54 protein-coding genes (1 of these 54 only partly in view) are annotated in these 55,646 nt (G+C 67.0%); 15 read left to right on the top strand and 39 right to left on the bottom strand.

Annotated elements, in window-relative coordinates:
* Window positions 1–502: the 3' portion of a tRNA guanosine(34) transglycosylase Tgt gene (tgt, locus tag WKW80_RS20520; RefSeq protein WP_340365424.1), read on the top strand. 671 nt of this gene lie to the left of the window's left edge; only the last 502 of its 1,173 coding nucleotides appear in the window; the start codon falls outside the window, past its left edge; the stop codon is at window positions 500–502.
* 165 nt (window positions 503–667) lie between these two features.
* On the opposite strand, the gene WKW80_RS20515 is transcribed toward tgt, so the two are convergent.
* The 7 genes from WKW80_RS20515 to WKW80_RS20485 all read right to left on the bottom strand — a co-directional run bounded on the left by WKW80_RS20515 (window position 668) and on the right by WKW80_RS20485 (window position 7,185).
* On the bottom strand, window positions 668–1,060 hold the full coding sequence (locus WKW80_RS20515) for a DUF3597 domain-containing protein (RefSeq protein ID WP_340365423.1): 393 nt from the start codon (window positions 1,058–1,060) through the stop codon (window positions 668–670).
* 96 nt (window positions 1,061–1,156) lie between these two features.
* The gene (locus WKW80_RS20510) at window positions 1,157–2,239 is read right to left on the bottom strand and encodes a serine endopeptidase (RefSeq protein ID WP_340365422.1); all 1,083 of its coding nucleotides are present in this window, start codon (window positions 2,237–2,239) and stop codon (window positions 1,157–1,159) included.
* A 33-nt stretch (window positions 2,240–2,272) separates the two neighbouring features.
* Window positions 2,273–3,040: a DUF2145 domain-containing protein gene (locus tag WKW80_RS20505; RefSeq protein ID WP_340365469.1), complete on the bottom strand. Its 768-nt coding sequence runs from the start codon at window positions 3,038–3,040 to the stop codon at window positions 2,273–2,275.
* Window positions 3,041–3,101: 61 nt separating this feature from the next.
* On the bottom strand, window positions 3,102–3,584 hold the full coding sequence (locus WKW80_RS20500) for a hypothetical protein (protein WP_340365421.1): 483 nt from the start codon (window positions 3,582–3,584) through the stop codon (window positions 3,102–3,104).
* A gap of 130 nt (window positions 3,585–3,714) precedes the next feature.
* A complete protein-coding gene (locus tag WKW80_RS20495) occupies window positions 3,715–4,383 on the bottom strand; it encodes a phosphatase PAP2 family protein (protein ID WP_340365420.1) in 669 nt (222 codons plus the stop codon).
* On the bottom strand, window positions 4,383–6,338 hold the full coding sequence (locus tag WKW80_RS20490; protein ID WP_340365419.1) for an MFS transporter: 1,956 nt from the start codon (window positions 6,336–6,338) through the stop codon (window positions 4,383–4,385). Before WKW80_RS20490 ends, WKW80_RS20495 begins: the two co-directional genes overlap by 1 nt.
* Before the next feature lie 22 nt (window positions 6,339–6,360).
* Window positions 6,361–7,185 carry a hypothetical protein gene (locus WKW80_RS20485; RefSeq protein WP_340365418.1) on the bottom strand — a complete coding sequence of 275 codons (825 nt, stop codon included), beginning with the start codon at window positions 7,183–7,185 and terminating at the stop codon, window positions 6,361–6,363.
* A gap of 128 nt (window positions 7,186–7,313) precedes the next feature.
* Between WKW80_RS20485 and WKW80_RS20480 the strand changes: the two genes are divergently transcribed.
* Window positions 7,314–8,045, top strand: coding sequence for a helix-turn-helix domain-containing protein (locus tag WKW80_RS20480; RefSeq protein ID WP_340365417.1), 732 nt, complete (start codon window positions 7,314–7,316; stop codon window positions 8,043–8,045).
* Window positions 8,046–8,054: 9 nt separating this feature from the next.
* Here WKW80_RS20480 and WKW80_RS20475 read toward each other — a convergent pair whose 3' ends face one another.
* Window positions 8,055–8,939 carry a LysR family transcriptional regulator gene (locus WKW80_RS20475; protein ID WP_340365416.1) on the bottom strand — a complete coding sequence of 295 codons (885 nt, stop codon included), beginning with the start codon at window positions 8,937–8,939 and terminating at the stop codon, window positions 8,055–8,057.
* A gap of 132 nt (window positions 8,940–9,071) precedes the next feature.
* On the opposite strand from WKW80_RS20475, the gene WKW80_RS20470 reads away from it, so the two are divergent.
* Complete coding sequence (locus WKW80_RS20470) at window positions 9,072–10,055, top strand: tripartite tricarboxylate transporter substrate binding protein (protein ID WP_340365415.1); 984 nt, start codon at window positions 9,072–9,074, stop codon at window positions 10,053–10,055.
* A 73-nt stretch (window positions 10,056–10,128) separates the two neighbouring features.
* Entirely contained in the window at window positions 10,129–11,301 is a 1,173-nt protein-coding gene (locus WKW80_RS20465; protein ID WP_340365414.1) for a M20 aminoacylase family protein, read from the top strand.
* Window positions 11,302–11,471: 170 nt separating this feature from the next.
* Here WKW80_RS20465 and WKW80_RS20460 read toward each other — a convergent pair whose 3' ends face one another.
* From WKW80_RS20460 to WKW80_RS20430, 7 genes are all read right to left on the bottom strand, one after another.
* A complete protein-coding gene (locus WKW80_RS20460; RefSeq protein WP_340365413.1) occupies window positions 11,472–12,752 on the bottom strand; it encodes an FIST signal transduction protein in 1,281 nt (426 codons plus the stop codon).
* 292 nt (window positions 12,753–13,044) lie between these two features.
* Complete coding sequence (locus WKW80_RS20455) at window positions 13,045–13,836, bottom strand: PhaM family polyhydroxyalkanoate granule multifunctional regulatory protein (protein ID WP_340365412.1); 792 nt, start codon at window positions 13,834–13,836, stop codon at window positions 13,045–13,047.
* 72 nt (window positions 13,837–13,908) lie between these two features.
* Window positions 13,909–14,805, bottom strand: coding sequence for a copper chaperone PCu(A)C domain-containing protein (locus WKW80_RS20450; protein WP_340365411.1), 897 nt, complete (start codon window positions 14,803–14,805; stop codon window positions 13,909–13,911).
* 23 nt (window positions 14,806–14,828) lie between these two features.
* Window positions 14,829–17,162 carry a TonB-dependent receptor gene (locus WKW80_RS20445; RefSeq protein WP_422822931.1) on the bottom strand — a complete coding sequence of 778 codons (2,334 nt, stop codon included), beginning with the start codon at window positions 17,160–17,162 and terminating at the stop codon, window positions 14,829–14,831.
* Between the two features lie 101 nt (window positions 17,163–17,263).
* Window positions 17,264–17,635, bottom strand: a complete 372-nt coding sequence (locus WKW80_RS20440) for a DUF2946 family protein (protein WP_340365410.1) — start codon at window positions 17,633–17,635, stop codon at window positions 17,264–17,266.
* An 11-nt stretch (window positions 17,636–17,646) separates the two neighbouring features.
* Window positions 17,647–18,630 carry a TraB/GumN family protein gene (locus tag WKW80_RS20435; RefSeq protein ID WP_340365409.1) on the bottom strand — a complete coding sequence of 328 codons (984 nt, stop codon included), beginning with the start codon at window positions 18,628–18,630 and terminating at the stop codon, window positions 17,647–17,649.
* Window positions 18,627–19,874: a cystathionine gamma-synthase family protein gene (locus WKW80_RS20430; protein WP_340365408.1), complete on the bottom strand. Its 1,248-nt coding sequence runs from the start codon at window positions 19,872–19,874 to the stop codon at window positions 18,627–18,629. The genes WKW80_RS20435 and WKW80_RS20430 overlap by 4 nt, the downstream gene beginning before the upstream one ends.
* 37 nt (window positions 19,875–19,911) lie before the next feature.
* Between WKW80_RS20430 and WKW80_RS20425 the strand changes: the two genes are divergently transcribed.
* The gene (locus WKW80_RS20425) at window positions 19,912–20,325 is read left to right on the top strand and encodes a VOC family protein (protein WP_340365407.1); all 414 of its coding nucleotides are present in this window, start codon (window positions 19,912–19,914) and stop codon (window positions 20,323–20,325) included.
* 12 nt (window positions 20,326–20,337) lie between these two features.
* Here the strand turns inward: WKW80_RS20425 and WKW80_RS20420 are convergent, their stop codons facing one another.
* From WKW80_RS20420 to WKW80_RS20395, 6 genes are all read right to left on the bottom strand, one after another.
* Entirely contained in the window at window positions 20,338–21,060 is a 723-nt protein-coding gene (locus WKW80_RS20420) for a M48 family metalloprotease (RefSeq protein ID WP_479694158.1), read from the bottom strand.
* A gap of 197 nt (window positions 21,061–21,257) precedes the next feature.
* Window positions 21,258–22,232 carry a Bug family tripartite tricarboxylate transporter substrate binding protein gene (locus tag WKW80_RS20415; protein ID WP_340365405.1) on the bottom strand — a complete coding sequence of 325 codons (975 nt, stop codon included), beginning with the start codon at window positions 22,230–22,232 and terminating at the stop codon, window positions 21,258–21,260.
* A gap of 2 nt (window positions 22,233–22,234) precedes the next feature.
* The gene (locus WKW80_RS20410; protein ID WP_340365404.1) at window positions 22,235–22,498 is read right to left on the bottom strand and encodes a hypothetical protein; all 264 of its coding nucleotides are present in this window, start codon (window positions 22,496–22,498) and stop codon (window positions 22,235–22,237) included.
* Complete coding sequence (locus tag WKW80_RS20405) at window positions 22,495–24,240, bottom strand: FAD-dependent monooxygenase (RefSeq protein WP_340365403.1); 1,746 nt, start codon at window positions 24,238–24,240, stop codon at window positions 22,495–22,497. Before WKW80_RS20405 ends, WKW80_RS20410 begins: the two co-directional genes overlap by 4 nt.
* A gap of 9 nt (window positions 24,241–24,249) precedes the next feature.
* A complete protein-coding gene (locus WKW80_RS20400; RefSeq protein ID WP_340365402.1) occupies window positions 24,250–25,377 on the bottom strand; it encodes an alpha/beta hydrolase in 1,128 nt (375 codons plus the stop codon).
* Entirely contained in the window at window positions 25,370–25,894 is a 525-nt protein-coding gene (locus WKW80_RS20395) for a VOC family protein (RefSeq protein WP_340365401.1), read from the bottom strand. The genes WKW80_RS20400 and WKW80_RS20395 overlap by 8 nt, the downstream gene beginning before the upstream one ends.
* A gap of 69 nt (window positions 25,895–25,963) precedes the next feature.
* Between WKW80_RS20395 and WKW80_RS20390 the strand changes: the two genes are divergently transcribed.
* Window positions 25,964–26,758: a helix-turn-helix transcriptional regulator gene (locus tag WKW80_RS20390; RefSeq protein ID WP_340365400.1), complete on the top strand. Its 795-nt coding sequence runs from the start codon at window positions 25,964–25,966 to the stop codon at window positions 26,756–26,758.
* Between the two features lie 100 nt (window positions 26,759–26,858).
* Here the strand turns inward: WKW80_RS20390 and WKW80_RS20385 are convergent, their stop codons facing one another.
* Window positions 26,859–27,887 carry a fumarylacetoacetate hydrolase family protein gene (locus WKW80_RS20385; protein ID WP_340365399.1) on the bottom strand — a complete coding sequence of 343 codons (1,029 nt, stop codon included), beginning with the start codon at window positions 27,885–27,887 and terminating at the stop codon, window positions 26,859–26,861.
* A gap of 123 nt (window positions 27,888–28,010) precedes the next feature.
* Between WKW80_RS20385 and WKW80_RS20380 the strand changes: the two genes are divergently transcribed.
* The 3 genes from WKW80_RS20380 (at window position 28,011) to WKW80_RS20370 (ending at window position 30,561) form a co-directional block, all read left to right on the top strand.
* On the top strand, window positions 28,011–29,198 hold the full coding sequence (locus WKW80_RS20380) for a DUF3108 domain-containing protein (protein ID WP_340365398.1): 1,188 nt from the start codon (window positions 28,011–28,013) through the stop codon (window positions 29,196–29,198).
* 121 nt (window positions 29,199–29,319) lie between these two features.
* Entirely contained in the window at window positions 29,320–29,598 is a 279-nt protein-coding gene (locus WKW80_RS20375; protein ID WP_340365467.1) for a BTH_I0359 family protein, read from the top strand.
* Between the two features lie 240 nt (window positions 29,599–29,838).
* A complete protein-coding gene (locus WKW80_RS20370) occupies window positions 29,839–30,561 on the top strand; it encodes a ChaN family lipoprotein (protein WP_340365397.1) in 723 nt (240 codons plus the stop codon).
* Window positions 30,562–30,612: 51 nt separating this feature from the next.
* On the opposite strand, the gene aptA is transcribed toward WKW80_RS20370, so the two are convergent.
* From aptA to WKW80_RS20350, 4 genes are all read right to left on the bottom strand, one after another.
* The gene (aptA, locus tag WKW80_RS20365; protein ID WP_340365396.1) at window positions 30,613–31,947 is read right to left on the bottom strand and encodes an omega-aminotransferase AptA; all 1,335 of its coding nucleotides are present in this window, start codon (window positions 31,945–31,947) and stop codon (window positions 30,613–30,615) included.
* 95 nt (window positions 31,948–32,042) lie between these two features.
* Window positions 32,043–32,702: a LutC/YkgG family protein gene (locus WKW80_RS20360; protein ID WP_340365395.1), complete on the bottom strand. Its 660-nt coding sequence runs from the start codon at window positions 32,700–32,702 to the stop codon at window positions 32,043–32,045.
* Complete coding sequence (locus WKW80_RS20355) at window positions 32,699–34,126, bottom strand: lactate utilization protein B (RefSeq protein WP_340365394.1); 1,428 nt, start codon at window positions 34,124–34,126, stop codon at window positions 32,699–32,701. The genes WKW80_RS20360 and WKW80_RS20355 overlap by 4 nt, the downstream gene beginning before the upstream one ends.
* Before the next feature lie 4 nt (window positions 34,127–34,130).
* On the bottom strand, window positions 34,131–34,898 hold the full coding sequence (locus tag WKW80_RS20350; RefSeq protein ID WP_340365393.1) for a (Fe-S)-binding protein: 768 nt from the start codon (window positions 34,896–34,898) through the stop codon (window positions 34,131–34,133).
* A gap of 416 nt (window positions 34,899–35,314) precedes the next feature.
* Between WKW80_RS20350 and WKW80_RS20345 the strand changes: the two genes are divergently transcribed.
* Window positions 35,315–35,896, top strand: coding sequence for a cupin domain-containing protein (locus WKW80_RS20345; protein ID WP_340365392.1), 582 nt, complete (start codon window positions 35,315–35,317; stop codon window positions 35,894–35,896).
* Between the two features lie 94 nt (window positions 35,897–35,990).
* Here WKW80_RS20345 and WKW80_RS20340 read toward each other — a convergent pair whose 3' ends face one another.
* On the bottom strand, window positions 35,991–36,899 hold the full coding sequence (locus WKW80_RS20340) for a LysR substrate-binding domain-containing protein (RefSeq protein WP_340365391.1): 909 nt from the start codon (window positions 36,897–36,899) through the stop codon (window positions 35,991–35,993).
* Window positions 36,900–36,941: 42 nt separating this feature from the next.
* On the opposite strand from WKW80_RS20340, the gene purU reads away from it, so the two are divergent.
* The 3 genes from purU to WKW80_RS20325 all read left to right on the top strand — a co-directional run bounded on the left by purU (window position 36,942) and on the right by WKW80_RS20325 (window position 38,961).
* Entirely contained in the window at window positions 36,942–37,790 is an 849-nt protein-coding gene (purU, locus tag WKW80_RS20335) for a formyltetrahydrofolate deformylase (protein ID WP_340365390.1), read from the top strand.
* Window positions 37,791–37,873: 83 nt separating this feature from the next.
* Window positions 37,874–38,236 carry a CidA/LrgA family protein gene (locus tag WKW80_RS20330; RefSeq protein ID WP_340365389.1) on the top strand — a complete coding sequence of 121 codons (363 nt, stop codon included), beginning with the start codon at window positions 37,874–37,876 and terminating at the stop codon, window positions 38,234–38,236.
* Window positions 38,236–38,961 carry an LrgB family protein gene (locus WKW80_RS20325; RefSeq protein ID WP_340365388.1) on the top strand — a complete coding sequence of 242 codons (726 nt, stop codon included), beginning with the start codon at window positions 38,236–38,238 and terminating at the stop codon, window positions 38,959–38,961. The genes WKW80_RS20330 and WKW80_RS20325 overlap by 1 nt, the downstream gene beginning before the upstream one ends.
* A gap of 43 nt (window positions 38,962–39,004) precedes the next feature.
* Here WKW80_RS20325 and WKW80_RS20320 read toward each other — a convergent pair whose 3' ends face one another.
* From WKW80_RS20320 to WKW80_RS20305, 4 genes are all read right to left on the bottom strand, one after another.
* Window positions 39,005–39,376, bottom strand: coding sequence for a YXWGXW repeat-containing protein (locus WKW80_RS20320; protein WP_340365387.1), 372 nt, complete (start codon window positions 39,374–39,376; stop codon window positions 39,005–39,007).
* A gap of 119 nt (window positions 39,377–39,495) precedes the next feature.
* Complete coding sequence (locus tag WKW80_RS20315; RefSeq protein ID WP_340365386.1) at window positions 39,496–40,794, bottom strand: GDSL-type esterase/lipase family protein; 1,299 nt, start codon at window positions 40,792–40,794, stop codon at window positions 39,496–39,498.
* A gap of 46 nt (window positions 40,795–40,840) precedes the next feature.
* Window positions 40,841–44,179, bottom strand: a complete 3,339-nt coding sequence (locus WKW80_RS20310; RefSeq protein ID WP_340365385.1) for a carboxyl transferase domain-containing protein — start codon at window positions 44,177–44,179, stop codon at window positions 40,841–40,843.
* Window positions 44,180–44,187: 8 nt separating this feature from the next.
* Complete coding sequence (locus WKW80_RS20305) at window positions 44,188–45,813, bottom strand: AMP-binding protein (protein ID WP_340365384.1); 1,626 nt, start codon at window positions 45,811–45,813, stop codon at window positions 44,188–44,190.
* 64 nt (window positions 45,814–45,877) lie between these two features.
* Between WKW80_RS20305 and WKW80_RS20300 the strand changes: the two genes are divergently transcribed.
* Window positions 45,878–46,546 carry a TetR/AcrR family transcriptional regulator gene (locus tag WKW80_RS20300; RefSeq protein ID WP_340365383.1) on the top strand — a complete coding sequence of 223 codons (669 nt, stop codon included), beginning with the start codon at window positions 45,878–45,880 and terminating at the stop codon, window positions 46,544–46,546.
* Window positions 46,547–46,607: 61 nt separating this feature from the next.
* Window positions 46,608–47,864, top strand: coding sequence for a branched-chain amino acid ABC transporter substrate-binding protein (locus tag WKW80_RS20295; RefSeq protein ID WP_340365382.1), 1,257 nt, complete (start codon window positions 46,608–46,610; stop codon window positions 47,862–47,864).
* A gap of 49 nt (window positions 47,865–47,913) precedes the next feature.
* On the opposite strand, the gene WKW80_RS20290 is transcribed toward WKW80_RS20295, so the two are convergent.
* From WKW80_RS20290 to WKW80_RS20255, 8 genes are all read right to left on the bottom strand, one after another.
* On the bottom strand, window positions 47,914–48,459 hold the full coding sequence (locus WKW80_RS20290) for a DUF805 domain-containing protein (RefSeq protein ID WP_340365381.1): 546 nt from the start codon (window positions 48,457–48,459) through the stop codon (window positions 47,914–47,916).
* Between the two features lie 133 nt (window positions 48,460–48,592).
* On the bottom strand, window positions 48,593–49,954 hold the full coding sequence (locus tag WKW80_RS20285; protein WP_340365380.1) for a DUF58 domain-containing protein: 1,362 nt from the start codon (window positions 49,952–49,954) through the stop codon (window positions 48,593–48,595).
* A 20-nt stretch (window positions 49,955–49,974) separates the two neighbouring features.
* The gene (locus WKW80_RS20280; RefSeq protein WP_340365379.1) at window positions 49,975–50,970 is read right to left on the bottom strand and encodes an AAA family ATPase; all 996 of its coding nucleotides are present in this window, start codon (window positions 50,968–50,970) and stop codon (window positions 49,975–49,977) included.
* Between the two features lie 18 nt (window positions 50,971–50,988).
* Complete coding sequence (locus WKW80_RS20275; RefSeq protein ID WP_340365378.1) at window positions 50,989–52,185, bottom strand: DUF4350 domain-containing protein; 1,197 nt, start codon at window positions 52,183–52,185, stop codon at window positions 50,989–50,991.
* Window positions 52,182–52,958: a DUF4129 domain-containing protein gene (locus WKW80_RS20270; RefSeq protein WP_340365377.1), complete on the bottom strand. Its 777-nt coding sequence runs from the start codon at window positions 52,956–52,958 to the stop codon at window positions 52,182–52,184. Before WKW80_RS20270 ends, WKW80_RS20275 begins: the two co-directional genes overlap by 4 nt.
* Entirely contained in the window at window positions 52,942–53,676 is a 735-nt protein-coding gene (locus tag WKW80_RS20265) for a hypothetical protein (protein ID WP_340365376.1), read from the bottom strand. Before WKW80_RS20265 ends, WKW80_RS20270 begins: the two co-directional genes overlap by 17 nt.
* Window positions 53,666–54,664 carry a stage II sporulation protein M gene (locus WKW80_RS20260; protein WP_340365375.1) on the bottom strand — a complete coding sequence of 333 codons (999 nt, stop codon included), beginning with the start codon at window positions 54,662–54,664 and terminating at the stop codon, window positions 53,666–53,668. Before WKW80_RS20260 ends, WKW80_RS20265 begins: the two co-directional genes overlap by 11 nt.
* Window positions 54,661–55,470 carry an RDD family protein gene (locus WKW80_RS20255; protein WP_340365374.1) on the bottom strand — a complete coding sequence of 270 codons (810 nt, stop codon included), beginning with the start codon at window positions 55,468–55,470 and terminating at the stop codon, window positions 54,661–54,663. Before WKW80_RS20255 ends, WKW80_RS20260 begins: the two co-directional genes overlap by 4 nt.
* Between the last annotated feature and the right edge of the window lie 176 nt (window positions 55,471–55,646).

Genomic DNA, 55,646 nt, shown 5'->3' with positions numbered 1-55,646 from the left:
CGTGGGCGAGCCGAAGGAAGAAATGCTGCACATCATGGCGCACACGCCGCACAAGTTGCCGGCGCACAAGCCGCGCTACCTGATGGGCGTCGGCACTCCGGAGGATCTTGTGCAGGGCGTGGCCGACGGCGTCGACATGTTCGACTGCGTCATGCCGACGCGCAACGCGCGCAACGGCACGCTGTTCACGCGCTTCGGTGACCTGAAGATGCGCAACGCGCGCCACAAGAACGACCCGCAACCCATTGATCCGAGTTGCACCTGTCACGCCTGCACTGGCGCATCGGGCGTGTCATGGAACGACGGCGGACGCGAGGGCTTCAGCCGCGCCTACCTGCATCACCTCGACCGCTGTGGCGAGATGCTCGGCCCGATGCTCACAACCATCCACAACCTGCACTACTACCTGAACCTGATGTCGGAAATTCGCGCGGCGCTCGAAGCCGGGGAATTCACCGCGTTCCGCGCACGCTTCAAGGCGGAGCGCGCGCGCGGGGTGTAGCAGCGCCTTGCCGGCGCGCGATGGCAGAGGGCCTGCAGGGTGGTGTCCGGTCGGCGAAGCCAGCCGGTGGAGAGATGGGCCATGCGTGCAGCTCCGCACAAAAAAGCCCGGCACGCACAAGGCGCACCGGGCATCGACGCCACAGCGTCGATTTGCTTGCTGCGATCAGTCGCGCAATTCGGCCGGCACGGTGCCGCCGTTGGCTGCGAGCTTGGTCATCACCTGGCGATGCAGCCAGATGTTCATCTTGGCGCTGTCGCTGGTGTCTTCGGCATAGCTCAGCTCAGCCGCGAGTTCCTTGCGCGCGGCAAGGCTGCTGTCGAGGCCGAGCAGCTTCATCAGGTCGACGATGGAAGTGCGCCAGTTGAGGCTGCTGGCGCCCGGCATGGCATCGAGGATGCCGGCCACGTCGCCCAGCGGAATCGCGGGAGGCGGCGCGGGCACGGCGGGTGCGGGCGGTGCGCCCGGCGCGGGCGTTGCAACGGGTGCGGGTGGCGGCGCTTCGGCGGCCTTGGCGGAGGGAAAGATCTTGGAAAAGATGCTGCCGAAAATGCTCATTGGATTGCTCCCGTGGAAGGTAGTGCAGTGGATCGCCGCGGAACAGAGTGCCCCCGGCTCGAATGCGCACGGTCTGCGCGCGCAGACCGGGTTCTATCACGCCAAGGTCGGCACGGATGTGACGGGATGTGATGGCGCGTCGGGCGTCCTGGCCGCGGTGCCGCAGCCGTGGCAGAACCGCGAGAACGCACTCTTGCGGGTGTCGCAGGCGCGGCAGTTGTCGATCAGGCCGATGCCGCAGTGCGGGCAGAAGTCGATCGTGGTGTTCTTCAGGTCGACCGGGCGTTCGCAGCCGGGGCACACGCTCTTCGCGAGCCGTGCCAGGGCCGTGTCATAGCTCAGTTCCTCGCGCCGCACCTGGTCGGGTTGCGCTTCGGCCAACTTCTGGCGCGCGAGGTAGCGGTTGAGCGCCAGGATGGCATGGCGCCCGACCAGCACGGTGATGGCAATGCCCACGATGTAGCGCACATAGCCGCCATAGCTCGGCAGGTACGGCACCAGTTCGACGAAGAACGCGAACAGCGCGAAGAAGATGAAGCCCCACACGAAGGGCCAGTACGTGCCCTTGCGCTTCCTCGCGAACAGCCAGCCGGCCACCACCAGCAGCGGCAACGTGAGCGCCAGCCGGTAGCCGAACACGCGCAGCTCGACGCGGCGGTATTCGGCACGCAGCTTCACACGCGCATCGTCTTCGAGCACACCGAGCCTCCGCAATTCGTGCTCATGGGCCTGTCGCGCATTCAGGGCGATCTGGCGCTGCGCGTCCACCTTCTGCTGCTCGGCATCCTCCTTCGCCTTGAGTGCATCGAGCGCCTTCGTGCGTGCGATGAGTTCAGCGTCCTGGTCCGGCTGCTGCGTGGCATGACGCGTCGTCACCCAATTGGAGAAGGTCTCGCGGGCGTTCTGGCTGGCCTGCGAGGCCGCTTGCAGCTTGAGTTCGGCCTGGTCCAGGTCACGCTGTGCCTGACGGCCTGCGCGATCCGCCTCCGTGACCGCCGCGCGCAGCGGGCCGGCAGCCGCCTTGTCGATGAAGTCCTCCATCGTCAGCTGCCGCTCGACCTTGGGCAGGTCGCCCACCAACGTGCCGCCGAGCCCGATGAGAAAGCCCGCGAACACCAGCGCCACCAGCCACAGGCCCCGGTGAAACCATTTCTCCGACAAACGCAATGTCTTGCTCATGTAATCCTCACGCGATGATGGTTGTCGTGTCGTTCAGAGCTTGAGTTGTACCGGCTGCGCGCCGAGCCCGGCCCGGGGCAGCCAGGCGAACACCGAATCCACGGTGACAGTCTCGATGCGGTCGGTGAAGCGCTTTTCGTTCGGATGGTCGTCGAAAGCCACGTTGGCGGAACTGAGCCGCCCGCCGAGCCGCGTCAGCGCGCCGAGGTGCAAGGTCGTCGCCTCGTAGCCCTTGAACTGCAACCAGGCCTGCGCCTGCGAGCGGTTGCGTATCGTCGCAGGCTCCATCGCGGCGGCCAGCATCTCCAGCGCCCATTGATTGGACTGCTGGTACTTCTGTCCCCAAACGTAGCTCACCAGGCTGTAGGCCGGCGTGTTCAGTCGCACGATGCCCGCCCGCGGCCCCTGCAGCACCGCCAGCAATTGCGCTTGCACAGCGGGCGTCGGGATTTCCCAGGCGGCTTCGTAGCGCCAGAGGTCGTCGAGAAAGAACTCGCCAAGACCTTGCCGATAGAGCGATGCGACAGCGGTGCCGCACTGGTTGAGCTTGTGCACCACGCGCCAGGCACCATCGTCCGCCTTGTAGGCCAGGCCAAGGTGCGAATACTGCAAGCCATACCTCTGGAGGTCCTGCCCGGCCCGCGCCAGCAACACCACGCGCGCGCCACTGGCGTCCAGCGCCGCTGAAGTGCGTTCGGCCAATTGCATGCCCTTGGTGATGACGGCGGAGGTCGGTTTCCTGGTTTCGCACGAGCGGCCGGCGTGTGCGTTCAGCGGGAACAGCAGCAAACCCGCGACCATGGCGACAGCCGCGATCGCGACAGCGTCGAGGAGGTGCTTGAAGAGCTGACGCGAGGCCATTTCAGCTCAACCTCTCGTTGTAGAGCAAGGCCCGCCCGAGCGCATTGGGCACGAAAGCCAGCACCTCGCCGGCGGCCGACAGCACCACGCCGCTCGCGATCACGGTGACGACGACGGTACTGCCCACCACCAACGACGCGCCAGTGACGACGCGGCCGGCCACCTTGACGCTGGCACGCGCGCCGTCGGCTGCGCGTTCCAGCAGATAGATGGTGCCGTCCACCGAGGCTTCCACGGCCACCACCGTGAGGACGGCGCCGCCGACAGACAGCGCCGCCGGCACGGCGACCACCGCGGCCGCTGCCGTGCTTGCCACGGAAGCGGTGCCGACCACCGAGGCCACCGGCAGCATGGACAGCGCCAGCGAGGCTTCGCTCTGTGCGTTGGCTTGCACCGGTGCAGTCAGCGCCGCAAGCGACACGCACGCGGCGACGGCCAGCGTGGTGATGGACTTGTGGGCCCGGGAAAACGGGAGGAGATTCATGATGGCCTCGCGGCGTAGTGAAGGTGCGCGGATGTTGTTCCGCATGCGCTTCACGAGCCTCGAATTACTGCACCAGTGGCAAGAAGATACGCCGCTGGTATCTGGCGGCGATACCTGACGCCAGGAATCGCTAGCGCGTCATCAGGAGATCCGCTCGCGTGTACACCCGATCGGTGCCGGCGAGCCACTTGGCAACGCCCTCCAGCAGGCCTTGCGTGGGCGCGGGCGTGCCGGGCGACAGAAAAGTCAAAGGCAAGAGCAGGCTTACCGCGATCACGACCGCCGGAATGCGCGAATGCGGCCGCCCTTCCTGCAACAGCAAGAAGCCCGCGCTGGTCGCCACGCCAAGCACCAGCCCAGTTACCACCTCGGAACTTGAATGCGCAAACAGGGCGAGTCGAGAAACGCCGATGACGAGCGCAAGTGCCCAGCCTGCAAACGCCGCCCCGACCCTTACCGGATGGCGGCGCCGTGACGCCATCAACCAGAACACTACCGGCCAGATGCTGCCGGACAACGCCGTATGGCCACTGAAACCGGTGAAGTTGAAACGCGCGCTGCCGATGCCCCAGCCCATGAACGCGAGCTTGGAGCAGAGGACGATCAGGCCGACGCCGCCAAACATCACCACCCACAACCTCGCCGTCGGCCAGGTGCGGCGCGACAGCGAAAGCCACAGCGTGACCGACGCGGCGGCGGGCAACAGCAAGCCGCTGTCGCCCAGCCAGGTCAGTGCAAGCCAGAATGCGCGGGGGATTCGCACGATCACGTCCCAGAGCGGATCGCGCAAGAAGCCCATCAGGCCGCGAGCAGCGCGCGAACGCGTTGCTGTAGGGCGTCGGGCTGCACTTCCGCCGCCGGCACGGCCGGGCCAACGTGCAGGCCCACGCTGCTGAAGAATCCTCGGCGAAACGGCTTGGCCATTGCGATGGGCTTGCCGCCACGTTTCTCTATGCGGCTGAAGAAGGAGCCCCAGAGATTGCTCAGCGCCATCGGAATCACCGGCACCGTGATGCCCTCCTCGCGTGCGCGCTCGACGATCTTCACGACGCCGCCCTTGAAGGGTCCAATCTCACCATCGCGCGTGAGCGCGCCCTCGGGGAAGATGGCGAGCAAATCGCCTTCGCGCAATACCTGCGCGGCCTGCTCGAACGCGTTGTCGTAGGCCGCCGGATCTTCCTTTTGCGGCGCGATCGGAATCGCCTTGGCCAGCTTGAACAGCCATCCGAGCACCGGCACCTTGAAGATCTGGTGGTCCATGATGAAGCGGATGGGCCGAGGGCTGGCGGCCATCAGCAGCATTGCATCGACCAGGCTCACGTGGTTGCAGACCAGCACGGCCGCGCCCTCGTCCGGAATGTGCTGCTCGCCGCGCACCTTGAAGCGATAGATGAAATGCGACAGCATCCACGACACGAAGCGCAGGTAGTACTCCGGCACCAGCATGAAGATGTAGCCTGCGACCACCGCGTTGGCGATACCGGTGAACAGGAATATCTGCGGAACGGTGAAGCCGGACTTCAAAAGCGCACCGGCGATGATTGCACTGGCGATCATGAACAGCGCGTTCAGGATGTTGTTGGCCGCGATGATGCGCGCGCGGTGCGTCGGCTGGCTGCGCAACTGGATCAGCGCATACATCGGAACGCTGTAGAGGCCCGCAAACAACGAGAGCAGGCCCAGGTCCGCCAACACGCGCCAATGCGCAAACGTGTTCAGGAACGTGCCAAGGCCCATTTCCGCTGCCGCCGGCAACGCACGCGAGGCAAAGTACAGGTCGATCGCGAACACGCTCATCCCGATCGCCCCCAGCGGCACCAGCCCGATCTCCACTTGCCGGCGCGATAGCGTTTCGCACAGCAGTGACCCCGCCCCGATGCCCACGGAAAACACCACCAGCAGGAACGAGGCCACATGCTCGTCGCCGTGCAGCACTTCCTTGGCGAAGCTCGGGAACTGGCTCAGGAACACCGAGCCGAAGAACCACATCCAGCTGATGCCCAGCAGCGAGCGGAACACCACGACGTTCTGATTCGCCAGCTTCAGGTTGCGCCAGGTTTCGCTGACCGGATTCCAGTTGATGACCAGGCCCGGGTCGGTGGCGGGCGCTTTCGGAATGGCCTGCGCGACGCCGCGGCCGACCAGCGCCAGCATCACGCATGCCACCGCCACTGTCGTGTGGCCGATGCCCGGAATAGCGACGAGCAAGCCACCTGCGACCTGGCCGAGCAGGATCGCCACGAAAGTCCCCATCTCCACCATGCCGTTGCCGCCGGTCAGCTCGCGCGAATCCAGCACCTGCGGGAGCAGCGCGAACTTGACCGGGCCGAACAACGTCGAATGCAGGCCCATGAGAAACACGCAGCCCAGCAGCACCACGGCATCGGCCCGCACGAAACCCCAAGCCGCCAGCAGCATGACCACGATCTCGAGGTTCTTGACGAAGCGGATAACCTTCGTCTTGTCGAGCTTGTCGGTGAGCTGTCCGGATGTGGCCGAGAACAACAGGAACGGCAGGATGAACAGCGCACCAATGGCCAGGCCGGCCATCGCAGGCGGCATCCAGCTCAACTGCAGCTGGTAGGTCACCATCACCGTGAAGGCGAACTTGAACAGGTTGTCGTTCGCCGCGCCCGAGAACTGCGTCCAGAAGAACGGTGCAAAGCGGCGCTGCCCGAGCAACGTGAACTGATTGGCGTGCGGTTCTGCTTCGGGGGCTCCGGCAGAAGTGGCGGCTGCGGCGGATGTGTTCATTCGAATGGCCCTCACGGGCTCCTCAGGCCGTCAAGGCGGCGGCGCCCGGATTGTGCCGCAAGGTGTCCTTGCCGACTGCTTGCAATGCCACCAGCACGGGCAAACCGGCAAGGGAAGCCGCGAGGTGCTTCAGGGTATGGCCGGAAACCAGGTGCCGCGTTGCCTCGTAAATGGCGAAGTCGGCCAGCTCGAACAGCTTGGCGAGCGCATAGAAGGCGATGATCCAGCCCAGCTTGAGCCCGACGGCATCGGGCATCGGCTTGGCCAGCGCCAGCGTCAGCACCAGCGCCATGCCGCCAAATTGCACCACTGCCCATGGTGTGACGTTGCCCGTTTCGTGCCATACCGCCACCGCGAGCAAGCCGGATGCCAACGTTGCCCACGCGGCCAACCAGCCGGCGCGCTGGCTCACTTTTTCGCAGACTGCGAAACCGATCAGGCCGGCGAATGCGATGGCCATGCCGGCGCGGTCGGCAGCAAGGCGAAGCACGTCGGGCTGCAGGTGATAGAAGGTCGAGCCCGCGGCACAGGCGATCAGGCCGGCAAAGAAGATCCAGGCGCAGTCGAGTGAGCTGGCATGTGGCTCCTGCGCCACAGCGGCGGCAGGGTCGTTCGAACGATCGAGCCAGTGCAGCAGGCGCAAGCCCCAGAGTCCGATGGCCAGGAACGGCAGGTTGCTCAGCACATCCATGGCATTGGGCAACTGGTGCCAGGTCCGAACATCGGCAAATACCGATGCGCCGGCCTCGACGCCTGTCAACGCGGGAGCGAAGACCGCGACCAGGAGGAACAGGAGGAAGACGGACAGAAGTCCGCGTTCGCGTCGGCTCAGGTTGGGCAGGTGCATGACAACTCCGGGGTTGGTTGGCTGAGGCGCGCAATTTAAGTTGGCAACCGCCCCCGGAGCATCGAAAATTGATACGGCGCCTTTTTGCACGCCCTTCGGTACCAAATTTCTATACCTGACCACCAAGCATGAGCACGACCGTCGACCTGATCCTTGCCCTGAAAACCGAACTCAAGAACGCCAAGATGACCTACGCCGACCTGGCGCGGTCACTCGACATGGCCGAATCCAGCGTCAAGCGCATGCTGTCCAAGGGCGATATGCCGCTGAGTCGGGTCGATGCCATCTGCCGCGCGCTCAAGCTGGACTTCGCCGAACTGGCGCGGCGCGTGGCGGACGCGCAGCCGCTCCTCAAGGAACTGACGCACGAGCAGGAAAAGGCCGTCGTCAAGGACAAGAAGCTGCTGCTGGTGGCGATCAACGTGCTGAGCCAATGGACGCTGGAGCAGATCACCGGCGCCTACCGCATCACCGAGGCCGAGTGCATCAGCTGTTTCGCCCAGCTCGACCGCATCGGCATCATCGAACTGCGGCCGATGAACCGCTACCGGCTCAAGCTGGCCAAGACCTTCCGCTGGCGTCCGCACGGGCCGTTCATGGAGTTCTTTCGCGACAACGTGGTGCTCGACTACTACCGCGGCGGCTTCGACGGCCCCGCGGAGGCATTGATGCTGGTGCACGGCACGGTGAGCCGCGCGCTGGCGCCGTCGTTCCGGGAGCGGCTGCAGCGGGTGGCGCAGGACTTCGCGCAGCAGCACCAGATGGACCAGAAGCTGGCCCAGAAGGACCTGGAGGGCTACACGCTGGTGCTGGCGATGCGCAACTGGGAGTTCGAGGGCTTCACGCGGCTGCGGCGGTAGTGCCGCGCGTCAGTCGCGCAGCAGCGCCTCCATCAATTCGCGCACGATCGGCAGGGCCGGCGCCTCGGTGCGCCGGCGCAGGGTGACAAGGCCGAAGCGTGCGATGCCCTGCAAGTGCGGGGTCATCGTCAGCTCGACCAGGTCCGGCGCCGCCGCGCGGATGGCGAGCAGGACCGTGTCGGTTCGCCGCGCCACCTCCACCAGGCTGGGAATCTCTTCGCACTGCAGGGTCACGCAAAGCGCCGGATGGGCCTGCGGGCCGTAGGCTTCGATGAGGAGGCGCGCGACCTCCTCGCTCAGCGGGGTGGACGCGATCGGGTAGCGCTGCACGGCCTCGAAGGACACGCCATTGCGCTGTCGCGCCAGCGGATGACCGCGGCGGCACATGAAGACGCCGCGCATCTCGCGCAGCGCGCCGACCTCCAGGTCGGGAGCGGGTTTCAGCGAGCGTGCGTCGAGCACCAGCGCATCGAGCGTGCGCGCACGAAGTGCCTGCACCAGCAGTTCGGTACCGCCGCGCGACACGACCACGCGCACTTTCGGATGGTGCGTCGCCATGTGCATCAGGAGCGGCGTCATGAGCATTGCGCCCGGCCCCGACCCCATGCCGATGCGCACCACGCCGCCCAGCCCTTCGCGCATCTGCCGGCCGCTGTCGCGCAGTTCGTCGGCCTCGAACACCAGCTGGCGCGCGCGGTCCAGCACTTCGCGGCCGAAGGGCGTGAGTTCGCTGCGGCGTCCGATCCGGTCGAACAGCGGCATGGCCAGCTCGTCCTCGAGCGCACGAATGCTGCGGCTCAGCGCGGGCTGGGTGATGCACAGCAGCTGGGCGGATCTGCTGAACGAGCCACTTGTGGCGAGCGCGATCAAGTGCCTGAGTTGAACCAGTGTCATCGTGTGGGCCCGGAAAAACCTGCTTTGAACTCATGCTAATGCAGCCAACAATGCATTGGACGTTGGAGTTGATGACTTCTACGATCCGCGTGCGCTCGGTATCTCGCCACGCGCTCAACTCCCGGAGCCTCGATGACCCCGTTCTTCCAACGTTCGCACGCCCTTTTCGCCGGCCTGATGCTGGCCGGCACCCTGGCAGTCGCGCAGACCTACCCCAGCAAACCCGTCAACCTGATGGTGCCGTACCCTGCCGGCGGACCATCCGACGCGACGGCACGCATCTTCACCGTGCCTCTGGGCAAGGAGCTGGGCCAGCAGGTCGTCGTGGAAAACCTCGGCGGCGTCAGTGGCGCGATGGGCGCGCAGAAGGTGCTTGCGGCACCTCCCGACGGCTACTACATCTTCCAGGGCTCGCCGAACGAGGTGATCCTCTCGCCGCTGGCCAATGCAGCCGTGAAGCTCAAGACCGAGGACTTCCGCCTAGTGCACCCGGTGGCCGACGCGGTGATGGTCTTCGTGGCCCGCAAGGACCTGCCGGCCAACAACGTCGACGAGCTGATCGCGCTCGCGCGCAAGTCCGGCGACAAGCCGCTGAGCTACGGCAGCGTGGGTGTCGGCTCGCTCTACCACCTGATCGTGGAGAAGGTGCAGCAGGACACCGGCACCAAGTTGATGCATGCGCCCTACAAGGGCAACGCGCCCTTGCTTCAGGACATCGGCGGCGGGCAGGTCGATTTCGCGGTGCTGGTGTACAGCGCGGCGATGGGCGCCCTGGCCGAGCAAGGCCGGCTCAAGGTGATCGGCCAGCTCGGCGCGCAGCGCTCCGATCTGCTCAAGAACGTCCCGGCGGTCGGTGAAGGCAAGGAACTGAAAGGCTACGACTACAAGACCTGGAGCGGCTTCATGGTGCCGCGGAACACGCCGGACGAGGTGGTGCAGCGCCTGCACAAGGCGATCGGCCAGACATTGAAGGATCCGACAGTGCGCACGCAGCTGGCGGCCCAGACGCAGGTAGCTTCGGCGCCGATGTCGCTGGCCGAGTCGGCCAAGTTCTTCGAGACCGAGACCGCGCGCTACCGCGACATCGCCAAGTCGATCCACCTGCAGCCGCAGTGAGGCAATGCATGAGCACCGCACAGGACCGCCCCCGAGCAAGCTCGCACCGCAGTACGAAGCACGGAGGTCACCAATGAGCACCGTTCTTGAGCAACTGCACGCGCAGGCCGACACGTTCATCGACGTGCGGCGCGACATCCACCAGCACCCCGAACTCGGCTTCGACGAGCACCGCACCTCCGCGCTTGTCGCCGACAGGCTGCAGGCGTGGGGCTACGAGGTCGAGCGCGGCCTCGGCGGCACCGGCTTGGTCGGGCGGCTGGTGCGCGGCAACGGCCAGCGCCGCCTGGGCCTGCGCGCCGACATGGACGCGCTGCCGATCGACGAGGCCTCCGGCCTGGGCTACGCGAGTTGCCACACGGGCGTGATGCACGCCTGCGGCCACGACGGACACACGGCGATGCTGCTGGCGGCCGCGCACCATCTCGCCAGGAAGAGCGATTTCTCCGGCACGCTGAACCTGATCTTCCAGCCGGCCGAGGAAGGCGGCGGCGGTGCGCTGCGCATGATGGAAGACGGCCTGTTCGAGAAGTACCCGTGCGACGCGATCTTCGCGATGCACAACATGCCAGGCCTGGCGCAAGGCCGGCTGGCGCTGCGCGAGGGCCCGGCGATGGCGTCGTCGGACTACGCCACCGTCACGCTGCATGGCGTTGGTGGCCACGGCGCCATGCCGCACCGCGCGGCCGATCCCATCGTCGCGGCCGCCAGCATCGTGATGGCCTTGCAGACCATCGTGTCGCGCAACGTCGACCCGCAGCAGATGGCGGTGGTCACGGTAGGCGCGCTGCATGCCGGCAAGGCCAACAATGTCATCCCGCAACATGCCACGCTCGAGATCAGCGTGCGTGCGCTCGACCGGGAAGTCCGCGCCACGCTCGAGCGGCGCATCAAGGCGGTGATCGCGGCGCAGGCCCAGAGCTTTGGCGTCGAAGCGCAGGTCGACTGGCGGCCCGGCTATGCCGTGCTGGTCAACACACCCGTCGAAACGGCTTTCGCACGCGAGGTGGCGCTGGAACTGGTGGGGCCGGAGCGGGTCACGCTGCAAGGCCCGGCGCTGTCGGGCAGCGAGGACTTTGCCTTCATGCTCGAGCGCGTTCCCGGAAGCTACCTGCTGATCGGCAATGGCGATGGCGACAGTGTCGGCGCGTGCATGGTGCACAACCCGGGCTACGACTTCAACGATGACAACGTCGCGATCGGTTCGGCGTACTGGGTCTTGCTGGCCGAACGATTCCTGCGTTGAAGGCTCGCTTCATCAGTCTTCCACCACGCTACCGCGTGACTCGCGACGCATGAAACCAGGACGAGCACCGAGAAGTCTGTTCGTGGGCACCCGTGGAACCGGCTTTGCCGGGCCACCGGGTGCGCCCCCTCGAGGGAGAGGCGCCGCAGGCGCGTCGGGGGTGTTTCCTCCTACTCCGCGGCGGTGAACACGGTGAGCACGCCGGTATAGCCATACAGGTGATGCCGGGCGATTTCACCTGCGGCGAAGAAGCCGACCAGCGGCACGTCGCCCAGTGCATGCCGCACGATCTGCAATTCTGCGCCCGGTGCGCCGAAGTGCGGGCCGCCGCGCCCCGAGCAACTGACGTATATGGCGCCGGCAATGCCGCGCGCCGGATGGGGCGCTGCGTCGGCCTCGCCGGCCGCGATGGCAATGGCGGTTTCGAGCGTCTGCTCTTCCGGCTCGAGTTCTTCGCGGATTTCGGCGCAGATGCGCATCAGGTCCGCACGGGCGGCCTGTGCATTGCGGCGGCAAAAGCTCATGCGCATGCCTTCTTCGACCTGGTCGGCGACGGCGATGCCGCGGCGCGTCGGGTCGAGGCCGATGATGTGGCGCACGACCACGTCGGCCCCGAGGTCGCCGGTACGGCGCACACCGTCGCTGCCCGCGTCGACGAGTCCCACCAGCGTCGCGCGCACCGCGTCGATCGCCTCCTGCGGTTCGTCGAGCGATACCGCCAGTTCAGCCAGCAACACGTCGAGCGCGGGCTCACCGTCGAGCGCGAAGATCACGTTGCCGTCGGCCTTGGTGATTTCGCGCTCGCGCCCGGCCCCACCCGCCAGCGGCTGGCAGCCCTGCGTCACACGCGAGACGACGCGCACGCCTTCGCCGAACACCACACCGGACAAGCCGCCGCTGAACACGCCGCCTGCCGCCCCATGGCCCTTGATGTTGCCATTGCCGCTGACCGCGAATTGCAGCGAACCGGCGCGCCCTGACGAGAGGCCGCCGAAAAGGTAGCCTGTGTCGGTGCGAACCGCGAGGTCGCCGATCAAACTGGGCAGGTCCGGCGTTTCAGCGTCGGCATGCACGAGCGCGGTGTGCGCCTCGAAGCCGCTCATTTCGGAGCCGGCCAACGGAGCCACGCCCGAGAACACGCGGTACTGGTCGCTGGGCAACTCGCAAAGCATCACGCTCAGCGCAGGCTCGTCGAAATACTCGGCGTTGTTGGCCGAGATGCCGACCCCGACAGTGCCGGCCCAATCCGTGACCTCGGGCAGTTCGGCGCCAAGGTGATCGAGGATTTCCTGCGCGTCCTCGCTGTAGTGGTCGGTGATGTAGAGCAAGCCCAGTGTCGGCGACTGCGCATAGTCGCCCAACACCATTTGCGCGCGCAACTGGGCCAGCACGAGGCCGGCTGCCATTCGCCACTCGGGATGGGTCGCGTGACCGGAAGGAAAGAGCTTCATGTCAGTGCTCCATGACGCCGAGCGTCTTCCGCGACGCATGATCCCAGGACGAGCACGGCGAATTCTGTTCGTGGGCACCAGCGGAACCGGCTTTGCCGGGCCGCCGGGTGCGCCCCGTCGAGGGGGAAGTGCGGCAGGCGCTTCGGGAGGGGAGTCATCCTGGTCTGTTCGTGGGCACCCGTGGAACCGGCTTTGCCGGGCCACCGGGTGCGCCCCCTCGAGGGGGAGGCGCCGCAGGCGCATCGGGGGTGTTTCATTTCACGTCCGATCTCGGGCCGCGCCCTGCGCGGCTTCAGCGTCTCTTGGGGGCGGCGCGCTTGGTACTGGCTGTGGCACGCTTGCCCGCAACCTTTGCCGTCTTGGTGGCGGCCTTCTTCGGCGCAGCGGCCTTGCCGGCGACAGAGGCCACCTTCTTCGCGGCACTCGTGGCCAGGTCGACCGTCGATTGCAACGACGTCGGCGCCTTCATGCTGGAAGCCTCGCGCAGTGCGGTGCTGGCGATCTGCTCGAACTGTTGCGTGAGCGCACCCCACCATTGCAGCGGGTCGACGACGCCGGCAACCGGCGCGGCCGATGCCTGGGCCTTGCCGCCCTTCGCCTTTTTTGCGGGGGCCTCGTCGACGGCTTCGTCTTCCACTTCTTCGGACTCGTCCTCTTCTTCCCCTTCCTCTTCCTCTTCCTCTTCCTCCTCCGGCTCGGGTGCGGGCGGTGGCGGCGCGGAGGGCGCAGGAGCCGGTGTCATCGAGGGGGTCATGGTGGCGGCCTTCGTGAACGCGCTGGCCAGGTCTTCCATGCGCACGTTCATGCCCTTCAAGGTCGACAGCGTCATCTTCTGCACTTCAAGCGCCTGGATCGTGGCCTTGAGTGCGGTAAGGTTCTGCTCGAGCCAGAACTGCACCGTCTTCAGTTCCTTGATGCGCTTGTCGACTTCTTCCACGCTTAGCGTGGGCGCAATCCAACTGGCCAGGCCTTGCAATCCGGGCACGGTGCTGGACGCGCCGCTGCTGCCGGCGGCGAGATTCTTGAGAAAGTCGAAGCCGGGAACAAAGCTGCCGAAGTTGAAAAGCTTGCCTGCGTCACTCATGAGGGCTGTCTCCTGAAGATGGTTCTTGTGTGCCGGCAGCTTACTCCAAGGAAAGCGCGATTTGGCCGCGGATCACTGCATATGGTTGTGAGAGTCAGACACCGCGCCGCCTCCGGGCGGCATGCCGACGGGGACCTGCAGCGAGAGCGTGCTCTTCGCACCCTTCGCGTCCTCGAACTGCAGCGTGATGGGCACGGTGCCGCCGGCGGTCACCGGCTGCTTCAGGTCCATCATCATCAGGTGATAGCCGCCCGGCTTGAGCTCGACGGTCTGGCGCGCGGGCAGCTCGATGCCGCCTTTCACGGCCCGCATCTTCATTGTGTCGCCCTCCATCTTCATCTCGTGCACTTCCGCGACGCCGGCCACCGGGGTCTGCGCGCCGACCAGGCGCGCGCCCGAAGGCGCAGTGAGTTTCATGAAGGCGCCGGTGCCGCTCTGGCCGGGCACTGCCGGGCGCACCCAGGCGTCCTTGACATCGACCGCGGCCTTGCCGGGCGCCAGCACGTCGAGTCGCGCAGCCGGGTATTCGAGCTTCTCGTCGGCGGCGCTGGGCAACTGGGCCCAGTCGGCGCTGCCGGTATCGCAGGTCTGCAGCACCTTGAAGTACAACGGCCCGGGCGTCGCGGTGAGCTTGCCTCGCAAGATGAATTCGGTGCGCTCCTGGGTTGGCAGCGCGGTGTCCGGGCTCTCGGCGGTCCAGCGCACCTCGCCATCGCCGGACTTCTGCACCTCGAGCTTCCAGCCCTTGCGCGCCTGCGCATCGGAGAGCGTGAAACCCCTGGGCAGGCGCACGGTCACGCCGGTGGTGGCCTTGGCGCCGGCGCAGGCATGGCCGACGCGGAAGGCGGCTTCGTAGTCGCTGCCCGCCGTGGCGCCGCCGGGTGGCAGGCTGACGTGGGCGAAAGATGCCGAAGCGCCGGCGAGCGCCGCGCAGGCGGCGAATGTCTTGAAGGTGGATGCGGTGTTCATGATGGCCTTTGTCTTTGTAGATGTCAGAGGTCGAACTTCAGTTCGGCCACGAAGGTGCGTTGCGGGTAGGGGTGGAAGGCCCAGTACTTGTTGTTGTTGAGGTTGTCGATGCCGAAGGCTGCGCTCCATTGGCGGTCGATGCGGTAGCGCACGCGGACATCGGTGACGAAGTAATTGCTGAAGCCGGTGTAGGTTGCGCCGTTCGGGTCGCTGTTGTCCAGCGTGCCGTATTGCTTGCCGCTGTATCGCGCGCCGAAGGTGTAGGACCAGTTGGCGTCGGGCTTGTAAGTGGCCAGCAGCGCGGCACGCACGCGGGGCACGCGCGGCTGTTGCTTGCCGACGCTGGCCGGGAAGCCGGTGTTGGCAACGATCTCCGAATCGGCCAGCGTGAGGCTGCCGCCCAATTCCAGGCCCTTGACGCCGACGTCGTAGCCATTCGCCGCCAATTCCAGCCCCTTGGTGTGGATCGCCTCGACGTTCTGGATCGTGGTGATGTTGTTGGCCGAGGTCTGGCTGTAGAGCGCATCCTGCGTACGTTCGAAGAACAGCGTGGCGCGCAGCAGGCCGTCCACGCCCAAACTGTGCGTGTCGCGCTCGGCGGTGAACTCGGTGGTCCAGGATTTTTCCGGCTTCAGGTTGGGATTGGTGTTGACGATGGTATTGCCGAGGATCTGGCCCTGGTAGAGCTCGCTCACCGTCGGGTAGCGGACGGCGCGGCCGGTGGATGCCTTGAGCAGCCAGTCAGCCGTGGCTTGCCATGCAATGGCAGCCTTGGGCGAGACGTCGCTCTCCTTTCGCTCGGGGAAGTTCAGCAGCGTGGTCGCGTTGCCGAGCTGGCCGCCATAGGCCTTCCATTGCTCGAAGCGCAGGCCGAGCGTGGTCTTCCAGTCGGGGGCGAAGCGCCAGGTATCTTGCCCGTAGAGCGACTGCAACTGCGTGTTGCCGTTGAACTGCGAGAACGGTGTAAGCGGCGGGCCTGAATACCAGTCCGCGGTGTTGTTCACCTGCGTGCGAAGTTTTGCCGTGTCTTGCTGCGCGCCGAAGTCGACCACGTGCGCGCCGACACCCTCCGCCGAGCCGCTCGGCCGCCAGGTGCCGGCGAGCTTGAGCGTGTTCCAGCCGGTGCCCTGCATGTCGGTGGTGCGGCCAGGGGCACCGGTGAGTGTGGTGGGTGTTCCGAGGGGGAGCCAGTACAGCGCGGATTGCGCCGCGGTCGGGGTCGCCGACACGGTCGGCGTGCGCAACAGGTCCTTGCCGTAGTCATAGAGGCTGGCCGACACCTCCCAGTCGAACACGCCGCCGGTGTGGCTCTTGACGGACAGGCCCTGCATCGTGTGCGTGAGGTCGTTCTGCGTGGGCGCCAGCGCGGGGCTCGGCGAATCGAGGTTGTAGCTGCGGCCGGCGATGTTCACGCGGCCCGAATACACGGGCAGGCCGTTGCGATCCCGCAGGTAACTGTCGACCGCGCCATAGGTGCCGTTGTTCCAGGCGCCCAGCGTGTAGGTGGCGCGCACGGTCGGCGTGAAGTCGTAAGCGAGCTTGAGCTTGGCCTGCTCCTGCGTGGTGTCGTAAATCGTCGCGCCACCGACCAGCCACCAGGGCTGGTTGCTCGGGTTCAGCCCCAGCACGGCGCCGGTGACCGGCACGCCCGCGTTGCCGACCGTGCCCGCGCTCAGCAGCCGGTTGCCGAAGGTCAGCGCCTGGCCCCGGCTGTGCGTGCGGCTGGCGCTCAGCCACCATGACCAGTCGCCGTTGCGGCCGCCGAGCGACATGTCGAGTTGGTCCGCCGAGGGCGACGAGTGGCTGCTGTACTGATCGAAGTTGCCGTAGGCGCCGCCCAGCTTGACGTGCGCCTCGAACTGCGTCGGCATCCGCGTCACGTAGTCGACCACCGCGCCGACCGAGTTGCCCGGATAGGCGGCGGAGAACGGCCCGTAGAGCACGTCGACGCGCTCGATTTCCTCCGGCGACACCATGCCCCAGCGCGGCGCGAACGTGGCGCCGTTGCCCAGCAGGTTCGACAGCGGAATGCTGTCGGCATAGACCATCGAGCGCGCGCTGTTGCCGGTGCCGGATGCGCGCGTGGCAAGCACCGCATGGTTGAAATCGCCGATGTAGCGCTTGCGCACGACCAGGCTCGGCAGGTACTTGAGCGCGTCTTCGGCGTCGGTGGCATTGACGCTCGCCTCGATCTGGTCGCGCGTGGTGCCCTCGATGGTGGTCGGTATCTGCGTCGGCAACGAGGTCGGCCGGCCGCCGGGCACCGTGATGGTGTTGAGCGTGCGGGGGTTTTCGTCAGCCGCGGCCGGCTGTTGCTGCGCCCACGCCGGCGCGGAAAGGGCCATGGCCGCAGCCATGGCAAGACGTGTCTTTTTCACGGGTTTCTCCCGAAACTTCCTGGCCAGAACGGCCGGCAGCGCCCGCATCGGGGATGCGAGCGGCTGCGACTTGGATCAAGTCAGGAAACGGCGGGAGGTCCGCGCGCAGGCAGTGGCGCACGGGTGGCCGCGGCAAGTCGGGCGGCGGGGATGGGCTGGACCACATGGCCCAGCGGCTGGATCACGGGAAGGTTGGCCAGCGGCGAGGCAGGCGGCGGCGCGCCGCTCAGCACGCAGAGCGGGCAATCCAGGTGGCTGGCGCCAAGCTCCTGCGCGCCGTCGTCGGTCTGCACGACGATCTTGATTGCGCCGACGCTGGAGCACACCAGTTCCACCGCCTGCGGATGCACGATGGGCGAGGCGATCGCCGCGCCGAGCGACAGCATGAGCCACAGCAGCACGCCGCGGCCGATGAGGCCGAGGGAGCGGGTGTGGCGAAGCAGGACGAACATGGGAACCCGGATTATGGCCCGGGCACCACCCGCGTCACGGTAAAGCCGCGCGCCGCCATCAATGCGGGCAGGCCATTGGGGCCGACCATGTGCAATGCGCCGACGGCCCCGAACACACGCTGGCCGAGCGTGTGCAGGGTTGCGATGCCGTCTGCGAGACCGGGATTGCGGTCGTCGAGGTAGCGCCGCATGCGGCGCTCGTCATCGGCGCGGTTTACGCAGTTGCACCACTGGAAATAGGTCTCCAGCTTGGCTGCGTCGCTGCTGGCCCACGCGTCGGCCAGCGCCACGGTACTGGCGCGCGCCTCGCCACGTTCGAGATCCTCCAGTGAATCGTCGATGTCTTCGGCTTGCTCCGCCTCGGAATCGCCTTCGAGCATTCGTAACTGGGCGGCGGCGGATTCCAGCGCGACCACGGGCTTGCCGGCGCTGCGCGCGAGGCCGGACAGCACGCCTTCGATACCGAACTCCGGATACAGGCCATCCGCCCGCATCGACAGCGAGCCCAGGGCTGCCACCTGCATGACCGGGCGCAGCTTGCGCTGCATTTCGCCCGGCAGGCAGGCCAGCGCCCGCTGCCGCTCGATGCGGCGAACCCGCTCGGGCGTCAGCAGGCGCGCAGCGACGGCCGGGTCGGGCGGCGAGAGCAGCGTGCGCACAGTCTCGGGGTCGCTCAGGTCGAGTTCCAGCGCGATGGTGTCGCTTTGTTCGATGGCCTGCGTCACCTTCGGGCCGGGCAGCAACCAGGGCGCCTTGCCGAGGTGGAGGGTGCCGTAGAGCCACGAAGTGCGTCCGTCGCGCTCGATGCGCCACAGCAAGCCCCGGTCGGGTGCACGTCGGGCTGCACGTTCCGCGCCGCCGGGCGGAAAGCTCGGCATCTGCACAGCCGGCGGGCAAACGATCGGCGGCTCCTTGGCCGGGGCCACTGCCCACGCGGGCACCACACCGAACGGTGCGAGTGCGCAGGCCACCGCCAGGAGTGCGCGCCAGATCACGCCAGCGCCGCCTTGAAATCGGCGATCAGATCGCTGGCGCGCTCCAGCCCGACCGACACGCGGACCAGGCCTTCGGCAATGCCGACCTCGGCGCGCTTGGCCGCACCGATTTCCCAGAAGATCGTCGGTGCCACGGGAATGATCAAGGTCCGCGTGTCGCCCAGCCCGGTGGCCTTGATCGGCAGTTGCAGCTTGTTGATGACCGGGATGCAAGCATCGGCATCGCGCAGCTCGAAGGAGAACAGCCAGGAGCCCGCACTGAAATGCTGCCTTGCAAACGCATGCTGCGGGTGCGATGCCAGCATCGGGTAGTAGACGCGCGCCACTGCCGGATGGCTTTCCAGGAAGGTCGCGAGCGCCAGTGCCGTGGCGCTGGTCTGCGCGACGCGCAGCGACAGTGTTTCAGCGCCCACCGAAATGCGGTGCGCCGCGTCCGAACTGAGCGTACCGCCCATGTCGCGCAGCGCCTTCTTGCGCAGTTGCGTCAGGCCCCACTGCTTGACGTCGCCCTGCTGGTAGCCGGCAAAGATGTTGGGGTAGCGCGTCCAGTCGAACAGGCCCGTGTCGGTAACCGCGCCGCCCAGCGTGTTGCCGTGGCCGGCGATGGTCTTGGTCAGCGAATTGATCGACAGGCTGGCCTCCACGCGCTTCGGCAGGAACAGCGCCGGCGAGCTGATGGTGTTGTCCACCACGTAGACCAGGCCACGCGATTTGCACAGCGCGCCGATGCCGGCCAGGTCGGGAATTTGCGTACCGGGGTTGGCAATGGTTTCGACGAACACCATGCGCGTGGCGGGCAGGACCGCGTCGGCCACCGCTTGCGTCGAGGTCGGATCGACCAGCGTCACGCCGACGCCCAGGCCCTGCAGCGTGGCCAGCAGGCTCAGCGTGTTGCCGAACAGGTAGCGGCTGGCAACCAGGTGGTCGCCCGCGCGCAGGAGGGTGAAGAACACCGCCGTGACGGCCGCCATGCCGGTGGCGAAGCAGACCGTGCCCACGCCTTCCTCGAGCTGTGTGATCTTGGACTCCAGCGCCGCTGTGGTCGGCGTGCCCTGGCGCGCATAGTTGAAGCGGCCCTTGAGCGTGCCCTGGAACACGCCGATGAGGTCTTCCACACGCTCGTAGCCGTATTGCACCGAGGTGTGCACCGCCATGTGGACGCCGCCCTGCTCTACACCGAAGTGGCGGTCCGCATGGACGAGGCGGGTGGTGGGGTCGGGGCGCGTGGTGTCTTCGGTGGTCATGATGGTTCCGTCGGTACGGCGCGGCTATGCTGCGCGGATGCAAAGCATATTTCACCTTGCCTTCAACGTCCGCGACCTCGACACCGCGCGCCGCTTCTACGGCGGCCTGCTCGGCTGCACCGAGGGCCGCAGCACCGACACCTGGGTCGACTTCGACTTCTTCGGCCACCAGATCTCGCTCCACCTGGGCGAGCCCTTTGCCACCGCGCCGACCGGGCGCGTTGGCGACGTGATGGTGCCGATGCCGCATTTCGGACTGGCGCTCGCGCTGCCGGACTGGCGCGCCATGGCCGACCGGCTCGAAGCGGCCGGCACCGACTTCGTGCTGAAGCCGCAGGCGCGCTTCGAAGGCCAGCCGGGCGAGCAATGGACCATGTTCTTCCGCGACCCGTTCGGGAATCCGATCGAGGTGAAGGGATTCAGGTCGCTGGATACGGTCTACGACAAGTAGGCCGCCTCCGGCTTACTTCCCGGCGTCGATCCGCTTTTGCATGCGCGCCGCGCGCTCCGTCGACGGGGGGTGCGAACTCAGCATCGAACTGCCTGAACTGCCGCTCAGTTTCGCAAGCTTCTGGAACGCGCTGACGAGGCCCTTGCGCTCCAGCTTGCGCTGCGTCAGCGTGTCGAAGGAATAGTCGTCCGCCGCGCTTTCCTGCGACTGCGAGAACTGCGCGTTGATGAACTTCTCGGCCAGTTCGCCGGCCTGCGATTGCGACAGCTGGCCGACAACGCCGCCGGCCGCGCCCGCAACTCCGCGCACGACGGAAGCGGCAGCGGCGGTCTGCATCGCATCCTTGGAGTGGCCCAGTGCGACGTGGCCGATCTCGTGACCGATCACGCCGCGCAATTCGTCGTCGTTCATCAGGTCCATCAGGCCGCTGTAGACGCGGATGCAACCGTTGGCCATGGCCCAGGCGTTGACCTCCTTCGTCATGTAGACCTTGTAGTCGGCTTTCTTGCCGTTCACGGTGTCGGGCATGGCGCGGATCACACGGTTCAGGCGTTGGGCATACGGACTATTGGCCGGCGCCAGTTGGCCTTGCTTGTCCATCGCGGCGCAGGACTCGTTGGACATGTTGACGACTTCGGAATCCGTCAGCGACAGCGCCTTGTAGGCCGAGCCGCCCGCGTCCATGAGGCCGCCGGCGTCCATGTTCGAGACGGATTTGCGCCCACGAGGGCGCAGGCCGCGGCCAAAGCCGCAGCCAGAGGTACGAAACGCATTGAAGCTCCCTGATCTTGTAGAGGATGGACAGGCAAGCGGTTTTCCTGCCTGTCGCTGCCAAGCGGATCGGATGTCCGCCGTGGCAGCGCGGCGATCTTAGGGGAACGCCGCATGCCCTCCTCCAATCTTGCCCGGCGGTAGAGGGAAAAAGTCCGGCTTCAGTCCAGCTTGATGTCCTGCGCCTTGATGATCGGGCCCCAGCGCTTGGCCTCGCTGCGCGAGAGCGCCGCGAACTGCGCCGGCGTTCCCGGCAGTGGCTCCATGCCGAAGTCTTCGAAGCGCTTTTGCACGTTGGGGTTGCTGAACGACTTGTTGAGCTCGCTGTTGAGGCGGGCCACCACCGGGGCGGGCAAGCCGGCCGGGCCGAGCACGCCCTGGAAGGCGAACACTTCGGTATTGGGTACGCCGCCTTCCGCAAGTGTCGGCACATTGGGCAGCAGCTTGCTGCGCTGGGCCGAGCCGATCGCGAGCACGCGCACCTTGCCGCTTTGCATGATCGACAGGCCAGAGGCCAGGTCGAGGAACATGCAGGGCACCTGGCCGCCCATCACGTCGGCCATCGCGGGCGCGGCGCCGCGGTACGGGATATGGGTGATGAAAGTGCCGGTTCGGTTCTTGAACATTTCCATTGCAAGGTGGTGCGGCGAACCGTTGCCCGGCGATGCGTAGTTGAGCTTGCCGGGGTTGGCCTTGGCATAGGCCAGGAACTCCTTGAGGTCCTTGGCCGGAAACGCCGGGTTCACCACCAGCGCCAGCGGGAAGCGGCCGATCGCGCCGATGTAGCTGAAGTCCTTTTCGGGGTTGAACGGCAGCTTGCTGAACAGGAATTCGTTGAAGGCCAGCACGGCGTTGTCGGCCGACATGATGGTGTAGCCGTCGGGCTTGCTCTTGGCAACGATGTCGGCGCCGATGTTGGTGGACGCGCCGGGGCGGTTGTCGACGACGATGTTCTGGCCCAGTGCGGTGCGCATGGCTTCGGCGAGCGTGCGCGCGATGACGTCGGTCCCGCCGCCCGCCGGATAAGGCACCACCCACTTGATGAGCTGTTCCGGATAGGTCTGCGCGTGCGCCCACGGTGCGACGGCGGTGGCGCCGGCTGCGGCCAGGCCGGTGAGGATGGTTCTGCGTTGCATGGTCAAGTCGTAGTCTCCGGGGATGGTGGAACGGAAGTCGGTGGGGAAACGGAAAGGGATTCGGACAGCGATGGCGTCGGCAGCGCATGCAGCGCGTCGGCCAGCGCCTGGTTGCAGCGTGTTTCGTCGCCGACCTGTTCGAAAAGCAGCAGCGCCAGGCGCGCCAGGAAGAGCGATTCGCGCGCAGTGCCGGCTTCGGTGATGGCACGTGCGCATTGGGCGTACAGGCGGTCGCGCGCTTCGGCGGGTAATGTGTCGGTGGTCATGTCGGCTCCAGGATTTCGGCACGCGCACTGGCGGCACGGGCCAGGGCCTGCGAGATGGCGCCGGCCGACGGATGGCGCCAGCGGGCGGCGACGTGGCCATCGGGCCGCAGCAGGTAGACGGCACCGGCCTCGTCGGCGCCGAGCGCGGCGAACGCGGCCGCGGTGTCGTCGGTGCGCCGCAGCTTGTGCCGCACCAGCGGTACATTGTGCGTTTCGATGTCGAGCGTTGCGTCGATCGTGGCACCGGCGGCGTCCAGCATGAGCAGCGTGAAGCTCGGCTGGGTGAGCAGGTCGGTGAGGTGCTGGCCCGGGCCGAGCGGTTGCTCGGGCATCACCTCGCCGGGCTTCGGCCCCGCCGGCAGCTCGTCGCTTTCGCTCGACAGCGCCGAGTCGTCATAGCGCACCGCCTGCGTCTGGCGCGGGTTGATGAGGTTGGCGATCTCGCGGTGCTTGCCCGACAGCGACAACGCCGCTTCGCGCAGCAGGTCGAAACCGCGCGATGGCGGCGACATGAACTCCGTGCTGCGCATCGCACTTTCGGCGTTGATGTGGAAGGCGGCGATGCGCTCTTCCGAATAGCTGGCCAGCAGCGCCGGCTCGGACACGCCGTGCACCACCAGCGCGAGCTTCCACGCGAGGTTGTCCGCATCGTCGAAGCCCGAGTTGAGCCCGCGCACGCCGAAGATCGGCATCGCATGCGCGGCGTTGCCAGCGAACAGTACATGGCCATGGCGGTAGTTCTCGAGCGTCATCGCGCCGGCGCGGTAGACCGAGGTCCACACCGTGTGCCAGGGCAGGTCGCCCTCGCCGATGGCCGCGAGATGGCGCTGCACGAACTCGGTGACGGCATCGGGCTTGAGCGCCTCCTCGGTACTCTGGCCGGCGCGCAACTGGTAGTCGATGCGCCAGATGTCGTCGGGCTGGCGATGCATCAGCACTGTCGAGCCGGGGTTCCACGGTGGGTCGAACCAGGCGCGGCGCTCGGTCGGATGCTTGCTGTGCAGCTCGATGTCGATGATGACGTAGCGGCCTTCGTAACCCGTGCCCTTGAGTTCCAGGCCGAACGCCTTGCGCACGGTGCTCTGGCCGCCGTCACAGGCCACAAGCCACTGGCCGTGCAGCGCGTAGCTGCCCTCGGCGTTTCGAACGTCGACCGTGACGCCGGCGTTGTCCTGCGCGAGTGCCACCAGTTCCGTGCCCCAGCGGATGTCGATGAGGCCCGGCGTCGTTTCGTTACGGTGAAAGATGGCGTCGAGGAGGTACTGCTCGATGTAGTACTGCTCCAGGTTGATCATCGGCGGCAGCTTCTGCGTGTCGTCGTGCGGCATCTCGAAGCGGAACACTTCGTCCAGCTTGTAGAAGCTGCGCCCGCCGGTCCACGGCAGGCCCTTGGCCAGGAAGGCCGGCAGGGCGCCGAGGCGCTCGATGATCTCGAGGCTGCGGCGCGAGATGCAGGCCGCTCGGCTGCCGACGCAGACGGTGTCGTCGGATTCGAGGATCACGCTGCGCACGCCGTGGTTGGCCAGCCCCAGCGCCAGCGCCATGCCGACCGGGCCGCCGCCCGCGATGACGACCGGATGGCGGCCGGGTTCCATGCCATGTTCGAGCGGCGGCGTCCACGTCCTGAAGCGGGTGTAGTGGAAAGCGCCGACCGGCGGCGGCAGGGTTTCGTAAGGCGCTGGCGGCAACGGTCCGGAGCCGGCGTCGCCTTCTTCTGCGGAGGGAGGGTTTTCAGGGTTCATGAAGACCTCTCAAACGTTCTGCTGGAGCCACGCTTCCATCGCGTCGGCTGATTGATTGATCAAGTCGGGCTGCCCCGCGAGGTAGTGATTACCGCCCTTCACCTGCACTTCGGTCAACCGGTGGCTCCCCGCCTCTCGCCACAGCGCGGCGGTGCTCGGGAAGGTCGAGCCGTCGGCGGTGTGCGTCATCAGCAGCGCCGGCACCGAGGTGCGCGCAAGGCAGGCCGGGCCGTCGGCCTGCGAGCCCGATGACCATTGCGACAACCACGAGCGCAGCGTGTTGAAACGGCCCATCGCGTTGGCCGCGTAGTTGACGGTGCGCGCGTCGCCCCAGATCGAGCCGACCGGGCGGTCGTTGGCGTCGAGCGAGATGTCGAGGAAGCGCGGGTCGCTGTGCGTGCGGTAGACCAGGAAGGTCTGGTCCGAAGGCGCACCCGGCGTACCGCGGAGCATGCGCAGACGCGCCCTGACCCCGGCCTCGATGCGGTCGCGCCGCGCCAGTTGCGCCGCACGAAAACGCGCGACGAAGTCCTGCGAAAACGGCACCGGCTCCGACGTTGCGTAGAGGTCGAAGGCCGGGTCGGTGGCGAGCGGATCGGCCTCGTCGATGACGGACGGGTCGAGCCATTCGGCCAGGAGGCGCGAACGTCCCGGGTGTGCGGCCGACAGCATGAGACCGTCGACGGGCGGCAAGTCGGCAGGCGACAGGTGCGTTGGCAGGCCGTCGACAAAGTGGGTCGCGGTGAGCGACTCGGCCTGCGACTGGTAGAACGCCGATAGCGCCGCGCCGCCCGAGTTGCCGACCAGCACGACTTTCCTGTAGCCCTGCGCGCGCAGCCACTTCACGCCGGCGCCGAGGTCTTGCAGCACCGTTTCCATCAGCAGCATGGTGTCATTGCCGGCATAGCGCGAATTGAGTCCCAGGCAGGCAATGCCGCGTCCGGCCAGTGGCTCCAGCAGGTAGTGGCCCATGAAGTTGCTGGTCGGGTGCATCACGATCGCAGCGGTTCCTGTGCCCTGCCCCTTGGGGCGCATCAGCGCGCCGAAGATGCGCGGGCGCAGCGCCTGCAGTCCGGACTGGCTTTCCATGGCGACGCCTGGCTGGACGTCGATCACGACGAGTTCGAGATCAGACACGCGCGGCCTTTCGTTCTTCGGTCCAGGCGGTGAGCGCTGCATGCGCGTCGCGTTCGTAGCCGTCGAGTACGCGTTGCGTCGCCAGTTCCGTCGTCAACTCCAGCCTGAATCCATTGGGGTCGAAGAAGTAGATCGAGTGGATGTAGCCGTCGTGGTCGGTGACGCCGATGACCTCCACGCCGCTGGCCTGCAGCCGCGCCTTCATGTCTTCGAGCGCCTGGTCGGAATCGACCCGCAACGCGATATGGTTGACCCAGGCTGGTGTGTTGGGCGAAGGCTCGGCCGCGGTGTCGTCGCCCAGGTCGAAGAAGGCCATGTGCGAACCGTCGCCCATGCGAAAGAAGATGTGGACATAGGGGCAGTACTCGCCGGTCGAAGGCACGGAATCCTTCTTGATCACGTGGGTGAGCGGCAAGCCCAGGATGTCTTCGTAGAAGTGCCGGGTCTCTTCGGCGTCGCGGCAACGCCACGCGAAGTGATGCAGGCCGTGGATGGGGTGGAGTGGTGGTGGCGTCATGGTGGAGGGATTGTCCTGATGCCCTCCGATGCTGCGTGTCGTAACTTTGTACGAAGTATTTACCCCAAGATGAAGCGCCACCGCATCCATCGGGCCGCCCAACCGGAGTCCGTCTCGGCAGCCGTTGCCGTCGGCATCGTCGCGGGCATCGGCACGCCGCACCTGGCCGATGGCTTCCTGTCGGCGATGCAGCAGGTGCTGCCGCTCACCTTCTGCACGGTTTTCGCGCTCGGCGCCAACGGACGCGTGGTGACCGTCTCGACCGCCAGCAACTATGGCGACGCGGCACTGCAGACCTCCGAGCGCTACATCGAGAACCGCTTCGACCTGCTCGACCCCAACATGGTGTGGCTGTCCGCGCGCAAGCTGCCGAAGCAGCCGCAACTATGGCTGAGCCACCAGCGCGCGGACGAAGTGGCCGACCCGGCGTATCGCGCGGCCTGCTATGGCGACGTCGGCATTCGCGAGCGCTGCTCGGTGCTGTTGCTGCTGCCGGGAGGACAGCGCGCGGCGGTGAGTTTCTATCGCAGCCTGGCGCTGCAGGAGTTCGCGGCGGCCGATTTCGATGTGATTGCGGCGCACGGGGCCTTGCTGGCGGAAGCGACCGCGGCGCACAGCCGGGGATTGGTGGGTGCGGCCAACGCGCGTCGGCCCCTGGCGACCGAGCCGCGCCTCTTGTCCCTGACCGTGCGCGAACGCGAAGTCATCCATCAACTGCTCACGGGCCGCACAGCCAAGGAGGCCGCGCGCGAAATCGGCGTTGAACTGAGCACTGTGCGCACGCACCAGTACCGGGCATTCAGGCGGCTTGGGATTCGGACGTTGAAGGAATTGCTGCTGGAAGCCCGGTCCCGGTCGGCGTAAGCCCTTCGACGATTCTGGATGCGCTCATGTTGCAGAAATAGAAATAGCAACATCCAGGTCGACTCATGTTGCCGCAAGCAGCCGCACGCAAGCAGCGGGACTACTTCCCGCCGACAGCGCTTGCCGGCGCCACCACTTCCTGCTCGATCGCCCCGAACACCGACTGCCCATCCCGCCCCAACATCTCGATCCGGATCGTGTCGCCGTACTTCATGAACTCGGTCGTCGGCTGCCCGTCCTGGATCGTCTCGATGCAGCGCTTCTCGGCGATGCACGAATAGCCCTTGGGCCATTCCATGCCGCCGCCCTTCTTCTCGACGCCCTTGTTGCTCACGGTGCCGCTGCCGACGATGCTGCCGGCGCGCACGTTGCGGGTCTTGGCGATATGGGCGATGAGCTGGCCGAAATGGAAAGTCATCTCCTCACCCGCATCGCACAAGCCGACCTTGCGGCCGTTCCACGTGCTCTGCAGCGTGAGGTGCACGCGGCCGCCGATCCAGGCTTCGCCCAGCTCGTCGGGCGTCACAGCCACCGGACTGAACGCGGTCGCCGGCTTGCTCTGGAAAAAGCCGAAACCCTTGGCCAGCTCGGCCGGGATCAGGTTGCGCAGGCTCACGTCGTTGGCCAGCATCACGAGGCGGATGCCGTCGAGCGACTGCTCGGCCGACGCGCCCATCTTCACGTCGCCGGAGATGACGGCGATCTCGGCCTCGAAGTCGATACCGAAGGCCTCGCTCGCAACCACGACCGGGTCGCACGGCCCGATGAAGTCGTCGCTGCCGCCCTGGTACATCAGCGGGTCGGTGTAGAAGCTATCGGGTACTTCGGCATTGCGCGCCTTGCGCACCAGTTCGACGTGATTGATGTAGGCCGAGCCATCGGCCCACTGGTAGGCGCGCGGCAGCGGCGCCATGCATTGGGCCGGGTCGAACGGAAAGGAATGGCGCGCGCGGCCGGCGTTGAGGCTCTCGTACAAGTCCCGCAACTGCGGGCTCAGGAAGCCCCAGTCGTCCAGCACCTCTTGCAGGCGGTTGGCGATGCCGGTGGCGTAGTGGGCGATGCCGAGGTTGCGCGAGACGACGACGAGCTGGCCGTCGCGCGAACCGTCTTTGTAGGTGGCGAGTTTCATGGCGTGTGCGGGACGATGCGGAACGCTGCCGGCTGGCGTCGCTCTACTAAACTGATTGAACGGGCGGCAGTGTACCGAGGTGCCCCCTCGGCGCCGGGTTCGCGTCCGCCTCTCCATCCCTTCATGACGCTCCTATTGCCGCCGCGCATCGCTGCCTCTTCCCCACCGGACGCGGCGCGCCCAGTGGGGCGGATGCTCGCGTTGTTGACGCTGCTGGTGTTTGCCGCGCACCTGCTGGTGCTGGGGCTGATTCCGGCCGGCGTCGGACCGGAGCAATTGCCGCTCGAAAACAAGTTCATCACGCGAACCATCGTCATCACGCCCCCGGCGGCCAAGGCCGAGGCGCCGGCCCCTGCCGCGGCCAAGGCAAATCCCCCGCCGCCGCGCGTCGCGAAGGCTGCGCCGCGGAAGCGCCCGCGCGCGATCACGCCACCACGCACCGAATCGGTGCCTCCACCGCCCTCCGTGTTGAGCACGGAGATTTCCACCGACCCGATTCCGGTCGAACCGGCCCCCGAAGCAACGGTGGCCGAAGCACCGTCCGCGCCGGAAGGTGCTTCGACCGGTGCGAATTCCGGCACGGCGCCGGCGGGAGGCGGTGCGGCCGACGGCAGCGCCGGCGGAACGGGCAGCGGCGCGGGCGGGGTCACGGCTGGCGCGACGCAACCGATGGTGGTGCCCGGTTCGGTCAAGCTCGCGTTCGAGGTCGGCGGCCAGCGTGGTGCGCAGCCCTATTCGGGCGGCTACGGCGAACTGGTGTGGCTGCAGAACGGCGACGAATACAACGCGCGCCTGTCGCTCAAGGCGCTGTTTGTCACCTTTCTGAGCCAGACCAGCGTCGGCCGCGTTGACGCGAGCGGTATCGCGCCGACCCGCTATTCGGAAACGCGCAGGAGCGAAATGGCATCGCACCTGGTGCGCGACCAGGGCAAGGTGGTATTCAGCAACAACTCGCCGAGCGTGGCGTTGCTGCCCGGCGCGCAGGACCGGCTCAGCGTGGCGATGCAACTCGCCGCATTGATGGCCGGCGATCCGGGCCGCTTCCCGCAAGGCAGCAAGATCCGCATCCAGACAGTCGGGCCGAAGGACGCCGAGGTGTGGGTATTCAATGTCGAGGGCGAGGAGACCATCGAGGTGGTGGCCGGCGAATTCAAGGCGCGCAAGGTTTCGCGCGCCCCGCGGCACGATTTCGACTACGAGCTGGATCTCTGGCTCGCCCCGGAAATCGGCTATCTGCCGGTGCGAATCCAGCAAAAACAGACCAACGGCGACATCGTCGACATGCGTCTCCGAGCGAAATCCGTGCCATAGATGGTGAATTGATCACACGCTTGTGGGCGAAATACCCGCAAAAAGTCGGCCATCTTGAAACTGGCGCGTTGATTGCTATCTAACCATCATGAATGCAATCGACTACCGGAGCCACCCTGCCATGCAAATGCTCTATGACTCGGAATCCTTCGTTGTGGTGCACGTCCATCCCAATGAAGACGACGTACCGGCTGCACCCAACATCCCCGTTCTGGCGCGGCACGGCTTCGAAATCGTCGACAAGCGCTCCGGCAAGGAGGTGTACCTCGACGGCTCCTGGGCCGAACTGTTCCAGCAAAAAATCGCCGCGTGGCAGCTCAATACGCCGACGCAGGAAGAAGTCGAAGACACGCTCGAAGGTTATGCCGAACTGGCGCAAAACCCCGTGCTGATGCACTGAGACTGGCGACGACCAAAGACCGCAAGGCCGCATCGCGCGGCCTTTTTTTCGCCCGGCCGGCACGCAAGACGCCTTCCAGCCACAGGCCGAAACCCCCGCAGGTCGCGCATTCCGCATCGCGCCCTCGCGTAGTATTCCGCGATGCGAACGCCGCGAACGCCCCTCCTGTCGATTCCTCTGCTAGCAACTGCATCGGTGCTGTTGGCTGCATGCACCAGCATGATGCGACCCGCAGCAGACGTGCCCATCGCCACTCGCGTCGCCGCATGGATGCCAACCGACGCCTTCCTGCTCGGCGAGCAGCATGACGCGCCCGAACATCACCGCATCGAACAGGAGACGGTGCAGGCCTTCGTGGCCAGCGGCCAACTGGCTGCGCTGGCGCTGGAGATGGCCGAGGACGGCGCCAGTACGGCCAGCTTGCCTGTCAGCGCAACCGAAGCCCAGGTGCGCGCCGCATTGGGCTGGCAGGAAAAGGGCTGGCCCTGGGCAGACTACGGTCCGGCCATCATGGTGGCGGTGCGTGCCGGCAGGCCGGTACTCGGCGCCAACCTGCCGCGCCTGCACATGAAAGACGCGATGGCCGACGTCTCGCTCGATGTGCAGCTCAACGGGAAAGCCCTTGCGCAGCAGCAGGAAGCCGTGCGCACCGGCCATTGCGACCTGCTGCCGGCATCGCAGCTCGTGCCCATGACCCGCATCCAGATCGCGCGAGACCGCTCGATGGCGCAGGTGGTGGTGAAGGCGCGCCAACCCGGAAAAACCGTCCTGCTGATCACCGGCAACGGCCACGCGCTGCGCACGCTGGGTGTCCCGCAGCACATGCCGACCGACGTGAAGGTGGTGTCGGTGCAGATGCTGGCCTCGGACTCCGCACCGGTGCGCGCCGGCCCGGGCTACGACGCCATCTGGCAAACCGCGGCGCTGCCCGAGAAAGACTATTGCGCAACGCTGCGCAAGTAGCTTTCTTCGAGAGGCACCTCGGACCCGGCCTTGCCAGGGGCAGGTGTTGCCCTACGCGTGCTTCTTGATCGCGTCGGCCAGCGTGTTGACCAGTGTGTCGATGTGCGACTTCTCGACGATGTACGGCGGCGCGATCACCAGCACGTCGCCGGCCGGGCGGACCAGCGCGCCGTTGTGGAAGCACTCCAGGAAGACGTCGTAGGCGCGCTTGCCGGGTGAACCGGCGATCGGCGCCAGTTCCACCGCCGCCGCCAACCCCAGGCTGCGGATACCGATGACGTTCGGCAGGCCCTTGAAGGTGCTGTGGAACGCATCGCCCAGCACCTTGCCCATCTCGCCGGCGCGTGAGAACAGGTTCTCCTGCTGGAACAGGCTCAGCGTGGCAATGGCCGCGGCGCACGCCACCGGGTGGCCCGAGTAGGTGTAGCCGTGGAAGAACTCGACAACATGCTCCGGCGCGTTGGTGTTCATCATCGCGTCGTAGAGCTTGTCGCGGCAGATCACGCCGCCGAGCGGGATCACGCCGTTGGTCACGCACTTGGCGAAGTTGAGCATGTCGGGCACCACGCCGAAGTAGTCCGACGCGAAGTTGGTGCCCATGCGGCCGAAGCCTGTGATGACCTCGTCGAAGATCAGCAGGATGCCGTGTTTGTCGCAGATGGCGCGCAGCTTCTGGAGGTAGTCCTTTGGTGGGATGTACCAGCCGGCCGAACCGGCGATGGGTTCGACGATGATCGCGGCCACGTTGCTCGGGTCATGCAGCGGCAGGATGCGCTGCTCCAGGTCGGCCAGCGGGTCTTCGGTCCACACCGGCTGTTCGTTGTGGATGTACGCGTGGTTGGCCGGATCGTGGATGAAGCGCATGTGGTCCACGCGCGGCAGGAAGGCCGAGCCGAACACCTTGCGGTTTCCCGGAATGCCGCCCACCGACATGCCGCCGAAGCCGACGCCGTGATAGCCCTTCTCGCGCCCGATGAACAGGCTGCGATGGCCTTCGCCGCGAGCACGGTGGTATGCGAGCGCCACCTTCATCGAGGTGTCGGCGGCTTCGCTGCCGGAATTGCAGAACAACACCTTGTTCAGGTCGCCGGGCGCCATCGCCGCGATCATCTCTGCCGCCTTGAAGGCCTTGTCGTTGCTCACCTGGAAGGCGGTCGCGTAGTCCAGCGTGTCGAGCTGTTTCTTGATGGCTTCGTTGATCGGCTTGCGGTTGTGGCCGGCACCGACGCACCACAGCGACGAGATGCCGTCGACGACCTTCTTGCCGTCATGCGTGACGAACTCCATGCCGTCCGCGGCCACGAAGACGCGCGGGTCCTTCCTGAAGTGGCGGTTGGGGGTGAAGGGCAACCACTGGTTGTCCATGTTGAAGTCGTTGAAGGCCATGCATTCACTCCTGGGGCGGTGGGCAGTTCGAGCCGCACATTCTGGCACTTCGGGGGGTTCTGCATGGACCGCTTCGGCATCGGCCGTTCGGCGGATCAGGGCGCTCCGGCGATCACGATGTGAAGGTACTTTGGCCCGTGCGCGCCCAGCACCAGGCTGCCTTCGATGTCGGTCGTGCCGCTGGCGCCAGTGATGATGTTCACGTTGCGCGGGGGCGGTCGCCCGGTGGCTTGGGCGGCAGCGGCATAGTCCTCCAGATAGCGCACGATGGAGACGGCCCGCACCAGCACGATGTGGTGCAGCGGCAGGAAGTTGGCCAGGATCGGTGTTTCGGGGCCGGAGTGGAACACCAGCGATCCGGTTTCGGCAATGCCCCACAGCGCCATGCCGACGCCCACCGGCTCATTGGCGGCCAGGGTGTCGGGCAACTCGAAGCCACGCCAATCCAGCCCCTGCAGCGCAGCCGCGGGTTGCAGGGCGATGCGGTGCGCCAAGCCCCTGGCGTCGAGGTAGCGGGCGACGGCGGCGGGCATTTCCTGCAGGTTCTCGATGTGGTCGATCGAGGCCGACACCTTGGGCGAGATCACGCGCGCGGCGAACAGGTCGACGACGGGCCCCACGGCTGCCGATGCGGGCCGCGCGGCCTCGGAACCTTCGAGCAGGCTGGCGGCCTCGCGCCGCACGCGGTCGGCATCGACGGTCTGGCCGCCCAGTCCCGCGCGCACGGCGGCGAGGATGGTGTCGCGTGTCGTCATGAGCGCGCTCCCCGTGCATGCGCCGTCTCGCGGTCGCGCATCATTTCCATGAAGGTGCGCGGCGCCGGCGCCGGGAAGTCGCGGTACTGCGTCCAGCCACCCACCAGCGGCAGGCCGCGCAGCTTGCCGTCGCGCTTGAACACCCTCATCGCGCGCACCGCGAAGGCGGTGCCGAGTCGGTACAGCCAGGGCCGCGATGTCACGAAGGTGTAGATCCACAGGCCGGCACGCACCGAGGCCGGCTCCAGGCCCTCGCGCCACGACTTGTCGCGCCAACCGCGCAGCAAGGTCGGCAGGGGGATGTCGACGGGGCATACCTCCTGGCAGCGGCCATTCATGGTGCAGGCATGCGCCAGCTCGCGGCCTTTTTCCAGCCCGTCGAATACGGGGGTGAGCACGGCGCCCATGGGGCCGGGATAGACGCCGCCATATGCATGGCCGCCCACCTGCCGGAACACCACGCAGTGGTTCATGCAGGCACCGCAGCGGATGCAGCGCAACATCTCCTTCAAGCCCTCTTTCAGCATGCGCGAGCGGCCGTTGTCGACCAGCACGATGTGGAACTCCTCCGGGCCGTCGCGGTCGCCCTCCTGCTTCGGGCCGCAGTGGAAGGTGGTGTATTGCGTGATGTCGCCGCCGGTGGCCGAGCGCACCAGCAGGCGCAGCAGCGCAAAGGCATGCGTTGTGCTCGGCACCAGTTTCTCGATGCCGGCCGTCACGATGTGAACGCGCGGCGGCGTGGTGGTGAGTTCGGCATTGCCTTCGTTGGTGACCGTGCAGGTCGCGCCGGTGTCGGCCACCAGGAAGTTGGCGCCGGAGATGGCCACGTCGGCGGACAGGAACTTGTCGCGCAATTCGCGCCGTGCGCTGTCGACCATGGCCTCGATGGTCTCTTCGCGGTGCGGCGCGCGGTGCGACTTGTGGAACATCTCCGACACCTGCTCGCGCGTGCGATGCATCGAGGGCCAGATGATGTGCGATGGCGTGTCGCCGCCCAGTTGCACGATGTGTTCGGCCAGGTCGGTTTCGACCCGGTCGATGCCGGCTTCGTCCAGTGCATGCGGCAGGCCGATCTCTTCACCGAGCATAGACTTGACGCGCGTGACGCGCCTGGCGCCGGCTGCCTTGCACAACTCGACCACGATGCGCGATGCCTCGCTGGCCGTGGCGGCCCAATGCACCTTGGCGCCGGAGGCGATGGCGTTGCGCTCGAACTCGACGAGGTAATGGTCGAGATTGGCAATCACGTGGTCCTTGATGCGCTTGCCCAATCGGCGTGCCACCTCGAATTCGGGAAAGCCGTCCAACGCCAGGGCGCGCTTGCGCTCCGCGGTGCCGGTGGTGCGCTCGATGGCGAGCTTGAGCGTCGGATCGGCCAGCGCCGCTGCGGCGCGCGCCTTGAAGTGAATGGGTTGCGCTCGCATGCTGCTACTCCGCCTCGCCGATGGCGGCGGCACCGGCCATGCCGGCCAGTACCTCGACGGTGTGCATCACCCGCACCGGCGACTTGCGCCGGCTCAGCTTGCCGGCCATGTTCATCAGGCAACCCAGGTCGCCGCCCAGCAGCAGGTCGGCGCCGGTGCGCTCGATCGCCATGGCCTTTTCATCGACGATGCCGTTGGAGATGGCCGCGTATTTCACGCAGAACGTGCCGCCGAAACCGCAGCACACGTCCGAGCCTTCGAGCTTGCGCATCTCCAGTCCCTGCACCTGCTGCAACAACGCGCGCGGCTGCGCGAACACGCCCAACTCGCGCAAGCCGGAGCAACTGTCGTGGTACGTGGCCGTGGCCTGAAGCGAACGGCCACGAGGCACGAAATGCATCACGTCCGTCAGAAAGCTGGTGATCTCCCAGGTGCGCGTTGCCAGTTTCCGGGCACGCTCGGCCCAAGGCGGGTCTTCGGCCAGAGCTTCTTCGTAGTGCGCCTTGGTCATGCCCGCACAGGAGCCGGAAGGAATTACCACATAGTCGAAGGGCTCGAAGGTTTCGATGAAGATGCGCGCCAGCTTCGCCGCACCGCGCGTGTTTCCGCTGTTGAACATGGGCTGGCCGCAGCAGGTCTGCGCCAGAGGGACTTCGACGCGACAGCCCGCCTCCTCCAACAGTTGCAATGAGGCTATGCCGACACTCGGTCGCATGGCGTTGACCAGGCAGGTGGCAAACAGGCCAACACGGGGTTTCAAAGGCGATTGCATGGCGCTTCTCCGGGCGAGCCAGCTGACTCGGTCAATGAACAATTCATGGTTCTTGTCTCCGTGATGTCGTTGTGCGGCGCCCCGCGACGGCGCAGGGCGGGTCGTTGCGGAACTGTAGGAGCGCGACGCTGCGGGCCGCGTGAAAAGCGCTTTGCCGTCGCGTGAAAATTTTTCAGTCAGCGAGCCGGCCCTGCGAGGGTCGGCATCGCAGGATCCGTTCGGGTATGTGCGAAACGCGGGCGGGGCCCAAATCCTCATTCGGTTGTCCGTGGCCTCCAGCTCGCACCGCAGACTGTTCTCGCCGTGCAATGGATGAATTTGATGTTCGTCGTTTCCGCTGGGGCGTGGAACGCCATCGACTGGCTACAGACAAAATAGGCAGCTTCAACAATCTCACTTAGGGAGGACACAGAAGAATGAACATGCCAGCCATCCACCGCGTCATCACTGGCCACGACTCGCAAGGCAACGCGATCATCTCGAGCGAAGGGCCTCTGGCCGTCGTGACTGAACTCAAGGCGCTGCCTGGCGTCGTATTCCATGAGGTGTGGTCTACGGGCGAATCGCCGGCCCGCATCGATAACGGCAACGATCCGACGCTTGGTCCGCTTTCGTTGTCGCCGCCCAGGAATGGCACGCGCATCCGCTTCGTCGATATCCCGCCCGACAGCCCGGAACTCCTCGCGCGGAGCACAGAGGCGGTGCTCGCCGGATTTTCCGAGGTCGGCGACGAAGGCGCATCGACGGCGCACAAGGATGCGCCGCATCCGCTGATGCATCGGACAAAGTCCGTCGACTATGGCGTTGTCATCGAGGGTGAGATCACCCTGGTGGTGGACACCGGCGAGGTAACGGTCAAGCCGGGCAGCGTGATCATCCAGCGCGGCACCAACCACGCTTGGGCCAATCGGTCGGGCCGCGCATGCCGCATGCTCTTCATCCTCGTTGACGGAGACTACGACCCAGGTATCGCGAAGGCCCTCGCCGAAGGAGGTTGATCGGGAGTGATCGTGATTCGACAGAGGTCGGCCACATTGGTTGGACGATTGGCGTCGCAATCATCGCGTTCCGCAAGATGCAACTGAAAAGACATCATTTGCGTACAGGCTCCAGATCCCGCAGCGCGCCGCGCAACCAGTCAACGAAGGCTGCGCACTCCCAGCGCTCCAGCGTGCCCGGCTTCCAGCAGAGGAAGTAGTCGTTCGGCGAGCGCACGCTGTTGCGCGACAAGCGCAACAGCCGGCCGCTGTCGAGCCAGGCCTGCCCCAGCCGCAGGCGCAGCAGCACCACGCCAAAGCCCGCGACGGCGGCGTCCAGCGCCAGGCCCAGGTCGTTGAACTGCGCGCCACTGGCGGGTTCGGCCTGCGTGATGCCGCAGGCCTTGAACCAGGTGCGCCACGGTTCCAGCGGCGAGCGGATCAGGCGAGCCCGGGCGATCGATGCGGCAGTGTCGAAGCCATCGAAAGGGCCGGCCTCGTTGAGATAGTCGGGACTGCAGGCCGGACACACCTCGTCCGACAGCAGGTGCATCGACTCGCGGTCCGCAAAGGGGCCGCTGCCGAAGCGCAATTCGATGTCGGCCTCTTCCGCCATCACGTTCTGCACCGGGATGGCGACCTGCAGCGTCAACTCGATCTCCGGGTAGGCGTGGCGGAACAGCGCCAGCCGGGGCAGCAGCAACTGGCGCGAGAAGGTCGGCGTGACCGCGACGCGCAATCGCGTGGCGGCGCCGGCCGCATCGGTCCTCCCCGGCACCTGCTGCAGGGCCGCCAGCGCCTCACGCACGCGCGCCAGGTAGGCCGCGCCGTCCGCACTCAGGCCGAAGTCGTTGCGAACGAAGAGCTTGAGCGCGAGTTGCGACTCCAATTGCCTGATGCGGTGGCTGACCGCGCTGGGCGTGACGTTCAGTTCCTCGGCCGCCAGCGTCACGCTGCGCAGGCGCGCCACGGCCTCGAAAGCCAACAGGCCCTGGATGGGCGGGATGCGGGGCGATGCGCTCATGTCCTGCCGGGATTGTGACGGCCTGCGACAATCACCGGCCCTATGAATTCCGCGTACATCCTTACCCTCTCCTGCCCCGACCGCACAGGCATCGTGCATGCCGTTTCGGGCTTTCTGCTGGAACGCGGCGCCAACATCGAGGAAGCCGCGCAATACAACGACCACGGCACCGGCCTGTTCTTCATGCGCGTGCGCTTCGCATGCGAAGCGCATGACGAGGCCTCGCTGTGCTCGGAGATCGGCGTGCTTGCGAACAGTTTCGGCATGACCTGGCAACTGCACGCCGCGACGGTGCCGATGAAGACGGTGATCCTGGTCAGCAAGGACGGCCACTGCCTCAACGACCTGCTGTTCCGCTGGAAGAGCGGCCACCTGCACATCGACATCCGTGCCATCGTCGCCAACCACCGCGACTTCTACCAGCTTGCGGCGAGCTACAACGTGCCGTTCCACCACATCCCGGTGACGGCGGCGACCAAGACGCGGAGCGAGGCAAGGCAACTCGAGATCATCGAGTCCGAAGGCGCCGAACTGGTCGTGCTGGCGCGGTACATGCAGATCCTGAGCAACGACCTCTGCCAGAAGCTGGCTGGCCGCGCGATCAACATCCACCACTCGTTCCTGCCGAGCTTCAAGGGCGCGAAGCCCTACTACCAGGCGCATGACCGCGGCGTGAAATTGATCGGTGCGACGGCCCACTACGTGACGGCCGACCTCGACGAAGGCCCGATCATCGAGCAGGACGTGGCCCGCGCCGACCACACCGACACGGTGGAAGACCTGACCGCCCGCGGCCGCGACACCGAGAGCCAGGTGCTGGCGCGTGCGGTGAAGTGGCACAGCGAGCACCGGGTGCTGCTGAACGGGCATCGGACGGTCGTTTTTCGCTGAGTCGAGCGCCCCTCGATGAACGCCTCGACCATGTCATTGCCACGATCTTCGCGACACGGAGCTTTCGCGAAGGTTGCCCAACGATGACGGGCCTGCGCGGCCTCGCCTGGCTGCTCGTGTTCCAGAGCATCGGCGAGGCGCTGTCGCGCGGCTTTTCGCTGCCGCTGCCCGGCCCGGTGCTCGGCATGATGTTGATGCTGGTGGGCCTGCGTTTCGAGTCCGTGCGCGGGCCGGTGGGCGAATGCGCGGGCTTCCTGCTGTCGCATCTGTCGCTGCTGTTCATTCCGGTGGGCGTGGGCGTGATGACGCACCTGGCGCTGGTGAGCCAATTCGGCGGGCGCATGCTGCTGGTGATTGCGTTGTCGACCTGGATCGGCCTGGCTGTCGCGGCATTGGTCCTCTATTGGCCCGACCGCGACGCGACGACCCGGAAGGCGGGCGACTGATGCCCCGCGTCGTCCAGCTCTGGATCTATCTTTCCGCGACGCCGCTGTTCGGCCTCACGGCCACGCTGGTGGTGTACCTGCTGGCGCAGGTGGCCTACAACCGGCTCGACAACGCGCCGTGGGCCAATCCGGTGCTGTGGTCGGTCGTGGTGATCGCAAGCGTGCTGCTGGCCACCGGCGTCGACTACCCGACCTACTTCGCCGGCGCGCAGTTCATCCACTTCCTGCTCGGCCCTGCCGTGGTCGCGCTCGCATGGCCGTTGTGGCAACGACGTGCCGAGTTGCGTGCGCGCTATGGCCGGCTGTTGATGGCCTCCCTGCTGGGCGGCATCGCGGCCAGCGGCTCGGCCATTGCGCTTGGCTGGGCGGTCGGGCTGCCGCATGACGTGGTGCTGTCGCTCGCGCCCAAGTCGGTCACGGCGCCGGTTGCCATGGGGATCTCGGAAAAGATCGGCGGCATTCCGGCCCTGTCGGCGGTGTTCGCCGTGCTCACCGGGATGATCGGTGCGCTCTCCGGAAAATACCTGTTCGATGCGCTGCGCGTGGCGACCGATTCGAAGGGCATGGCCGCGCGCGGCTTCGCGCTGGGTACTGCGGCGCATGGCATCGGCGCCGCGCGCGCCTTGCATGTCAATGCCGACGCGGGCGCCTATGCCGGGCTCGCTCTCGGCATGCAGGTTGTGCTCGCAGCGTTGCTGATGCCACTGGTTTTCAAGCTGCTTTGAACGCCCGGCACTGAAGGTCGGGCGTTCGGGTCAACCGCGCGTGTCAGCTGCGGTTCGGGTTGTCGGGCTTGTGGTCGTAGCGATCGGGCACGCCATCGTGGTCACGGTCCCATTGGCCGCTGCGATAGACGTAGTGGCCATCGCGCTCCTCCCAACTCGGCGCGCGCCAGGCGTAGCCGGGGCGTTCGCGTTTCCAGTTGCCCTGGACCCACGCATAGCGGCCGTGGCGTGCTTCCCAATGACCCGGCGCCCACACATAGCCGTGGCGCGGAGGCGGCACATGTTCCACGCGCGGCGGTGGCGGCGGCGAGCCGATGTGCACGCTGACACCCTGGGCTTGCGCCGCAACTGGAATGGTGAACGCACCGACGCCAAGGACGGTGGCGGCAGCGGCGGCAAGAACGATCTTTTTCATGGGGTGCTCCTCATGAGTTACAGGAGCCTTCATGGTGCGGGCGATGTGTAAACGCTCTGTCAGCCGTATGCCGACGCGCACGTAAAGCGGTGCCGCCAGCAGTTACAGGACTGCGGCGCCTACTGGCGCAGTTCCCGCGAGTCGACGGCCGCCGCCATCGCCGCATTGCCGGCCTCGCCCGGATGCAGGTGGTCGCCGCTGTCGTAGACCGGATCGAGGGCCTGCGGATCATCCGGATCGCGCAGTGCGGCGTCGAAATCCACCACCGTGATGACGGCTTGCTGGTCCCGGATCCAACGGTTCACAGCCTGCCGGATCTCTTCGTTCTGCTCGCTCCAGTAGCCGCTGCCCTTCACCGGCGTCAAGGTGCCGAGCATGACCTTCACGCCGCGCGCGCGCGCCATGTCGACCAGGCGTTTCAGCCCGGCGATGAGGCGCGGGGCGGTCGCCGTGCGGGTCGCTGGCAACGGGAGGCCCGGCGTTCCGAAGAACGTCTCGAAGCCGATGTCGTTGATGCCCAGCAGGATGACGGCGTGCGTGACGCCGCTCTGCGCCAGCACGTCGCGCGCGAAGCGGTCGATGCCGGACGGGCCGGCGACTTCGCTGAGCAAGCGGTTGCCGGCGATGCCGGCATTGAGCACCGCCACCACCGGCCCACCCGGCGTGGCATCGCGCAGCCGCTCGGCAAGCCGGTCGGGGTAGCGCCCCCTCACCAGGGAGAAAGCGTTGACGCCTTCGGTGATCGAGTCGCCAAACGCCACGACGACGCGCGCCGGCCCGCGGGTCATCACATCGAGCCCGGTGACGATGTGGTTCCACTGCGATGGCGCGGCGCCGGCGAGCGTGGCTTGCGACACCGCGTTGTCGGGCGCCACCCAGGTCGCGTCCGCGGGCATTCGGTGCACGGTACCGAAGGGCGTCGGCTGGTCGAGGTAGAAGCTGACCACCGTCGCCTGCCCGGCGCGCACCGCGGCCGGTACCGAGTCGCTCCAGGCTTCGGCGCCGGGGGCGATGGTGATGTCGTGCCGCCCGCCGAACGACAGCGCCTGAAGGGAGGCCGGCGAGATGGCGCTGCCGCCGGTGCCCAGCGCAATGCTCGCTTCCGCCACATGCAGCGGGACGGCGCCGAAACGGTTGGAGAAGCGCACGCGCGCCGTCTCGCCATCGACGGTGGGGAACACGCGCTCGCGCACGGTCTGCGCGCGGAATGCGGGCGTGAGCGTGGGCACGCGCGCGGATGCGGGCTGTGCGCCAGTGACGGGCGGCTGCGCAGGCAAGCTCTGCGGCGCGGCCGCCCAACTCGCGATCCAGCGGGGCGCGTCCGCACGCGGCTGCGCGAGCGCGGGCGCGCACAGCAGCGCCAGCGACGCGACTGCGGCCAATGCGGGACGGAACAGGCATGCAAGCCAGGGATTCATGCGGCTTCCAGGCGGCGGAAAACGGCGCAGTTTAGAGCGCGTCGCGCTACCAGGTATCGACGTAGGCCACCGCCGCATCGCGCGGGCAGGCCGCCGACGACAGCCCGCGCACCAGCCAGGCGCGCGTTTCTGCAGGGTCGATCACCGCATCGATCTCCAGCGTCTGCGCCATGTTGATGGCTTCGCCGTTGGCGTATTGCTGCGCCACCAGTTGCTTGAACAGCGCGTCGCGCCCGGCACCTTCCTCCGCGGCTTCGAGTTCCTTGCGGAAGCCGAGCCGCACCGCGCCTTCGAGCCCCATCGCACCGAATTCGCCGGTCGGCCATGCCACGGTGAACACCGGCGCGTCGAAGCCCCCCGCGGCCATGGCCTGCGCGCCGAGGCCATAGCCCTTGCGCAGCACCACGCAGAAGTACGGAACGCGCAGATGCGCGGCGACCATGAACATGCGGCACACATGGCGCACCTGCGCCTGCGCCTCGATTTCGGGGCCGACCATGAAGCCGGGCGTGTCGCACAGCGAGACAAGCGGCAGGCCGTGCGCGTTGCACAGCTGCATGAAGCGCGCGGCTTTGTCGGCCGCGTCGACGTCGATGGCACCGCCGAGATGCTGGGGGTTGTTGGCGATCAGGCCGACCGGCTTGCCCTCGATGCGCGCCAGCGCGGTGAGGATGCCGGCACCAAAGCCGGCGCGCAGTTCGAGCAGCGAGCCGCTGTCGACCAGGCCGCGCATCGCGGCGCGCACGTCGTACACGCGCAGCCGGTTCTCGGGAATCGCGTGGCGCAGCTGGCGCTGGTCGGCGCAATGCCAATCGGTGGTCGCGCCCTGGAAGTACGAGAGGTATTGCTTCGCGACCGCGACGGCCTCGGCCTCGTCCTGCACCAGCACGTCGATCACGCCGTTCTTCGATTGCACGCCGCTCGGCCCGATCTGCTCGGGCGCGAAGGTGCCGAGTCCGCCGCCCTCGATCATCGCCGGCCCGCTCATGCCGATGTTGCTGCCGCGCGTGGCGATGATCACGTCGCTGCAGCCGAGCAGCGCCGCATTGCCCGCGAAGCAGCGGCCATGCACGATGCCGACCACCGGCACCTTTCCCGACAGCGCGGCGAACTGGCTGAACGTGTGGTTGTTGAGCCCGGCGACGATCGGCATGTCGGTGTCGCCCGGCCGCCCGCCGCCGCCTTCGGCGAACAGCACCACCGGCAATTTGAGCTGGTGCGCGATGCCCAGCATGCGATCGGTCTTGTGATGGTTGCGCATGCCCTGCGTGCCGGCCAGCACCGTGTAGTCGTAGGCCATGACGGCGCAGCGCGACTTCTCCGGGCCGAACTGTTTCGCGTTGATGCTGCCGATGCCGGTGACCATGCCGTCGGCCGGCGTGTTGGCGATCAGGTCCTCGAGCTTGCGCCGGCGCGTTTGCGCGGCGATGGCAAGGGCGCCGTATTCGATGAAATTGCCGGGGTCGCTGTCGAGTTCGCACAGGTCGGCGATGTTGGCGCGCGCGGTGCGGCCGCCTTGTTGCGCGCGCCTGGCGACCGCGGCCTGTCGATTCGCATCGAGCGTGAAGGCGTGGCGGTCGATGACCTTCTGCAGGTCGGCGCGGATCACGGACAGGTCCTGCGCGGCCTGCGCCTGCGCCTCGGCCGCGTGTGCATCGACGGCTTCGAGTTGCACCAGCGGCTGGCCTTCGACCAGGTAGTCGCCGGGCGCCGCGAGCAGCGCAACGACACGGCCGGCCTGCGGCGCATTCAGGAGGTGTTCCATCTTCATGGCTTCGAGCACGCCGAGTTGCGCGCCGGTGGGCAACACGTCGCCGACCGCCACTTCGAACTGCACCAGCTTCGCGGGCATCGGCGCGCGCACGACGAGCGCATCGTCGGTGTCATCGAACTCGACGCCGGCCTTCACCGCCGCCGCATGGACGGGTGCGGCCGACTCGAGCATCGCGGCATCGAGCTGCGCGGCACTGGAAAGCAGCTCGGCCAGATGGGCCTCGACGAAGCGCGTGTGCACATGCTGCGACGCAAACTCGGGCCGCGCCGCGATCGCGCGCAACAGCGACAGATTGGTGACGATGCCTTCGATGCGGCACTCTTCCAGCGCGCGCAGGGACCGGCGCAGCGCATCCGCAAAACGCGGCGTTGACGACTGCACGATGAGTTTTGCCAGCAGCGTGTCGTAGTGCGGCGATGGTGCGAGGCCTGCGTAGCCATGGCTGTCGACGCGCACGCCCGGCCCTTCCGCCAAGTCGAAGCGAGAGAGCGTGCCGCTCGCGGGGCGCGCGTTGCCTTCCGCGTCGAGCGTCTCGGCGTTGATGCGCCATTGCACGGCAAAGCCACGCTGCTGCGCCGTGCGGTCGGCGTCGACGCCGAGTTCACCCAGGCGCTGCCCCGCCGCGACTGCGATCTGCAACTGCACGAGATCAAGGCCGGTCACCGCTTCCGTCACCGTGTGCTCGACCTGCAAGCGCGGGTTGGCTTCGATGAAGACCCAGGGCAGGGTCGTGGCCTGCGCGTCGACGAGAAACTCCCAGGTCCCCAGGCCGCGATAGCCGACGGCCCGGGCCATGCGCAACGCAGCGGCAGTGACCTCGGCGCGAATCGATTCGGGCAAGGATGGGCTCGGCGCGATTTCGACGAGCTTCTGGAAGCGGCGTTGCAGCGTGCACTCGCGCTCGCCCAGGCTCGCCACCGCCTGGCCGTCGCCCAGCACCTGCACTTCGATGTGTCGCGCATCGAGCATCAGGCGCTCCACGTACACGCCATCGACACCGAAGGCCGCCTTCGCTTCGGAGACGCAGCGCGCATGCGCCTCGGCGAGATCCTCGGCGCGCAACACGGCGCGTATGCCGCGACCGCCGCCGCCGCCGATGGCCTTGACCATCACGCCAACGCGCGGCGCGTGCGGTGCGCCTTCGCCCGCATGCGCGACGGCCGTCTGTGCGGCGAAAAAGGCCTGCGCCTGCGCCAGCGTCACCGCACCCACGCTGCCCGGCATCACCGGCACGTCGCACTGCGCGGCCAGCGCACGCGCACGCGCCTTGTCGCCGAACAGCGCCAGTTGCTCCGGCGTCGGCCCGATGAACACCAGCCCCGCGTCGGCGCAGGCCTGTGCGAAGTCGGCACGCTCGCTGAGAAAGCCGTAGCCCGGATGCACCGCATCGCATCCCTCGGCCCGCGCAACCGCGATCAACGCGGCGATGTCGAGGTAGGCCGACGGCCCGGTCGCGCCCAGCGGCACGGCCTTGTCGGCCAGCCGCACGTGCAGCGCCTGCGCATCGTCCTTCGCGAAGACGCCAACGCTGGCGATGTCGAGGTCGCGCAAGGCGCGCACCAGCCGCACCGCGATCTCGCCGCGGTTGGCCACAAGGATCTTCTTGAACACTGGATTCTTTACTGGTCTTTGAGCAGGCGGCGCAGCACCTTGCCGGCGCCGGTGGTCGGCAATGCGTCGATGAAGCGCACGGTGCGCGGTGCCTTGTAGCTGGCCATGTTGTCACGCGACCAGGCGATCAGCGCATCCGCCTCGACCTCCGCGCCCGGCTTCTTCACGATGAAGGCTTTCACGGCCTCGCCCTTCTCCGCATCGGGCTGCGCGATCACCGCGGCCTGCGCCACGGCCGGATGCTTGATGAGGATGGTCTCGACCTCTTCCGGGAACACGCTGTAGCCGGAGACCTTGATCATCTCCTTGAAGCGGCCGATGAAAGTGAGGTAGCCCTCTGCATCGATCTTGCCCATGTCGCCCGTGTGCACCCAGCCGTCCCGCAGCGTTGCAGCGGTGGCTTCGGGCTTGTTCCAGTAGCCCTTGAACGAGCCGGGGCTGGTGAGGATGATCTCGCCGATCTCGCCGGTGGGCTTTTCCTCGCCGGTGTCGGAGTCGACGATGCGGATGGTCACGCCTGGCGCCGGAATGCCCTGCGTTCCCCAACGCGGCGCATCGTGCGGCGTGTAGGTGTCGCAGGTGTGGGTCTCGCTGAGGCCATACGCCGCCTCGAACGAACTGGCGTTCTTCGCGAAGCCCTTCCACTGCCTGGCGAGGCCCTCGGTGAAGGTGATGCCGAAGCTGGTCACCGGGTTCATGCGCAGGCTCGACAGGTCGAAGGATGCAATGTCGGGCAACTGCATCACGGCCACATTCATCGGCGCGATGCTGTACCACCAGGTCGCCTTGTATTTGTCGATGGCCTGCGGCACCGCATGCGCGTCGAAGCGGTGCAGCAGCACCGAGGTCGCGCCGGTCAGCACCGGGATGTTGACGCCCATCAGCATGCCGGCGATGTGATACAGCGGCGCGACGGAAAGCAGCACGTCTTCCGGCAGGACGCCATTGCAGTCGGCCGCGGTCGCGGTCTTGAACAATGCATTGCCATAGCTCAGCATCGCGCCCTTGGGCAGGCCGGTGGTGCCGGAGGTGTAGGTCATCAGTGCCACGTCGTCGAGATCGATCGCCACGGGCTGCGGCTTTGCATCGGCTTGCATCGCGGCCCGGAAGTCTTCGCAACCGGCCGGCACCTCGCGCGGCGCCTTCTGTGCGGCGGCCAGCTCGGCGGGCAAGTCGATGCTGGCCGTTGCGGGCAGCCAGTCGGCGTAGTGCACCGCGAACACATGCTCCAGCGCGCTCCGTGGCCGCACCTTCTCGACGATCGGCAGCAGCGACGACGCGGCCACGATGACGCGCGCCTCGAGGTCGCCGACCTGGTAGGCCAATTCGTGTTCCTTGTTGAGCGGGCCGCTCGGGCAGACGATGGCGCCGATCTTCTGGATGCCATAGTGCGCCACGAGGTACTGCGGGCAATTGTTGAGGAAGAGCACCACCGGCTCTCCCTTCTTCACACCCAGCGCCTGCAGGCGCGCGGCGAAGGCATCGCTGGCGCGGTCGAGTTCGGCAAAGCTGATGCTGCTGCCGTACCAGATGCAGGCCGCGTGGTCGCCGCGCGTTCGGGCATGCGCCCGCAGGTATTCGTGCAGGGGTTGCTGTGCACGAACGGTGGCGTTGGTTTCTTGTTTTGTCTCCATGGCGTCAGTCTCTGAGGGTTATCGATAGCCGCGTCCGCCGCATCGTGCCCGAACAATCCTACCGATGGGTATAACTTCGGCGACACCGCACAAACCCGTGCCAGCCAGCGGCGTGCGGCTGCCGCGCGGCAATGGCCGCCAGCGTGCGGCAACCGCCGCCACCGACGTGCAGCGCGAGCGCATCCTGCAGGTGGCCACGCAACTCTTTGCGAAGCAGGGCTACGCGAACACGACCATGGCGCAACTGGTGCGCGCGCTGGGCGTGACCAAGCCCTTCGTCTACTACTACTTCCGCGACAAGCAGGAGATCTTCGAGACGCTGTCCTGGCCGCCCGCGGTGGAATGCCTTACGTCGATGGACTTCGCGCCAGACGACAAGCGACCCGCGCGCGAGAAGGTGCTCGAAGGCCTCGACCGCCTGATTCGCGCCACGGTGGCACACCACCCCGCGGCCTTCTTCCCGTACCGCGATCCGCAGGCCTACCGCCCCGAATACCGGGCCGCCCAGTTGAAGCTGGCCCACCACTTCTACGACCAGTTGTGCCCACTGCTGGAGCAGGCGCGACGCGATGGCGATCTTGATTTCGACGACACCCGGATCACGGCATTGGCCGTTTGCAGCCTGCCGGGGTTTCTCTACACCTGGTATCGCCCCGACGGCCGGTTGTCACCCGACGAGGTCGTCGCCACCCTCGCAAAACTCGCCCGGCGCGTACTGGGGCTGCGAACTTGAAGCACGCACGGCGTGTCGCTGCGCCCACCCTTGCCCGGTACACATTTTTCAAGGAGTCAGCATGAGTTTCTTCAAGCGCGCGCCGCTGGCCGCGGCAGCCCTGTTCATTGCCGCAACCGCTGTACATGCGCAGCCGGCCACCTACAAGGTCGCCTACATCGACCCGCTGTCCGGCCCGTTCGCCAACGTGGGTGAACTGATGCTGGCGCACCTCCGCTTTGCGGTGGACGATCTCAATGCCAAGGGCGCGTTGCCGGGCGGACAGAAGATGCAGTTGCTGCAGTTCGACAGCAAGCTCTCGGCGCAGGAAAGCCAGAGCGCGCTGCAGGCCGCCATCGACCAGGGCGCGCAAGTGATCGTCACCGGGGGCTCCGGCTCGTCGGTGGTGGCGGCGCTGGTGCAGTCGGTCGCGCGGTGGAACGAGCGCAACCCCGGCAAGGAACTGATCGTGCTGAACCACTCGTCGATCGACCCCGACCTCACCGGCAAGAACTGCAGCTTCTGGCACTTCCAGACCGAAGCCAACACGGCGATGAAGATGAAGGCGATCGCCAACTACATCAAGAAGACGCCGGAGATCAAGAGGATCTACCTGCTGAACCAGGACTATGCACACGGCAAGCAATGGGCCAGCTACGGTCGCCAGATGGTCGGCACGGCACGCCCCGACATCCAGTTCGTCGGCGAGCAGTTGCACCCCATCGGCCGCGTCAAGGACTTCGCGCCCTACGTCACCAACATCAAGCAGAGCGGCGCCGACTCGGTCATCAGCGGCAACTGGGGCCAGGACATGACGCTGCTGCTCAAGGCCGCGGGCGACGCGGGCTACAACCTGCGCTACTTCAACCACAGCGCGGGCTCCATCCCGGGCACCGTCCTTGCGGTGTCCCAGGCCAGGATCGGGCAGCTGACCTGGGTCGCCGAATGGCATCCCGGCGAGGCCGATACGCCGAAGGTCGACGCTCTGGCCAAGGCCTACAAGGCCAAGATGCACCAGGACTTCCTGTCACCGCGCATCGAGATGACGTTGCGCTTCCTCGCGGCCGGCGTCCACAAGGCGGGCAGCACCGATTCGATGAAGGTCGCCCGGGCGATGGAGGACATGAGTTTCGACTCGGTGGTGGGCCCGGTGCGCATGCGCGGCGAGGACCATCAACTGCTGTTGCCGCAAGTGGTCAACACCATCGCGCCGGTCGACGGCAAGACCGTCAAGGTCGGCTGGGAAGGCACCAGCTACGGCTTCCGCACCGATGCCGTCTATACCGGCAACGAACTGGCACAAGGCACCGAATGCAAGATGGTGCGACCGGCGCAATAGCTTCCTGAAGCTTCCTGGAAGCGGCGGGCGGCGCCCGCCGCGGACCTGGTCAGGGCTTGACGACCTGGGCAGCCTTGGCGCGCTGCGTGTAGTCCTGGTAGGCCGGCAACGCGATCGCGGCAAGGATGCCGATCAGGACGAAGACGATGGGAAACAACAATCCGCCGATCTTGACGCTCAGCGGATTTGGCGTCGGCGGCGCGCCGAAACGGTTGCTGCCCGCAGTGCCCGGATTGAAGACCCACACCAGGCCCACGAGGGGTATGAGCGCCAGCAGCACCGTCCAGCCCGACCAGTTCATGTCGTGCGAGCGTCGTATTCCGGTGAACACATAGAAGACGAAATAGGGAATCAGCATCAGCAGCGTCAACAGTGAACCGAGGCCGCTGAAACCAAGAGAACCGAGAACGCCTCCGATGACGCCGATTGCCACGGCAAGGATCAGGTAGGAATAGAACAGGTAGGCCAGGAACCGCAGGCGCCCGATGCGCCCCTCGGCGGAGAACAGCTTCACCGGCTGATAAGTTTCGTCATCGCCATACCTGTCGGCCACGACAGCCGTGGGTGCGGCGTAGGGATTCACTGCTTCGGACATGCGCTTCTCCAGTAGTTGATTCGATGACGCGTCCGGGGGGCCCGGCGTCGTTCGCCAGCATCTTCGCGCGAAAGTGGTCCGGCACAATGCGCAACGTCGCCATGCGTTGCGGGAGAAGCACAGCAGGCGCCAGCTACAGCAGCCCCGCCCGCTTCACCGCGTGATAGCGATTGACCAGCGCCACGGCCAACTGCGCCGGCTCGACGTCGATGGACAGCGGGTCGTTGCCCACCACGCGCGCAAACGCATCGCGGCGCGACTGGTCGAACAGGTGCGCAGCAGCCACGTCGACCGCGTCGCGCGCATGCGCGATCGGCTGGCTGGCGATGCGGCCGAGCACGCGCTCGCGCAGGCTCGCTACCAGCACCAGGTGATTGCGTCGCAGCAGCTTGATCGCGGGGCGCAGTTCCGCGGCGTCTTCGTCGCGGAAGTTGGTCAGCACGATCACCAGCGCGCGCCGGCGCTGCACGCGCAGCAGTTCCTGCGCGGCAAGCTGGTAGTCCGAATGCGTGGTGCCGGGCTGTATGTCGTGCAGCCGGTTCATCAGTGCGTTGAGCGTGGCACCACCCTTGCGCGGCGCGAAGTCGCGGCGTTGTCCGGGTGGTCCGCCGAAGGTCATCGCGCCAACCTCGTCGCCTTCCTTCAATGCGACATAGCTCAGCAGCATCAATGCGTTGAGGGCCTCGTCGAAGTGACTGCCGCCGCGCTGCGCCTGGCCACCTTCATCGGCGCGCATGCGGCGCCCGCAGTCGAGCAGGAAGTACACGCATTGGTCGCGGTCGTCCTGGAACTCGCGCACGATCGGGCGCTGGTGGCGCAGCGTGGCCTTCCAGTCGATGTGGCGCAGCGAGTCGCCGGTGCGGTAGTCGGCAAGTTGCCGAAAGTCGGTGCCCTGGCCGCGTTGCACGTAGGTCTTGATGCCGATCTGCGCCAGCCGCCGGTCGCCCGACAGCCACGCGTAGCGCGCAAGCGCTGCGAAGTTGGGATACACGCGAATGCGCTGCGGCCGGCCCAGCGGCTGGCGCACTTCGAAGCTGCCGGCCCGCGTGCGCCAGCGCACCTGCGTCACGCCGAATTGCGCGATGCCGCGCGACAGTGCCGTAGCTGTGTAGTGCAGTTCCAGCCGGGAACTCGCCGGCACGATCACGGCTTGCGGCAGGCCTTCAAAGCTGAAGTGCGGATCGACCTCGTCGAACACGATGACCTGCCAGTCCAGGCTGCCTTCGTTCACGAGCGTCAATGACAACACCGTCGGCACGCCGAGCGAGAAGGCGCCGGGCAACTGCCGCTCGACGCGCAGGGGCGCGGCGCGCCATTGGCGCCCGCTGTTCCACAGGTCGAAGCAGGCAAACGCGAGCCCACCGGCCAGCAGCGCGCCGCACGCCATGCCGACCCAGTCCGCAGGCGCACCGAGCACCAACGCCAGCGCGGCGAGCACGGCGAGGCCGGCCGATGCCTGCACGGTCCTGCGGGTGGGAATCAACAAGCGGCGCATCGAATGCCCGGTCCGCAGGCTCAGAGCCTTGGCGCCTCGACGCTGTCGAGTGCGCCGCGCAGCAAGTCGTCCACTCCGCGGCCTTCCAGTTGCGCATCGGGCGAGATCATCACGCGGTGCCGCAGCGCCGGCCTCGCTTGCCGTGCCACGTCGTCGGGCGTGATGAAGTCGCGGCCGCGCATCAGGGCCGTCGCCCGCGCCGCGCGGATCAACGCCATGGTGCCGCGCGGGCCGGCGCCGGAGGACAGCCCAGGCCAGTCGCGCGTGGCGCGTGCAATGCGCACCGCGTAGTCGATCACGCGCGCATCGGCATGCACCAGGCAAGCCAGCCGCTGCAACTCGATCACGTGCTGCTCGGCCAGGCAGGGCGTTACGGCATCCAGCGGGAACTGGTTGCCGGCGCGATGCCGCGTGGTGAGTTGCACGATCGCGTTTTCTTCTTCGTGGCTCGGAAAGCCGATGTCGATCTTCAGCAGGAAGCGGTCGAGCTGCGCCTCGGGCAGCGGATAGGTGCCTTCGGTGTCGATCGGGTTCTGCGTGGCCATGACCATGAACGGCCGCGGCAACTGCAGCGCCTTGCCTTCCAGCGTGACCTGGTACTCCTGCATCACTTCCAGCAAGGCGCTTTGCGTCTTGGCCGGTGCGCGATTGATTTCGTCGGCCAGCAGCAGGTTGGTGAACACGGGCCCCTGATGCACGCGCAGCGTGCCGATGCCGCTTTCGCCGCGTCCGGCGGGGTCGAGCACCGAATGGCCGGTGATGTCGGACGGCATCAGGTCGGGCGTGAACTGCACGCGTGCATAGCGCAACGACATGGCTTGCGCGAGCGCGCGTGCGAGCAGGGTCTTGCCGAGGCCGGGCACGCCTTCGATGAGCACATGGCCCGAAGCGACCAGCGCCACCAGTACCTGGTCGACCGCTTCGGCCTGGCCGACCACGGCCTTGCCGACCTGCGCACGCAGCGCGTCGAGCCAGCCGGCAGCGCGGGTCAATTCGTCCTGGGCGATTTCTGGCATGGGAGTCTTTCGATGTCTTCAGTGCGAGGTGGAGGCGTGCGGGATCGCATTCGCGTCGAGGCGGCGTCGTGCCGTTTCGAGCAGCTCGAGGTCGCAAGCCAGTGCGCCGGGGCTGCGCGGGCGCAAGGCCATCGCCAGCAACAGGGCGCGCGCGTCGAGGCCGGTGGCGGCGGCGATGGCAGCGTTGCGTTGTTCGGCGGCGCTTTGCGCATGGCGACGCAGATGCCGGGTTGCCGATTCGTCCAACGCACGTACCTGGGCCGCGTGCAAGGCGTCGCCGCCGTGCATATGCAGGAACTCGGCCGTGCCGCGCACCTGCTCGGCCATCGAGCGGCGCTGCGTCCCGGCCGCTGCGATCAAGGGGCCGAAGCGCACGCCTGCGCGCCACAGCGCGAGCGCCAGTGCCAGCAGGCCGAGCAGGATGGCGACCTGGCCATTGCGCCAGAGCCAGCGCAGGAACGGCTCGCGCGCCTCTTCGACGACGAACCAGAACTCCGCGCCGGCGCGGGCCTGCAAGGCCGACGCCACGAGCAAGGGGTTGTCGCCGCGCAGCACGTTGCTGTTGAAAAGCACCTGCCAGTTGCCGACGACGGTGACGGTGCCCTTGCCCACCGGCACGCGCAGCATCTCGAGGCCGGCCGGGCCCTGCACGGACCACAACGCCTGGGTCTTTCCGGTGGGTGTGAACTGGCGTCCACCCTGGTCGACGCAGGCCTGGAAGCTGCGCGATCCGCTGTAGCTGGCAGGCACCGACTCGGGCTCGGTCACGGTGCGGCAGTCCCAGTCCCCGGCCAGCTTGCCGCCCGCCGCCGGCGCCTGCGCCGGCCTGGAAGAAGGCGTCACGTACTTGGCACTGAACGGCAACCAGGCCTTCAGGCCGACGTGACTGGCGAGGTAGTCTGGAATGACGAGGTGCCCGCCTTGCGCGACCCAGTCCTGCAGGCGCTTCGCCCGGTCGGGAAACAAATCCCATCGCCGCGACATCAGCACCAGCTGCGCCTGCGCAGGCGGCATCTGGTCGAGGCCCGGGCGCTTGACGACTGTGGCACCCAGTTCGCGCAGCAGTTTCTGCGTGGCATAGAGCGTATTGGTTGCGGCCTCGCCACGCGCCGGCGTGCGGCTTTCGGTGTCGGCCCATTCGGTGACGCTGACGAGCCATGCCAACACCGCGACCAGCAGCAGAGCGACGACGATGCGGACCAGCTTGTCCTTCATGGCGCAGCTCCTGTACTTGCCGCATCAGGAAGCTGCCGATCGAACTCGCCGCACAGCGCCAGCACGCGGGCCGTCTCGGGCATCCGGTCGCCGTAGGCCGCCAATTGCCAGGCGTCGACCAACTGCGCGAAGAACGCCTGTGGCACGGGAGCCAGCGTGCGCGATGCCAGCGCAACGCAATCGCCCTCGGTGAGGGCGGCGCGAATCGGCACCGCTCGCACATGCACCAGCCGCGACAACGCGCCGCGATAGAGCAGCGACAGGGCCGCACGTTGCTGCCCGCGCTGCCACAGCCCGGCGGCTGCGTCGCCGATGTCGTCGGGCAAGGTCTGCGGACGAATGTCGAGCGCGCCGACGTGGCTTGGCAATGGCGCCATCGCATGACGCGCCCCTTCTGCGCGCACCTTGACCCAGCGCCGAACGCCGACGGCGACCCACGCCAGCAGCAGCGCGCCCAGCACCCACACCAGCACGCGGCCGCCTTCGCTCACGGCCGTGAAGAAGTGGGCCAGCCAGTCGGCACCCGTACTCTCTTTTTTCTTTTCGGGCTTTTTCACCTTGTCTTCGGCTTCATGTTCCTTGAAGCGCAGCGTCTTCGAGGTCCTGCTTCCCGGCAGGTTCGAATCGGTGCGAACGACGTCTGCCGCGGCCTGGACTTGCTGGCGCGTCGGCGCGTCCGCGCTGGTTGCGGCCTGCGCCGCGCCACACGCGAAGGCGCAAGCCGCGAGCCAGGCGAAGAAACGGCCGCGCACCCTGTCACTCCGCGAAGTCACGGCGAAATTCCTGCTCGATGTCCCACGCTTCGAGCTCGACGCGGCGGTTCAGGTACATGGCAAATCCGGCACCGACGTAGAACGGTTCCAGCAACCCGACGACCGCGGCATAGGCGCTGGCGGCCAGCACGCTCACAGGCACCGAGTCGCTGTCGTTGAACCAGGCGAACACATTGCGCAGGCTGCCTTCGGGCGCGAACCACAGCGCGATCGACAGCACGGCCAGGTACAAGGCCATCTCGACGTTGGCGAACGCGAACTGCAAGCCGGTGGCCGCACCGCGCCGACCGCGCAGGATTTGCGCGCGACGCTTGCGGCGCGCGCTGCCGCGCTGGCCCTCCAACTGTTCCACCGCCTGCGTGTACGAGCGCCATGGCGACAACCGGCGCCAGAACAGGCTGCGCAACAGTTGCCCGCCCCACACGACGCGGCGCTGCTGCCACAGGTCGTTCCATTGCGTGGCCTGGCCGAACACGGCGCGCGACAGGATGAAAAGCAGGCTGCGGTCCAGCCAGGGCTTCAGCATGAAGATCAGCGTCGCCGGCAACCAGGTCGCGAACTCGGCCGTGCACAGGGACACCAGCACGACCACGCCATAGAGCGGCAGGAAACTGCGCCACACTGAAGCCGCATGCGCGCGAACCAGCGCCGCACCCAGGTCGGCAGCCTCCGCCATGGGGCGCGGCCGCAGTGCGATGGCCAGGCCGTCAACGCGCATGAGCGGCTCCAGCGTGCGGCGCAGACGAAGCGCGGCGCGGTCGGCCTTGCCAACCGAGGTAGGCCACCACCAATGCCCAGCAGGCCGCGCCGACACCGTACTTCACCTCGGGTGCTACCCAGCGCGCCGATGACCAGAACGCCTCGATCGCGGCGGCCAGCAACAGCAGCCCGACGACGCCGTAGATCACCACCACCGCATGGTGCGCGGCCATGCGCAACGACTCCAGGCGCGTGTAGCGGCCCGGCGCGATCCAGGCATAGCCCAGCCGCAAGCCCGCCGCGCCCGACAGCACGATGGCCGTGAGTTCGAACGCGCCATGCGTGATGACGAAGGAACAGAAGTTCTGCGCATGCCCGGCCTGGATCAGGTAGCCGCCGACGGCCCCCATCTGCACGCCGTTGTAGACCAGGAAAAAAGCGCTGCCCACGCCGGCGAAGATGCCCGCCGCGAAGCAGCGAAAACCGATGCCGATGTTATGCATGACGTAGTAGCCGAACATCGTCCAGTCGTCATCGGCATCGCGCTTGCGGCCGAAGGCGTCGGCGCTGTCGCCATACATGCGCTCGAAGTTCTGCACCTGATCGGCATCGAGCAGGTGCAGGATGAAGCCCGGGTCGTGCCATGCCGCGAAGCCGGCCAGCAGCAGCGGCAAGGTGAACAGCAGCGCCGCCGCAAGCAGGAAGCCCCCGTGCGCTCGCACCGCCTCCGGAAAATCGACCAGCACCAGGTGGCCCAGGCGCGCCATGCCGTAGTCGTGGCGGCGGTAGATCAACCGATGCGCGCTCTGCGTCAGCGTCTCGAGGCGCTGCGTCAGGTGGACCGGGTAGGCACGCGCCTGTGCCAATGCCAGGTGTTCGCAGACCCGCCGGTACAGCGTGGCGAGCCGCGCACCGTCGAACTTGCGCTTGCGTTCGGCGACACCGATTTCGGCCTCCAGTTCAGCCCACAAGGGCGCATGCATTTCCTCGAACTGAAGCGGCGTCATGCACGCTCTCCATGACCTTTGCCGTTGCCGCCGCTGTTGCCGCCGCTGTTGCCGCCGCTGTTCCCGCCGCTGTTGCCGCCGCTGTTGCCGCTGCCCTTGCCGTGACCGCCGTCGACGTTGCGCCGGCCTAGCACCCATTGCGCCACGCCCAGCAATCGTTGGGACGCCCCGGCGCCCGGCGCACCGGCCGGCAGCACCGGTTGCGCGATCAACGCCAGTTCTTCCAGCCGCTCGGGGGTGAGGCGGCTGGCCCGGCCGGCCCATGACACGATGGCCGCCTGCTCCCGCATGCTCAACGGGCGGACGGGCGCCAGCGGCTCGGCCATCGGCACTTCGCCATGCAGGCTCACGCTGTCGGTAAACACCACCAGCGTGCCCGCGGCCAGGTCGCCCAGCCGCTTGCTGTCCTGGCGCAGCAGCATGCAGGTCACGCCGGCACCGTAGAGCGCGGGCAGGAAGTCGGCGGTGCGCAGCAGGTTGCGGATCAGCGCGGCGGCCGGTGTCACCGGCAGGCCCGAATCCATCACCACCCGCAAGCCCAGCGCGCGCTTGCCGGGCGTCGCACCGCCGCGCGAGAGTTCGAACAGCACCGGGTACAACCACTCCAGCGCGAAAACCCCGATGAGCAGCAACGCAGTGCCCATCCCGCCCATCGCATTGGAGACGGTCGCGATCACGACAAGAATCACCAGTCGTATCGCCAGGTCGATCAGGTACGCCAGGCTGCGCGCCATGATGCCGGCAGGACGCAGCGACAGCGCGATGCCTTCGGGCGTTTCGGCGGTGTAGAGCGTGTCGAGGCGCACGGAAGCGATTGTCAGGCGCGCACGACGACGATGACGTCAGGCAGGCGGCGGCGGGATTTTCGGAAGTTGAACAGGCTGTCGACGATCGTATACATGACCCGCCCACTCCCACATGCGAGCTTTCAGGGGGGCGGGGGTTTCAGGTTCTGCTCCAAATTATCAGGGCGGCCCATTCG

This window comes from Variovorax humicola, from assembly GCF_037889915.1.
In the GTDB taxonomy this organism is placed as follows: domain Bacteria; phylum Pseudomonadota; class Gammaproteobacteria; order Burkholderiales; family Burkholderiaceae_C; genus Variovorax; species Variovorax humicola.
Note: the sequence above shows the minus strand (reverse complement) of the source record. Positions and strands in the feature narration are given on the sequence as shown.

Excerpts from the sequence above, each read along its gene's own strand:
- WKW80_RS20350 (WP_340365393.1), bottom strand. The coding sequence starts at position 34,898 with ATGCAATCGCCTTTGAAACCCCGTGTTGGCCTGTTTGCCACCTGCCTG.
- WKW80_RS20375 (WP_340365467.1), top strand. The coding sequence starts at position 29,320 with ATGCAAATGCTCTATGACTCGGAATCCTTCGTTGTGGTGCACGTCCAT.
- WKW80_RS20510 (WP_340365422.1), bottom strand. The coding sequence starts at position 2,239 with ATGAGCAAGACATTGCGTTTGTCGGAGAAATGGTTTCACCGGGGCCTG.
- WKW80_RS20440 (WP_340365410.1), bottom strand. The coding sequence starts at position 17,635 with ATGTTCGTCCTGCTTCGCCACACCCGCTCCCTCGGCCTCATCGGCCGC.
- WKW80_RS20480 (WP_340365417.1), top strand. The coding sequence starts at position 7,314 with ATGAGCACGACCGTCGACCTGATCCTTGCCCTGAAAACCGAACTCAAG.
- WKW80_RS20410 (WP_340365404.1), bottom strand. The coding sequence starts at position 22,498 with ATGACCACCGACACATTACCCGCCGAAGCGCGCGACCGCCTGTACGCC.
- WKW80_RS20460 (WP_340365413.1), bottom strand. The coding sequence starts at position 12,752 with ATGAAGCTCTTTCCTTCCGGTCACGCGACCCATCCCGAGTGGCGAATG.
- WKW80_RS20500 (WP_340365421.1), bottom strand. The coding sequence starts at position 3,584 with ATGAATCTCCTCCCGTTTTCCCGGGCCCACAAGTCCATCACCACGCTG.
- WKW80_RS20265 (WP_340365376.1), bottom strand. The coding sequence starts at position 53,676 with ATGCGCGTTGACGGCCTGGCCATCGCACTGCGGCCGCGCCCCATGGCG.
- WKW80_RS20425 (WP_340365407.1), top strand. The coding sequence starts at position 19,912 with ATGCAAAGCATATTTCACCTTGCCTTCAACGTCCGCGACCTCGACACC.
- WKW80_RS20345 (WP_340365392.1), top strand. The coding sequence starts at position 35,315 with ATGAACATGCCAGCCATCCACCGCGTCATCACTGGCCACGACTCGCAA.
- WKW80_RS20505 (WP_340365469.1), bottom strand. The coding sequence starts at position 3,040 with ATGGTCGCGGGTTTGCTGCTGTTCCCGCTGAACGCACACGCCGGCCGC.
- WKW80_RS20315 (WP_340365386.1), bottom strand. The coding sequence starts at position 40,794 with ATGAATCCCTGGCTTGCATGCCTGTTCCGTCCCGCATTGGCCGCAGTC.
- WKW80_RS20470 (WP_340365415.1), top strand. The coding sequence starts at position 9,072 with ATGACCCCGTTCTTCCAACGTTCGCACGCCCTTTTCGCCGGCCTGATG.
- WKW80_RS20275 (WP_340365378.1), bottom strand. The coding sequence starts at position 52,185 with ATGAAGGACAAGCTGGTCCGCATCGTCGTCGCTCTGCTGCTGGTCGCG.
- WKW80_RS20305 (WP_340365384.1), bottom strand. The coding sequence starts at position 45,813 with ATGGAGACAAAACAAGAAACCAACGCCACCGTTCGTGCACAGCAACCC.
- WKW80_RS20300 (WP_340365383.1), top strand. The coding sequence starts at position 45,878 with ATGGGTATAACTTCGGCGACACCGCACAAACCCGTGCCAGCCAGCGGC.
- WKW80_RS20380 (WP_340365398.1), top strand. The coding sequence starts at position 28,011 with ATGACGCTCCTATTGCCGCCGCGCATCGCTGCCTCTTCCCCACCGGAC.
- WKW80_RS20415 (WP_340365405.1), bottom strand. The coding sequence starts at position 22,232 with ATGCAACGCAGAACCATCCTCACCGGCCTGGCCGCAGCCGGCGCCACC.
- WKW80_RS20385 (WP_340365399.1), bottom strand. The coding sequence starts at position 27,887 with ATGAAACTCGCCACCTACAAAGACGGTTCGCGCGACGGCCAGCTCGTC.
- WKW80_RS20360 (WP_340365395.1), bottom strand. The coding sequence starts at position 32,702 with ATGACGACACGCGACACCATCCTCGCCGCCGTGCGCGCGGGACTGGGC.
- WKW80_RS20355 (WP_340365394.1), bottom strand. The coding sequence starts at position 34,126 with ATGCGAGCGCAACCCATTCACTTCAAGGCGCGCGCCGCAGCGGCGCTG.
- aptA (WP_340365396.1), bottom strand. The coding sequence starts at position 31,947 with ATGGCCTTCAACGACTTCAACATGGACAACCAGTGGTTGCCCTTCACC.
- WKW80_RS20515 (WP_340365423.1), bottom strand. The coding sequence starts at position 1,060 with ATGAGCATTTTCGGCAGCATCTTTTCCAAGATCTTTCCCTCCGCCAAG.
- WKW80_RS20320 (WP_340365387.1), bottom strand. The coding sequence starts at position 39,376 with ATGAAAAAGATCGTTCTTGCCGCCGCTGCCGCCACCGTCCTTGGCGTC.
- purU (WP_340365390.1), top strand. The coding sequence starts at position 36,942 with ATGAATTCCGCGTACATCCTTACCCTCTCCTGCCCCGACCGCACAGGC.
- WKW80_RS20465 (WP_340365414.1), top strand. The coding sequence starts at position 10,129 with ATGAGCACCGTTCTTGAGCAACTGCACGCGCAGGCCGACACGTTCATC.
- WKW80_RS20390 (WP_340365400.1), top strand. The coding sequence starts at position 25,964 with ATGAAGCGCCACCGCATCCATCGGGCCGCCCAACCGGAGTCCGTCTCG.
- WKW80_RS20325 (WP_340365388.1), top strand. The coding sequence starts at position 38,236 with ATGCCCCGCGTCGTCCAGCTCTGGATCTATCTTTCCGCGACGCCGCTG.
- WKW80_RS20290 (WP_340365381.1), bottom strand. The coding sequence starts at position 48,459 with ATGTCCGAAGCAGTGAATCCCTACGCCGCACCCACGGCTGTCGTGGCC.
- WKW80_RS20330 (WP_340365389.1), top strand. The coding sequence starts at position 37,874 with ATGACGGGCCTGCGCGGCCTCGCCTGGCTGCTCGTGTTCCAGAGCATC.
- WKW80_RS20405 (WP_340365403.1), bottom strand. The coding sequence starts at position 24,240 with ATGAACCCTGAAAACCCTCCCTCCGCAGAAGAAGGCGACGCCGGCTCC.
- WKW80_RS20430 (WP_340365408.1), bottom strand. The coding sequence starts at position 19,874 with ATGACCACCGAAGACACCACGCGCCCCGACCCCACCACCCGCCTCGTC.
- WKW80_RS20445 (WP_422822931.1), bottom strand. The coding sequence starts at position 17,162 with ATGGCTGCGGCCATGGCCCTTTCCGCGCCGGCGTGGGCGCAGCAACAG.
- WKW80_RS20455 (WP_340365412.1), bottom strand. The coding sequence starts at position 13,836 with ATGAGTGACGCAGGCAAGCTTTTCAACTTCGGCAGCTTTGTTCCCGGC.
- WKW80_RS20450 (WP_340365411.1), bottom strand. The coding sequence starts at position 14,805 with ATGAACACCGCATCCACCTTCAAGACATTCGCCGCCTGCGCGGCGCTC.
- WKW80_RS20340 (WP_340365391.1), bottom strand. The coding sequence starts at position 36,899 with ATGAGCGCATCGCCCCGCATCCCGCCCATCCAGGGCCTGTTGGCTTTC.
- WKW80_RS20490 (WP_340365419.1), bottom strand. The coding sequence starts at position 6,338 with ATGAACACATCCGCCGCAGCCGCCACTTCTGCCGGAGCCCCCGAAGCA.
- WKW80_RS20280 (WP_340365379.1), bottom strand. The coding sequence starts at position 50,970 with ATGCCAGAAATCGCCCAGGACGAATTGACCCGCGCTGCCGGCTGGCTC.
- WKW80_RS20485 (WP_340365418.1), bottom strand. The coding sequence starts at position 7,185 with ATGCACCTGCCCAACCTGAGCCGACGCGAACGCGGACTTCTGTCCGTC.
- WKW80_RS20395 (WP_340365401.1), bottom strand. The coding sequence starts at position 25,894 with ATGACGCCACCACCACTCCACCCCATCCACGGCCTGCATCACTTCGCG.
- WKW80_RS20260 (WP_340365375.1), bottom strand. The coding sequence starts at position 54,664 with ATGACGCCGCTTCAGTTCGAGGAAATGCATGCGCCCTTGTGGGCTGAA.
- WKW80_RS20295 (WP_340365382.1), top strand. The coding sequence starts at position 46,608 with ATGAGTTTCTTCAAGCGCGCGCCGCTGGCCGCGGCAGCCCTGTTCATT.
- WKW80_RS20285 (WP_340365380.1), bottom strand. The coding sequence starts at position 49,954 with ATGCGCCGCTTGTTGATTCCCACCCGCAGGACCGTGCAGGCATCGGCC.
- WKW80_RS20475 (WP_340365416.1), bottom strand. The coding sequence starts at position 8,939 with ATGACACTGGTTCAACTCAGGCACTTGATCGCGCTCGCCACAAGTGGC.
- WKW80_RS20495 (WP_340365420.1), bottom strand. The coding sequence starts at position 4,383 with ATGGGCTTCTTGCGCGATCCGCTCTGGGACGTGATCGTGCGAATCCCC.